Below are 56,092 nucleotides of genomic sequence, written 5' to 3' on the forward strand. Positions count from 1 at the left end.
CTGCTCAAGGTCCTGAATGAGGTCCCCGACATCCTCGATCCCGATCGAGAAGCGCAGCAGGTCGGCCGGAACCGGCGTGCCCTTGCCTTCGATCGAAGCACGGTGCTCAACCAGACTCTCGACGCCGCCGAGCGAGGTTGCCCGGTGGATCAGCTCGAGATTGGCCGCCGCCTTGATCGCGGCCTTCTCGCCGCCCTCGATCCTGAGCGACAGCATGCCGCCGAAGCCGTCTTCCATCTGTTTCGCCGCCACATCGTGAGTGGCGTGGGTCGGGAGCCCCGGATAGAGCACGGAGGCCACTTTCGGATGATTGTGGAAATGCTCCGCAATCGCCATGGCATTGTCCGACGCCTTGCGCACCCGGAGATGCAGCGTGCGCATACCGCGCAGCAGCAGCCAGGCCTCGAACGGTCCCATGACCATGCCGTGATCGGTCCGTACCCGGCGGATATCGTCCCACCACTGATCCGCCTTGGCCGCGATCAGGGCGCCGCCAAGCACGTCACTGTGCCCGTTCAGATATTTCGTCGCCGAATGCATGACCAGATCCGCGCCATGCTCGATCGGGCGGGACAGCACCGGGCTTGCCGCCGTCGAATCAACGCAGAGCTTTGCGCCGGCGCCGTGGGCGAGCTGTGCAAACCAGGCAATGTCGAGGCAGTCCCATAGAGGGTTGGCCGGAGTTTCGATCCAGACCAGCTTGGTCTTGCCCGGCTGCACCAGACCCGCGGCGCTTTCCGGGTTGTTCACATCGAAGAAGTCGATTTCGATCTGCCACTGCGCGCAGAAGTCCAGCAACCAGTTGCGCAGAGCCCAGTACATCACAGTCGGCGCCAGCACATGATCGCCCGGACGCAGGGTCATGAAAGGCGCGACCGCCGCAGACATGCCGGCCGAGAAAATCAGCGCGCCCGCGCCGTTTTCCAGCCGTGCCAGCAGGTCTTCGGCGACGTCGTAAGTCGGGTTCCCGCCGCGGGTATAGACGAACCCCTTGGGATAGCTGTTATCCGCGTCCCGTTCGAAGGTTGTCGAGAGATGGATCGGCGGTGTTACCGCGCCCGTTGTCTCATCGACATGTCCCAGGGCCTGTGCCGAGAGGGTTTCGGGCTTCAGGTCGTTATTGCGCATTGCCGGCTCCGGCGTAGAGTTAGATCGTTGAACCCGACAACTGCCGAGTCGCACATGCCTCTATCACGAGGCGGGAAGAGTGGGAATTGCCCGGATTGTCGCGAGACAAATAAGGCTGCAGTGATTTCCATTGTCCGGAAATCTCTGCAGCCTCATAAAAAGCCGGTCAGACTGTCCGGGTGTCCATTAGAGTCAGGAAGGACACCAGTTATCGGGTGGGTCTCCGATACGCGGCGATGAGGGGCACTGCCACGGTTCGTACTGTCTGCCCGGCGGGGCAACTGAACAGGTCGATAGACGAGCACTGTCATTCTCAATGTACGTTCCCGGCAGTCAAAGTGATAATTCTCTTTTAAAGCACCGTATTAATTCCTATAACGAATGAATAATTCTGTACCGTTCAGGAGAACGCGCTGAAATGGATACTTTAACGGCGATGAAGGTTTTTTGCTCCGTGGTTGAGAATGATAGTCTCGCCGGAGCATCCCGAACCCTCAATGTCTCACCGTCCGTCGTGAGCAAGCAGCTCTCCGGACTTGAAGACAGGCTCGGCGTGCGGCTATTGAACCGCACGACGCGGCGGGTCAGCCTCACCGAGGTCGGTTCCGCCTATTACGAGCGCTGCAAGCGCATCCTGGCCGATGTGGACGAGGCGGAGATCGCGGTCTCGCAAGCACACTCCGCACCGCGCGGGCTGCTGAAGGTCACGGCACCGACGACCTTCGCACACAGGCATGTCGCCCCTCACCTGCCGGAATTTCTCGATCGCTATCCGGAAGTAGAGGTGCAGTTGCTGGTGAACGATCGCGTGGTGGATCTCGTCGATGAGGGGATCGATCTCGCCATCCGGATCGCGCAGCTGAAAGACTCCAGCCTGATTGCCCGCAAGCTGGCGGTGAACCACCGCATGCTGGTGGCCAGCCCGGACTATCTGAAGAAATGGGGTCAGCCGGAAACGCCGGACCAGTTGAGCGATCACTCGCTGATCACCTACGCACCCGGCAATCCGATCAATGACTGGCATTTCATGGTCGACAACCAGCAGAAGATCCTGCGCGCCAAGGGCACCCTTGCCATGAATAATGGCGACTCGGTTCTTCAGACCGTGCTGTCCGGCGGCGGCCTCGCCATGCTGGCGGCCTTCATGGCCGGTGAGCATGTCAAAAGCGGCAAGCTGGTAACATTGCTGGAAGATTATGTCCGCGAGGACGTGCCGATCTACGCCGTCTATCCGAGCGGCCGGCACCTTTCACCGAAAGTGCGCGCCTTCGTCGACTTCCTCGTCGACCTCTACAACCCGACACCATACTGGCTGTAAAGGCGTGACGGTAAAGGCCGTCATCCCGGATCGTGGTCCGGGATGACGGATGTTTAGGTAACGCTAAAAGCCTTAGCGCCAGGTCTCATCCAATTCGGCCGGCTCACTCGTGTAGCCTGCTTTCTGGATACCCTTGCAGGCGCAGAACTCGTCTTTTTCGGAGAGATCGCCGCTGACGCCGACAGCGCCGATCACAGCACCGTTTTCAAGGATGAGCGCACCACCCGGGACAGCCGCGAACTGACCGTCGAAGGCAGACGCTGCCGCAACCTGAAAACCGAGGCGCTCTTTCAGACGGCCACCGAGATTGCGGGAAGACTCACCGAAACCGAGGCCGCCCCAAGCTTTCGCCGTGGCAATCTCGACCCGGCCGATACCGGAGCCGTCCTGCCGCTTCAGGCACACGACCTGACCGCCGGCATCGAGCACGACAACAGTCATCGGCATCATTTTTTCCGCGGTTGCGACGCTCAGAGCTTCGTCGGCGATAATTTCCGCCTTGGCGAGCGGCAATGCGACGTGCAGCGGGAAATTCCCAGCCATAGTTAGTCCCCCTAGATCAATGTCATCGGTGTAAATGCTGCACCGCTTATAACACCGCCTCGCACCCCCACGATACGAAGCGGGCATCCGCATCGCGGAAACAGAAAAGGCGGCTCGGGATAGCCCCCGGCCGCCTTTTCAAATTGTTTGATTTTCGGTGTCAGCCGGCGAGTTTCTTCTTCAGCAACTCGTTGACCATGGCCGGGTTGGCCTTGCCCTGGCTCTGCTTCATCACCTGACCGACGAAGAAGCCGAACAGCTTGTCCTTGCCGGAGCGGTATTCCGCGACCTTCTCGGCCTGGGACGCCATAACGCTGTCGATCAACTCTTCGATCGCGCCGGTATCCGTGACCTGACGCAGGCCTTTTTCCTCGACGATTGTCGGCGCGTCCTTGCCACTTTCGAACATCTCTGCGAAGACGTCCTTGGCGATCCGGCCGGAGATCGTGTTGTCGGTGATCAGGTCGATCAGCCCGCCCAGCTTCTCCTCGTCGACTGGCGAGTCCGAGAGATCCTTGCCCGCCTTGTTGAGGTTGCCGAACAGCTCGGTGATCATCCAGTTTGCGGCCAGCTTCGGGTCGCGTCCGTCCGCCACCTTCTCATAGAAGGCCGCCGTCTCCTGCTCTTCCACCAGGATAGCGGCGTCATACGGGCTGAGCCCGAAGTCCGCGATGAAGCGCGCCTTCTTGGCGTCCGGCAATTCCGGTAGCTTGGCTTTCTCCGCCTCGACAAACTCCTCGCTGAAAATCAGCGGCAGCAGATCGGGATCCGGGAAGTAGCGGTAATCGTGCGCCTCTTCCTTCGACCGCATGGAGCGGGTCTCGCCTTTGTTAGCGTCAAACAGGCGGGTTTCCTGATCGATGGTACCGCCGTCCTCGATGATCTCGATCTGACGACGTGCTTCGTACTCGATGGCCTGCTGCATGAAGCGGATCGAGTTCATGTTCTTGATCTCGCAGCGGGTGCCGAGCTCATCACCCGGCTTTCGGACGGAGACGTTCACGTCGGCGCGCATCGAGCCTTCCTGCATGTTGCCGTCGCAGGTGCCGAGATAGCGCAGAATGGAGCGCAGCTTCTTCACATAGGCCGCTGCCTCTTCTGCTGAACGCATGTCCGGACGGGAGACAATTTCCATCAACGCCACGCCGGAGCGGTTCAGGTCGATGAAGCTCTTGGTCGGGCTCTGGTCGTGGATCGACTTGCCGGCATCCTGTTCCAGGTGCAGCCGTTCGATTCCGATGGACTTGGACCGCCCGCCCGGCAGATCGACGGTGATTACGCCCTCTCCCACGATCGGCTGCTTGAACTGGCTGATCTGGTAGCCCTGCGGCAGATCAGCGTAGAAATAGTTCTTCCGGTCGAACACGCTGAAGCGGTTGATCGCGGCATTCAGCCCGAGGCCGGTGCGCACAGCCTGGCGGACGCATTCCTCGTTGATCACGGGCAGCATGCCCGGCATGGCGCTGTCGACCAGTGACACCTGGCTGTTCGGCTCGGAGCCGAAGGTGGTCGCCGCGCCGGAGAACAGCTTGGAGTTGGATGTGACCTGGGCATGCACCTCGAGACCGAGGACGATCTCCCAGTCTCCGGTGTTACCCGTGACGAGGTTGGATTTTTCCGCAGTCATCTCACTTCCCTCCCGCAAGGAAGCCCGGCAGGGCATCGAAGCCCGCCGCCTGTTCCAGAACGCCACCGACCTTGAGGACGGTTTCCTCGTCGAACGCCTTGCCCAGCACCTGCAGACCGAGCGGCAGACCCTCGCCTGAGAGCCCGACCGGCACTGAAATGCCCGGCAGACCGGCAAGGCTGGCCGGCACGGTGAAGACGTCGTTCAGATACATCTTGATCGGATCGTCCTCATTCTCGCCGATGGCAAAGGCCGCGGACGGCGCGGTCGGCGTCAGGATCGCATCGACGGACTGGTAGGCGTCGTTGAAATCCTTCTGGATCAGCGCCCGGACCTTCTGCGCCTTCAGGTAATAAGCATCGTAATAACCCGCCGAAAGCACGTAGGTGCCGATCAGGATGCGGCGCTTCACTTCGTCGCCGAAGCCTTCGGCGCGGGTGTTCTCGTACATCTCGTTCAGGCTGTCGCCATCGACCCGGAGGCCGTAGCGCACGCCGTCATAGCGGGCCAGGTTGGACGAGGCTTCCGCCGGCGCGATGATGTAGTAGGTCGGCAGCGCGTATTTCGTGTGCGGCAGGGAGATATCGACGATCTCCGCCCCCGCGTCCTTCAGCATTGCCGCGCCCTTCTGCCAGAGCGCATCGATTTCGTCCGGCATGCCGTCGACCCGGTATTCCTTCGGAATGCCGATCTTCATGCCGCGAACGTCACCGGTCAGTGCCGCCTCGAAATCCGGAACGGCAAGGTCAGCAGAAGTCGAATCCTTCGGATCGTGCCCGGCCATGGCGCCCAGCATCAGGGCTGCGTCGGAAACGGTCCGGGTCAGCGGGCCGGCCTGGTCGAGCGAGGAGGCAAAGGCCACAACGCCCCAGCGCGAGCAACGGCCGTAGGTCGGTTTGATGCCGACGATGCCGCACAGGCTGGCTGGCTGACGGATCGAGCCGCCGGTATCGGTCCCGGTCGCGGCAATGGCGAGACGACCGGAGACGGCAGCGGCGGAGCCGCCGGAGGAGCCGCCCGGAACCAGCTTCGCGTTATCGCCACCTGAACGGCGCCACGGGTTCTCGACCGCGCCGTAGTGGCTGGTCTCGTTCGAGGAGCCCATGGCGAATTCATCGAGATTGAGCTTGCCGAGCATCACCGCGCCAGCGTTCCAGAGATTCTGGCTCACCGTCGATTCGTATTCCGGCTTGAAGCCGTCGAGGATGTGGGAGGCCGCCGTGGTCAGCACGCCCTGGGTACAGAACAGATCCTTGATGCCGATCGGCAGGCCTTCCATGGCCCCGCCGTCACCCTTGGCGAGCTTTTCGTCGGACGCCTTGGCCATCGCCCGCGCCTTGTCCGGCGTCTCGGTGATAAAGGCATTCAGGCTCTTGCCCGCTTCCATGGCGCCGATATAGGCGTCCGTCAGCTCGGCCGAGGATGTCTTTTTCGCCTTCAGCGCGTCGCGCGCGCCGGTCAGGCTGAGAGAGAGAAGATCGCTCATTATTCGACCACCTTCGGAACAGCGTAATAGCCATGCGCCCGGTCCGGCGCGTTGGCCAGCACTCGCTCCGGATAGGCGCCGTCGGTCACCACGTCGGCGCGCAGCGGCAGGCCGTGCCCTGTGACGCTCGCCAGCGGCTCGACATTGTCCGTATTCACTTCGCTCAATTGCTCTACGAAGCCGAGAATAGTGTTCAGATCAGCGACCATGGCATCCAGCTGTGCGTCGTCGGTCTTGATACGCGCGAGATGCGCGATTTTCGCGACAGTGGCTTTGTCAAGCGACATCGGATAAGGCTCTCCGTAATATTCGGAAATTCGCGGCAGCCCCATACACCAAGCACAGAGCCGCAAAACGGTGGCGAAGGTATCACCCAGACATGACATTCTGCAACCCCGCCGACCTGCCAGGAATGATGGCCAAGTTCACCCGTATTCTGGGGCTGGACCTCGGATCCAAGACCATAGGCATCGCCATCTCCGACCCGTTCCTCCGCGTCGCCTCCCCGATCACAACCATCCAGCGCCGGAAATTCACCAAGGATGCGGAAGAGCTGGCCCGGATCGTCGAGGAAAAGAATGTCGGCGCCTTCCTGATCGGTCTGCCGCTGAATATGGACGGCACCGAGGGTCCGCGCTGCCAGTCGACCCGGGACTTCGCCCGCGAGCTGATCCTGCGCATCGACCTGCCGGTCGCCTTCTTCGACGAGCGGATGAGCACCATGGCCGTCGAGCGGGCAATGATCGACGCGGACATGACACGGAAGAAACGCGCGGCCCGGGTTGACCAGCTCGCCGCCGCCTACATCCTGCAGGCCGCGCTGGATACGATGCCGGACTGAACCGGCCTGCCCCCGAATACCGCGACAAGACAAAACCAGAGAGACCCGATGTCGATATTGTTCATTACCTCCACTCGGATCGGCGACGCGATTCTCTCGACCGGGATTCTCGCCTGGCTGCATGAACAGTATCCCGAGGACGGCATCACCATTGCCTGCGGCGGGCCGGCGTCGAAGGTGTTCGGCGAAGTGCCGAACCTGGAGGCACTGCACATAATCAAAAAGCAGCCCAATCACGGCCACTGGTGGAAGCTCTGGCGGGCCATGGCGCCCCGGAAGTGGCGCGTCGTTGTCGATCTGCGCCGCTCCGCCATGCCTTGGCTGCTGCTGGCCGGAAAGCGCTACAGCGTCCCGAAAGACCGGACCGGGCGTCACCGGGTTGAGCTGAACGCCTCGATGTTCGGCTTGCCGTCACTGGCCCCGAAGATCTGGACCGCGCCGCAGCACCGGGAGACGGCGGAGAAGTTGCTTGCGGGAGCGAAGAACCCGATCGCCCTCGCCGTCGGCGCCAACTGGGCCGGCAAGACATGGCCGGCCAACCGGTTCGCGGCGCTGGCGGATCGCATCCGGCAGATGCAAGCCTTCGGTCCGGAAACCGAGATCGTGCTCGTCGGCGGCGCGGACGAGCGGGAAGCCGGGGCTACGCTGCTGGAAAATCAGGGCGCAGGCCCAGATCGCGGACGGGTGATCGACGCCTTCGGGCTGGATATCCTGTCGACCTGCGAGGTCCTGAAGAAGTGCCGTCTGATGGTCGCCAACGACTCCGCCATGATGCATCTCGCGGCCGCCTCCGGCATCCCGACCATCGGCCTGTTCGGCCCGACCAAGGACCAGCATTACCGGCCCTGGGGCGAAAACGGCTTCGTCGTCCGCACCCCGGACAGCGCCGATACCCTGATGGCCCGGCTGCGCAGCGATCCTGCATCGGTGACTCACCTGATGGACGGGATTTCGGTCGAGGATGTAGCGGCGCAAGTGGAGGAACTGGAAGCGCGCGGCCTGCTGGCGGCACGGTAAGGCACCAGCCCGGCCGGAGCCCCCATCAATGCCTGCGCAAACCTGGCAGCATGACTAGACTGTCATGTCCCTCTATTTCTCAAGGGTGGAGTCCTTGTGCGCCCGCCACCCCTCTCAAAAACTTATGGACTTCTCCGGGTATAGCCCTGAATTTTCTGGGGCGCTCTGCGTGCATATCTTCCCGATTTCGATCAGGATTAATTGTGTGCCGCAAATGCTGCCTAAACAGGCCAGGAAGACCTGAGGGTAAAAAGGAGGGATGTCCATGTCGAAAGAGCGTGAGAACACGGTGAGCGAACCCTGGAACGGCCCCCGCTGGGCCACCAGCCGGCATAATTTCGATCCCGCGATCGCCGTACCGCCCCGCCCGGTCGAACTGCACGACCTGACACTCCGCGATGGCGAGGAATCCGCCGATCTCGCCTTCACGACGGCGGACAAGGTGAAGATCGCCGAGGCATTGGCCCGCCTCGGCATCAAGCGCACCGAGATTTTCCTGACGGTTCCGGGCTGGCAGGAAGTCATTCGCGAAATCATGCGCCGGGATCTCGGCATGGATTTCTGGGTTACCTGGCAGCCGGGACGGGTCGAGAAGGCGCTCGAGCTCGGCGTGCGGCATGTCATGGTCTGGTACCATATCGGTGACGAGATGCAGCGCCACGTCTTCAAGACCGACCGCGAGGGGCAGTTCGCAAAGATGATCGAGGAGGTTCGGGCGGCCCGCGCGGCGGGTTGTGTCGTGAACCTGTTCATGCCGGAAACCACCCGTGCCGACCTCGACCACATCACGCGCGCCGCCAAGGCCGCGGAGGCGGAAGGCGCCAGTTACGTGACCGTTGTCGACAGCCAGGGCATCGCCCGGCCCGCCGCGATCCGCTTCCTGGTCAGCCATCTGAAGGAGCACACGGGCCTGAAAGTCGAAGTCCATTGCCATAACGACTTCGGCCTGGCCGTCGCGAATGTGCTTGGCGGCTACGAGGGCGGCGCCGATGTGCTTCAGGTCTCGATCAACGGGATCGGCTATCGCGCCGGAAACGCCGCCATGGAGTCCGTCGCGTCGGCGCTCAAAATGATCTACGGCGCCGAGACGGGCCTGCAGCTGGACCGGCTGCCGGAGGTATGCCAGCTCGTCGAGAGCATCAGCGGTCTGCCGATCGACTATTACAAACCGATCGTCGGCAAAGGCGCGTTCCGATACGAGCAATGGCGCGCCATCACCGAATTCACCGCGGCGGACGAACGTCGCTTCGCCTTCCCGTTCGAGCCCGAAGTCGTCGGCCGGACAGCGGAGCTCGTCATCGGCAAGTGGAGCGATTCCGGCGCCGTCGTCCAGAAACTGGCGGAATACGGCCTGAAGGCGACACCCGAGCAGGTCGGCCGCATCCTCACCCGCAGCCAGCGCGCCGGCACCTCCCGCCACCGCCCGCTCGACGACAGCGAGTTCCTGGTCATCGCGGAGCAGGAAGGTGCGACCGACGCGGAGAGCTGAGCTGCACGAGACTTGCCGCACCCAACATCGTCATCCCGCCCCCACGCCGTCATCCCGCACGTGATGCGGGACCCAGGGAGCATAGGACACCGCTCGACGACCACCTGGGTCCCGGCTCTCCGGCCGGAATGACGGTTTTGGGGAAAGATCGCTGAAGGTACGCGAACACCCAGCGCATTGACGCGCATCTTCATGCGTATCTATCATGCGCACAGCATTCACATCCCGGAAGAGACTCCGTATGGGATCGCACTCCGCTACCAGGAAACCAACCAATCTGACGCTGGACCCATCGCTTCTGGCCGAGGCACGTACATTTGGCGTCAACCTGTCTCAGGCTGCGGAATCGGGTCTGCGCCGCGCCGTGAGCGAGGCGAAGGCCGCCGCATGGAAGCAAGAGAACGCCGAAGCGCTCAAGGCTTCCAATAGCTGGATCGAGGAACACGGGCTGCCACTGGCGAAGCACCGCCCGTTCTGATGGCCCGCTTCGATGTCTACGCAAATCCGGATGGCCCCGGATATCTTCTGGATGTGCAGGCCGACTTGCTGGGCGCGCTGAACACCCGCATCGTAGTGCCGCTGATACCGCTCGCCCTCGCGCCGATTCCGGCCAAGGGACTCAACCCGGTGTTCGAGATCCAATCCGGCCAACACGTCATGGCGACACAATTCCTATCGGCCGTCCCGCGCTCCCTGCTCGACAAGCCGGTCACGAGCGTTCTCCACAACGATACCGAAATCATGAACGCTCTCGATATGCTGCTGACTGGGATATGACGGTGGGGCGCCGGATGCCGTTGAGGAGAGATCGCATGGCGTGATTTAGGAACCGCAGCACGAATTAAATGTCATGTCCCCTTAATTGCGAGGCTGACTCAGCTGCCCGAGGAGGTGGCGCGCAAGATCGCGTACCGGGATACGAAGCGTCTGTTCGGGCGGAATGTGTCGATTGAGTTGGCTGGGAGGATGAGACGTTGGGGACAATTAAGTCGCGTGTCCCCTTATCTCAATGATAAACGGTCTAATTCTGTATCAGCTCGTTTAGCCAAAACCATAACCTGAAAGTTTTCCGTGGTGGATAGCTGTTGCTCCGGTTCGGTAAAAAACAACCGAGAAGACGATTCCCTGTACCGATCTCAGGATCATTTTGGGTCATTCGATACGCGGGCTCACACTTCTGTAGTGCATTTAAATCTTGGTTCGATAAACCCTTTGGAGGATTATCAGAAAAGTAAAAAGCGTCAGATAGCTTTTCAGCGTCTAACTTTGTTTGGCATCCCATGGGATCGCCGAAATTCACGCCACTAAAATTTGCGCCCTGTATATCGGCAAACCTCAAGTCCGCACATGCTAGGTCTGCATTTTCCAAATTTGCATTGTAGAGCCGTGCGTCCTGAAAATTTGCCCAAGTCAGCTGAGCTCTAACAAACCACGCTCCATAAAGGTCTGTGCCTTCGAAATTAGCAAAACTTAGATCATTACCGCTTAGGTCGCTGTCCGAAAAATTTTGCCAGCTAAAATCTACTGTGGCCATATACAATGGGGAATTTTCTGAAGCTGCTGGCATATCAAGTGGGCCTAACGAATATCCTGCGTTGACCAAATAATTCAATGCTTCTGGAAGGCGACGATCGCTGGAATCCGCCGATAGATAAATCTCAACCGCGCGGTCCAATCTAGAATCCCCCACCGTGCGCATCCCGCTCCAAATATTGTATGTAGCGAAAACCACACCAATAAATGTCATTGCAACTCCGACAGGTGAAATTGCCTTCAAAAGTCGTACAAATTTTGATTTTTCAATCTGCTCTATCCAATCTCGTTCTGACATAAATCCTTTACTCCATTGGTATTTCCCTCTGAAAATTGTCCAGTGCGAGCACTCAATCTGTGGCAAGCATCTCCCTTAGTGCTACCCACGAATTCTCCTAACTAGAGGATCGATGATTTGGGAACCATCCAGATTATTTTCTCGACTCCCACAATGAAATCAACGGTTACGCCACCTAATATTAAAGCGCTCCGGCATATCATATGTATTCGGTACATCTGGCACATAATCGAATTAACGGGGCAGGGGAAATAAGGGGACACACGACCTAACCCATGGCCCCAAAATACCAAGCCTCATATCCCCTCACCCTGCTCCCTCCCGCGCCTCAACCAGAGCCTTCATCTTCCGCACCGCCGCTTCAGGAGCGGTCAGAATCGGTCGGTCGGTCACCGCCCGGCAGGCCGGTGCGGCTGGCGCCATGGAGAAATGGGCCAGCAGGAAGACGTCCTCGTCCGCCGTGCGGGCGACCGCCTCGGCGATGAGGCGGTTGTGGGTATCGGCGTCACCACCATTCAGCGCCTCCCGCGCGCCCTCCGCGAAGACCGTCGTCAGACGTGCTCCGGAATCGCGCCGCGCGGCCTCTTCGCGGAACTCATCTGCCATGCCGTCGGCTGCCGCCGGGAAGGTGTAGATCATCGCAACACGAGGGCCGTGGCCGAAGGCCTCCTCGAACATGGCTTCGTTCGGCTTCAGGACCGGCAGCGGCGATGTGCGCGCGGCCTCTTCGATTGCTTCGCCAAAGGCCGAACAGGTGTAGAGGATGCCCGCCGGCCCCGTTCCCTCGGCATAGCGCGCGAGCGTAATGATTCGCGCCGCCAGCTCCGGCGTCAGCGCGGCATCTTTCGCGCGGTCGACCGACAGGCCCTCGTCCAGCAGGGAGAGAATTTCAGCCTCCGGCCATGCCTCCCGGAAAGCCGCCTCGACAGGATCAATGGCAAGCCGTGTCGCATGGATCAGGGAAAGGCGGACTGGATCGGGCATTTCTGAGTTCCTGAAATTTTGCGCTTACGGGGACACAAGACCGGGTTCAGCAGGTTTCACTCCCCCTCGTACCGATACCGAAAATCACAATGGCTCGCCCCGCCCATGATGGTCTGGCCGCGTTCCATTGTGATCTTGTCGGAATAGCCCTCGCAGAAGCTGCCGTCCCGGTTGCAGGACAAGAGGTGGCCGATTTCGCCGAGGCCCATTTCCCGGTACATCTCGGCATAGCGGCAGCGGGTGACGTTGAAGTGGAAGGTGTCTTCCGTCCGCTCCAGCTCCTCCGTCTCCAGCGCCCCGCCGTGGGTCCAGAGGCTGTAGAGGTCCTGGAAACTGCGCATGTCGCGGTCCGGGCCGTCCCGTTCGGCGAAGGTGCGGGCCTGGGCGATGGCGGCCTTGCGGATGGCGTTGCCGACGATCTTCTGCGCCGCCGCCGCGCCGACCTCCGCCACCATCTCCTCGTAGAGCGGCTTGATCACGTTCGCCTCGATGCGGCGAAGCTCGATGATGGGAAGGTCGGTCATGGCGTGTCTCCGGTGTGTTAGCGGCCCGGCTCTTTAGCGGCCCAATTCTTCATCGACCAAGCGTGCCGCCCTTCAGCGAGCGCGGGTCGCGCAGGCCCCAGCGGCCGGCCTCGACCTCGTGGAAGAAGTCGAGAATGGTGCGGTTGAACAAAGCCGGCTCCTCGATATTGAGGGTGTGGCCAGTGTTCGGGAACATGGCGTGCCCGGCGGACGGGATGGTGCGCTTCATCAGCAGGCCCGGCTCAAGGCAGCTTTCATCCTCGTCCCCGTTCACGATCAGGGTCGGGACGGTCAGCTCTGCCATCTGCTCCCGCAGCTCCCAGAGCGACGGCCGGTTGGCCTGCACGCCGCGCAGGGTGTTGGCGGAGCCTTTCGAGGAATGCTCGCCAAGCTGGGCCGCGAATTCCGCCCAGCCGCGCGGGTCCTTGTTCTGGAGCTGAACGCGGGCCGGCTCCAGCGCGTAGACGGGCGCGACCTTGTCCATGCCCTCGCCCTCGATCTTGTCCGCGAGCAGGTTCGACTGTTTCTTGAAATCGTCCCGCCGGTCGGGGTCGGCACCATAGCCGCAGCCCGCGACGACCAGCGACAGGGCCCGCTCCGGATAGGCCAGGCCGAAATGCAGGGTGGCGAAACCGCCCATGGAGAGGCCGACGATATGCGCCGCCTCGATATCCATGGCATCCAGCACCGCCCTGATATCGTCCCGCGCCCGGGCTTGCGAATAGTGCGCCGGGTCTTCCGGCACGTCCGACGGCGGATAGCCGCGGGCGCCGTAGGTGATGCAGGTGTAGTAGCGGGACAGCGCCCGGACCTGCGGCTCCCAGCTCCGGTGATCGCCGGCGAATTCATGCACGAAGACGACAGGCGTCCCCTCACCGGTCGTCTCGCAATAGAGCGACACGCCGTCATCCGTTTTCACATAGCCCATTCCAGCCTCCCCGTTCCTTATTGGTTGGCTGTGACTATGCAGGATCAAAAGGCGGCGCCCAAGGGGCCGGATTGCGAATGAACTGTTCCTGCAGCGGCGCGGGTCGCGGTGTCAGAGGAAGTGATGGAACGGCGCGATCTCTATCCCCGCCGCCTCCAGAGAAGTCCGGAGTGCCCGTGCCATCTGCACGCCCGCCGGATTGTCGCCATGCACGCAGATCGTGTCGACCCGGCCCTTGATGCGCTTGCCGCTCCTGGTGATGACCGCGCTTTCCTCCAGCATGGCCAGGACGGATGCGGCGGCCGCTTCGGCGTCGTGGATCACGGCCCCCGGCTCGCTGCGCGGCACCAGATTGCCGTTATCCTGATAGGCCCGGTCAGCGAAGATCTCGCGCGCCAGGCGCAGACCGGCGGCCTCGCCCGCCCGTTCCGTCGCCATGCCCGGCATGACCACCAGGATCAGGTCCGGGTCGACGGACTTCGTCGCCCGGGCAATGGCACCGGCAACGCTTTCATCTTCCGCCACCAGATTGCCAAGCGCGCCATGGGTCTTCACATGGGTCACCTTCACCCCTTCCAGAGCGGCAAGCCCCATCAGGGCACCGATCTGGTAGGCGGTCTGTTTCTCCAGGTCGGCCAGGCTGTCGCCGGCGATCTTGCGGCGTCCGAAACCCCAGAGATCGAGATAGCCCGGATGCGCCCCGATGCCGACACCACCGTCCCGCGCCCGGATCACGGTCTCCCGCATCACGTTCGGATCGCCCGCATGAAAGCCGCAGGCGACGTTCGCGCTGGAGACGATCGAGAGCATGTCGGCATCGGCGCCCAGCTCGTAGGCTCCCCAGCTTTCCCCGAGATCGGAATTGAGATCGACGCGCATGTTTCGAACCTGCCTGTTTAACCGGTGAGCAAATGAGATGGAGAATAGCGATGCCGGTGCCGTGACGGAAATCCCATATCGAATTTCTGCCGGTCAGCGGCACGGGACGATCAGCGTTCCACGACAGACCGGCGGTCTGCCAAAGCCGAGCGCAAGGCCGTCATCACGCCCCCCGCGGTAACGATCCCCTCGGCGGACTCGATCAGCCCGGCATCCGCCAATCCGCGCGCCACCCAGCTGTTGCAGGTATTCGTCAGGCTGAAAGAGCCGATCGCATCGTAGAACAGGCTGGCGGGATACAAACCGCGCGCTATGGCCGGGGCACGCCCGCCTTCAGGACGCTTGAAAGACCCGGCGATGAATTTCTGCAGCCGTGCATGCTCCGCATCCGTCACCGGAAACACCACAACCTCCGAGGAGGGGAAGTAATCCTGCGGGCTGACCGGAATCCCGACCAGATGCATGATGGCCGGCGTATTCAGGAAGACTGCGGAGAAGTAATCTGAAAGATCCGGGTCCGGGTCCTGATAGAAATCGCGATCGCCCCACCCGAACTCAATCCACATCAGCCCGGCAAAGGCCTCGGTCTCCGGTATCCGGACGGGATCGATGTCGGTGACCCTGAGGGCGATACCGGTGTGCCAGCCGATATTGATGACCGCGACATCCGCGGCGGCAGCCGCCCGGCCCCCTGCCAGAATGGCGAAAAGCAGGCAGACTCCCGTCAGAAGCCCCCTGCACCGCGCTCCGCCTCTCCGCATTCCCGACCTCCCCGGCGATCACCGGACAGAACGTCGCCGCCGATATGGCCGGGAGTATGATCGAATTCAGGCGGTTCAGCCCTGTTTTATATCGAGCGTGACCAGCCGCGTGCCGACATCGTCCGGCGACGCCGTCTCGATAAAACCGAGATCATGACAGAGCGCCAGCATCGCCCTGTTCTCCGACATCACATAGCCGAACATCTTTTGCAGGCCGCGCGAATCGGCGTGCCGGATCAGGTCTCCCATGAGACGCCGGCCAAGCCCCTGCCCCTGCTGATCGGTCCGGACCAGCGCGGCGAACTCGCAGGTTTCGAAATGCGGATCCGCCGTCAGACGGGCGACACCGAGAATCTCGCCGTGGCTTTCGGCCACCAGGGCCATTTCCCGATCGTAGTCGATCTGGGTAAGACGGGCCGCCGTTTCGTGCGGGAGTGTCTTGACCGGAGCAAAGAAGCGCCGGCGCAGATCGTCGAGGGAGGATTTCTGGATCAGGTCGAGCAGGGCCGGCTCGTCCTCCGGCCGGATCGGACGGACCGTCAGAGCCAATCCGTTATCGAGACTGACATGCCGCTCCAGATGCTTGGGATAGGGCCGGATGGCGACCGGGATCGCGTTGGCCGCATCCTGCACCCGCACCCGGGCATCGAGGGCCAGAATGCCGTAATCGTTGATATAGAGCGGATTGACGTCGAGCTCCCGGATCTCCGGGAAATCCATGGCGATCTGGGAAAGCTTGACCAGCGCCGCAGTCAGCTCCTCGATCGCCGCCGGCGGGCGGTTACGGTACCCCTGCAACAGCGACCAGACCCGTGTCCGCTGCACCATGTCCCGGGCCAGCGGGATATCCAGCGGTGGCAGGGCAACCGCACTGTCGTCCGCAACCTCGACCTCGACCCCGCCCTTGCCGAACAGAATGACCGGCCCGAAGACCGGGTCCGTGCTGATGCCGATGATGAGTTCCTCGGCGTGCGGCATGGTTGCCATGCGCTGGACCGCGAAACCGTCGATCAGGGCTTCCGGCTTCACACGTTTTACCGTCCTCAGCATCTCTTCCGCGGCGCCGATCACCTGCTGACGGCCGGTGAGGTCGAGACGGACCCCGCCGACATCGCTCTTGTGGGTGATATCGTGGCTGAGAATCTTCAGGACCACATGGTTGCCGAGCTCGACCGCGGCCATCCCGGCCTCTTCGGGTGTCTTGGCAATCACGGTCTCGATGACAGGGATGCCGTAGGCATCCAGGATGTCTTTCGCTTCCGGCTCCGTCAGCCATTCGCGGCCTTCACCGACCGCTTTCTCGATGACCCGGCGCGCCCGCTCGGTCTCGGGATGATAGCCCTCCGGCAAAGACGGCGGCGTTTGCATCAGCATGTCGCGGCGGCGCTTGTAGCGCACCATATGCATGAAGCCGGTCACCGCCTGGTTCGGCGTATCGTAGGACGGCACAGAGGCCCGGTAGAAGGCCTTCTTCGCCTCTTCCTGCGCCCCTTCCCCGACCCAGTTCGTCAGGATCGGCACGCGCGGCTTCCCGGCAACGACGCGCTGCACGACCTCCGCCGCCTTGATACTGTCAGCAATCGCGGTCGGACAGTTCAGCACCAGAACCGCATCGACATTCGGGTCCTTTATCACCTCTTCAAGCGCGGCTTCATACCGCTCGGGCGGCGCGTCGCCGATAATGTCGACCGGGTTTCCGCGCGACCAGGTGGACGGCAGCTTTCCGTCAAGCGCCGCTACGGTTTCCGGGCTGAGTTCCGCCAGCCGGCCACCCAATTCAACAAGGCTCTCCGTCGCCAGCACACCGAGGCCGCCACCATTCGTGATGATTGCCAGACGGTCGTTCGCCGCCTTCAGACCCGTGCCGAGCGTGTTCACCGCATCGAACAGCTCAAGCAAGTCATAAACGCGCAGAATCCCGGCCCGACGGAAGGCCGCGTTGAAGACCGCATCCGAGCCCGTGAGCGCACCGGTATGCGAGGCAGCAGCCTTGGCGGCGGCCTGATTGCGGCCTGATTTAATGGCGATCACCGGTTTGTTCCGGGCGGCCGCACGCGCGGCGGACATGAATTTCCGGGGGCTGCTGATCGACTCGATATAAAGCAGGATCGCCTTGGTGTTCGGATCCGCCACCAGATAATCCAGCATGTCGCCGAAATCGACATCGGTCATGTTGCCGAGCGAGACCACATGGGAGAAGCCGATATTGTGATGCGCCGCATGATCGACGACAGCGGACGCGACGGCCCCGCTCTGGGTCACGAAAGCGAGATTTCCGGCTGGCGGCTGAATATGCAGGAAGGATGCATTGAGCCCGATGGGCGGCACCATGATGCCGACGCAGTTCGGCCCGACCACGCGGATCGGATATTGCGTCTTGATGCGCTTGATCTCACCGACCAGATCGGCGCCGTGACCGTCCCCTTCACCGAATCCGGCAGTGACCACGACAGCCGCCATGGTTCCCTTTGCCGCCAGTTCCTCCAGTATGGCGGGGACTGACGCGGCCGGAGTACAGATGACAGCGAGATCCGGAACAATCGGCAGATCCGCGATGCTCTTGTAGCAAAGCGTGGAGCCGATCGCGTCCTCGTGCGGGTTGACGGGTAGCACAGGCCCGTTGAAGGCATCGCCGAGCAGGTTTCTGGACAGAACCTTGCCGACCGACTGCTCCCGGTTGCTCGCCCCGATAATGGCGACAGACCTCGGCTGAAAGAGTTTATCCAGATTCCTGATCGTCATGGGGCGGCCTCGTTATGTTGCAGTGCAATATAATAACTATGCCGCCGAAATGTGTCAGTCCTAATGCGCCTCGGAGATAATTTGTCGCAGCGCACAATAGATGGCGGGCATCAGTTTTCCTCTCGGCCGGCGCGGGCGTTGTCGACCATCCGCTCCAGTTCGGCCAGATCTTTCACGACATATGCACCGCGCGTCCTCTCCAGCAGATCGCTGCGCTCGAGAGCCTTCAGCTCCCGGGTCACCGCTTCACGGTGGGTACTAATCCGGGCCGCGATCTCGGCATGGGTCGGCGGCGGTGAAATGCGCCCGGTTCCGTCGACGATGCGCCCGGCCCGCGCCAGACGCAGCAATTCAGCATGGATACGGTTTCGTACCCCAAGCGTGCTGAACTCAACTACCCGCTCCACCAGGGTCCGGATCGACCCAACCATGCGTTTCATGACGATCCGGGACATTTCCGGGGTTTCGGCGAGCAGTTCCCGGAACATCTCGGCGGGCATACAGCCAACGACCGTCCTGCTCTGCGCAACGATGCTGGCGGAGCGCCGCCCGCCATCGATTGCCGCAAATTCGCCGAAATGATCGCCCGTCTTGAGATCATGAATAATCACGGTCTTTCCCGTTTCGGAAAAAACCGTCACCCGAACATCGCCCCAGGTGATGAAGTAGACATCGGTCGATTCATCGTCGAGATTGATGATCACCTGATCTGCTTCGAAATTCCGCCAACGGCATCTCCGATCGAGATCGGCGATTTTCGCTTCCGGCAAGCACCGCAGCAAATGGCAAGCCCCAAGGCTGCGATTCATAGTCGACACTGGCATCTCCCCCAAATGGTTGCCGAACATACCATCAATCGTCCGGACCGGCACCGTCCCTGCGCCCAACCACTCTATCTAGCAACAGGGCAAGCCCACTCACAACCGCGCGTCGAAACACGCTTTTACCCACGCGCTTGAAGCAATTCCGCTTCGAGCCGTCGCCACCGTGCGGAATCCCACACTGACCGGGCCAAAACGTCCCTATCTTTTAATGAGCAGCAGGAAAGGACCGGAGCAGCCGCCGTAACAGCGTTTCCCCCGCTTTGGCGGTCTTCCCCTTCCCTCTGGACTAAGTGATTTATCCTGAGAGTCATCTTCAGGACCGCGCCACAAATGATCGATCAGGGGCACCCCGCCTCCCTCATCAATCAGGCGCGGTCATTTTTTTTACAGTAAAACCGCCATTTCCGGGTGCGTCACGGCCATGATCCCGCCTGTCGCCAGATACTACTTTTAATCACAAATTCACTTGCCGCGCTAACAGGCCCACCCTATCTCAGTTCAGTCTGTGGACGGCTTTACAGATGGGGTGTCTTCTGCTGGTCAGTGCCGAGCGTCTCTCCTAAAGCGTGTCTAAGAGTGAGTGACTGAGTAAGTGGTTATTTTGGAGTTTGTGAAGAGGAGAGGTATCCAGTCATGCCAACGGGTACAGTGAAGTTTTTCAAGACCGACAAAGGGTACGGGTTCATCACTCCGGAAGATGGATCGCGCGATGTCTTCGTACATGTTTCCGCCGTCCAGAACTCCGGACTGGCAACCATCTCCGAGGGCCAGAGGCTGAATTTCGAAGTGCAGGAAGATGCCCGCGGCCCCAAGGCCGTCGATTTGTCGGTCGCGGATTAAGAATCGCACGCACCGCCGGCCTTCAGCGGCGCCTGAGTGAATAAAAACACCCGGACCGGCTACAAACAGATATAGCCGGACCTCTTCGCGTGCGCGGTTCTTATGCGGCTATGTGGGGCGTATCGCGGTTGCCGGCGCGCGCCAAACTTGCGCGCCATCATTCCCTGACATCTCCGCCCTGAAATCCTCCCTGACAGCAGATCTGAAAGAATCACGCGCTACCGGACGTGTTGCCGCTTCACAGACTGCAGCCGAATTGTCATATTTGATCGTCTGGACTAAAAAAAACCGCAACCGGTTAACCCCCGTTGCTCCGGCGGTTCGGAAAGTAATACGGGAGGATCACCCTCTAGGCGCAAAAAGACCGGCAAGCGGCCGGCAACCGTCGCCTCAAGGCTTCACAAATTCAGGAGATCTCAATGATTAGAGACATCGTGCGCGCCCTCCTCGGCGGCGCAGGTTTGGCGGCGACGGTACTTGCTGCGGGCGTAACGCCCTCGGGTGCCAATGCGGAAGAACTCAAGGTCGGCTTCGTTTATGTTGGCCCGGTCGGCGATCATGGCTGGACCTATCGCCACGATATCGGCCGCAAGGCCATCGAGACGCAGCTTGCCGGCAAGACAAAGACGACGTTTGTCGAGAACGTGCAGGAAGGCCCCGATGCCGAGCGCGTCATCCGCCAGCTTGCCAGCGACGGCAACAAGCTGATCTTCACCACCTCCTTCGGCTTCATGAACCCGACCCTGAAGGTCGCCAAGAAGTTTCCGGACGTGAAGTTCGAGCATGCCACCGGCTACAAGCGCGCCAAGAACGTCTCGACCTATGCCGCGCGCTTTTATGAAGGCCGCTATGTCGCCGGTCTGATCGCCGGCAAGATGACCAAGTCGAACGTGATCGGCTATGTCGGCTCCTTCCCGATCCCGGAAGTCATCCGGGGCATCAACGCCTTCACTCTGGCGCTGCGCTCGGTCAACCCGAAAGCCGAAGTGAAGGTTGTCTGGGTGAATTCCTGGTACGACCCGGGCAAGGAAGGCGATGCCGCCAAGGCGCTGATCGATCAGGGCGCGGACATCATCCTGCAGCACACCGACTCCCCGGCCCCGCTTCAGGTTGCCGAATCCCGCGGCGTACATGGTTTCGGTCAGGCCTCTGACATGACCAAGTTCGCCCCGAAGGCACAGCTTTCCGCGATCATCGACAATTGGGACAGCTATTATTTGGCCCGTGCCAAGGCAGCTCTGGACGGCACATGGGAGTCCACGGACACCTGGGGTGGCCTGAAATCCGGCATGGTCGAGATGGCTCCCTTTGGCGCCGCCGTTCCGGATGACGCGAAAAAGCTCGCCACCGATGCGATCGCCGGCCTGACGGACGGCTCCATTCACGCCTTTGACGGGCCTATCAAGGACCAGAGCGGCGCCATCAAGGTCAAGAAGGGCGAGACGCTCGATGACGGTGCCCTGCTTGGCATGAACTGGTATGTAGAGGGCGTTCAGGGCAAGATCCCGAACTAAGCGCAACCAGCGAAACAACGAAACGGCCCCGCCCGTACCCGGCGCGGGGCCGTCTTCATTTGAAAGGCTTCTCCATGACCCCAGAGGAAATCCGCGACCGGGTGCTGCATCGGGACGGGCTGATCCTGGTCATCGACAAGCCTGCCGGACTACCGGTCCATGAAGGCCCCGGCGGCGGCGACAATCTCGAAGCCTACTTCAAGCATCTGACATACGGCATTCAGCATGTCCCGGCACTCGGGCACCGGCTGGACCGCGACACGAGCGGCTGCCTCGTCCTGGGGCGCAACCCCAAAGGCCTGAAAAAACTTGGAAAATTGTTCCGTGAAGGCCTTGTGGAGAAAACCTACTGGGCCATCGCCAAGGGAATTCCAAAAGAGCCTGAAGGCCGTATCGAACTGGCCCTGAGGAAAGTCACCAGCAAGGGCAAGGGCTGGCGCATGGTGGTGGACAGAAAGGACGGTCAGGAGAGCGTAACCGACTATCGGGTTGTGAGCGCTGCGGACGGCCTGTGTTTCATCGAATGCTTCCCGCGCACCGGCAGGACTCACCAGATCCGTGTCCATCTGGCCGCCATCGGCTGCCCGATCGTCGGCGACCCGCTCTATGGCATGGGAGACGGAGAAGACGGAGAGCCTTTGCAGCTCCACTCCCGGGCTCTGCGCCTGCCAATGCAACAGAGCAAACCGCCCGTCTACGTGGAAGCGCCGCCGCCCGCGCATATGGAGGCCTATCTGGAACGCCTCGGAGCCGGTCCGGAAACGGAAACGCGCCGGGGTGACAAGTAAGGCCGCGGCGGATAAGGTGGCACATCAGGCTCAGAGCCGAGGGAAAAGATCCATGGACATCAAAAGCACCATTGCCTCCCAGAATATTGCGCGCACGCAGACACAGTCGGTTCAGCGCAACACTGGCTCGCAGGCTCCTGGTCAGCCGCAGGGGACTGGTGGCGCCGTGTCCGTATCCGTCCCCGGAGAGAGCCAGAAAACGTCAGAGCTTGGCGAAAACGTGAACGATAATCTTTCCAGCGAAGATGCGCTCGCGCTTGCCGGAAACATTGCCGAACAACTCGCCAACCTGCCGAGTGACACCGGGATCGTCAGCAACCCGGCCCTCCTTGAGGAAGCGGCACGCGGCGTCAGCTAGGGCATTGCTTCGGTAATTCGGTATAGCGGCCCTGATCCAGGGAATTGAAAAAGGGCGCCCAGTGGCGCCCTTCTGTTTTGCCGTTTGGTCTGGCGTTATACCTGCTGGCCTTCCAGCGCCTGGTTTTTCGCGTCGGCGATCATACGCTCCCGGACCTCATCCATGATCATTTCCCTGAGCTCGGTCTTTTCCTTTGGCGGCAAGGCATCATACTGCTCAGGGGTCAGTCCCTTCTCCTTCAGGATAGCTTCGAAATACCGCTCTTCCGGCGTCTTGTGCATGTAATCGAGCAATGCGGTCACAACAGCTGAATACCCGCTATCCGCATTGCCGGTCCCGGTTACGGGCCCGCTCGCCTCTGACGCGCTATCTTTAGCCTCCGAACTGTAGACGTCGTTAAAGGACGTCCGGAACCCGCTCATGTTCGATATGCCGAGCTTTTGTAGCCCCTTGCTCTTCAGGTGAGCGCTATCACTTTCTGCATAGCTTCCCGTATAGGTAATTGCTTCCATTGTTTCGCTCCTCGGTTGGAAGACCGAGGCGATGGCATGCAATAAGTGTACCTAATAGACCGACAAAATATATGGCCGTTGCATGCTGGAGACAGCAAGGGAAACCAGTGGGAAAAGCCGGTATATGCGCCTTACCCCTATGTTCCGGTAGCCTCGTTTGTCGGGGAAATTTCTTCCGCCTCGGCAGAAGCTGCAGCAATCTCGCTACAATAAAAGCCAGTCGGATACATGTGGAAATCGCCTTCGAAAAGCTTTGTCAGATCAAGCTTTTCCCAGCCTTTCTCGGCAGTTCCCGAGGTTGCGATGCCAGGCACCGTATCTCTGTAAGTAACAGCTTTCACAATGACGTTCCTTTGCTGGATGATACGCAATCATTACCCAGCAAGAAGCGTGCCCAGTGCTGTTAACTAAAAATGCGGCCAGAGCATGCGGGAGACGGCAAAAGTCGCCATTTCCACATAGAGCAGCATGAAGCCGAGCATGATGTAGCGGTGGACATCACTGGTGAAGCGCGACTTCTGCGCCATTGCAGTCCGGGTCAGCTCACCCAGATGAGCGCGCATGAAAGCCTGTTTCTTGGCTTCGGAGCCCTGCCAGCTCTGCAGCATCAGGATCGTGCCGACGGTCGCCAGGCTGAAAAGCCAGACCAGATAAAACAGGAATTTGATCAGGCTGACATCGCCCCAGCGAAGCCAAACGCCAACCGCCACCACCCCGACACATAGCGCGGAGAAATAGATCAGCGTGTGCCATTGCTGCGCCTTGGCAAAACGAATGTTTTCCGACGCGTCGGTATAGAGAGCGAGAAACTCCTGCCGGGTATCGGAATCGATGTCCGGGTGAGTGTCATGATGCGCGGCCGCACGGCGCACGCGTTTTGGGTCCTGTGGGTCCGCTCTGGACAGTCCGTCAGCCATGGAAGGTCCCTCCAACCAGCCTGTCTTAGCGGATTATGCGCTTCAGCTCGCTATTGAATCAACTGTTTAGGGTCCAATGACGGACAAAGTTTCAGGATTATTTGTGTCTCCCCCTCCCGAACCAGCTCCGGCATGCCGCCGCGCTTGATCAGGTAGGTCCGCCGCGGCTCCGGCGCGGACCAGGTCAGCACCTGATCAACCTCCACCCTGTCCCCGGAGATCCGGTAGGTCGATCGCCCCATCTCCAGCACCCGCTCACCGGAGAGCGTGCCGTGCTTCGGCAAAGCGCGCAGGTAAGTGCCTTGATGGAATACCAACACCGCCGTGCCGCTGCATTTGGGCTGCCCGTCCGGACCGACGATCCCCCAAACGCCGTCAATCCTCGGCTCGGCCGCTGCGACGCTTCCCACCGTAACGAAAAGCGCGAGAAGAGACAGCAGCGGGATCCGGCCGTGTCCCATGGCTCAGGCCGCGCCCTTTTTCTTGGCCAGAAAGGCCTGCATCATGGCTTGCGGCTCACCAGTCTCATAAGCAGCGGCGAAAGCCTCGATACCGGCCTCGATCCCCTCTTCCAGCGGCTCCTCTTCCCACACCTTCAGCAACTGCTTCTGGATGCGGATCGCCGCCGGGCCGGCTTTGGCGATTTCCGTTGCCATATCCTCGGCGATCTCGAACAGCGAGTCGGACGTCACCATGCGCTCGATGAAGCCCCAGTCACGGGCCGTCCGGACGTCGATCGTGGCGCCTGTATAAATCAGGTACGACGCCTTGCCCCAACCGATCAGGCGCGGCAGCAGGGCCGCCTCGATCACGGACGGGATGCCGACCTTCACCTCGGGCATGCCGAACTTTGCATCCTCTCCGGCGATCCGGATATCGCAGGCTGCCGCGACTTCCATGCCCGCCCCCAGACAGTAGCCGTCAATGGCAGCGATCACCGGCACACGGCATTCGCGGATCGCCTTCATCAGGCCGTGCAAGCCGGAAATGAAGGCCTCCGCGCTCTCAGCATCGCAAGCCGCCATCTCGTTGATGTCGGCGCCGCCGATAAAGGCTTTTTTCCCGGCCCCGCGAAGGATCACGGCGCGAACGCTGTCGTCCTCCTCAAGCCCCGCGATCGCTGCTGTCAGCTCTTCGATCGCGGCTGAATTGACGATGTTGAGCTTCTGGCAGTTGTCCCAGGTGATGGTGACGACTACGCCCGTGCCCCGTTCCTTACGGCCGATTTCAACCGGCATTCTTTTTGTCCTCCATGACTTCTGGCTTCTCACTGTCTTCGGGGCGCGCTTCGAACGGCTCGCCGCCGAGTTCTTTGATCATCTGCCGGATCGCGTCCGCGACTTCCTCCAGCAGCACTTCGTCCGTGCCCCGTGCCACCAGAGTGGTGCCGAATCCGCCGGCCCGGTAATAGGGATAGCTGCCGATCTCGACATCCGGAAAGCGTTCCTGAATCGCGCCCAGCCCTGCGGCGACCGTCCCCTCCCCGATATTGCTGCTAACGGAACGGGACTTCACTTTGGTGCCGTGCTTCAACAACGGCAGCAATTCCAGCACCATCGCCTGGAACACACTCGGCACGCCGGCCATGACATGCACATTGCCGATGATAAATCCCGGCGCGGTGGAGACCGGATTGTCGATCAGCGTGGCCCCTTCCGGGGTTTCCGCCATTTTCTTTCGTGCCTCGTTGAATTCCCGCCCGGTTGTCTCGTAATGCACGGCCATCCGACGCATCGCCTCGGGATTACGAATCACCGGCTTGTTGAACGCCGCCGCGACGGAGGCGCAGGTGATATCGTCATGGGTCGGGCCGATGCCGCCGGAGGTAAAGACATAGGTATAGGCCTCCGAGAGCGCACGGACCGCGGTGACGATTTCCCCCTCCTCGTCCCGGACCACGCGGACTTCGGAAAGCCGGATACCGGTTTCGGTGAGTTTCTCGGCCAAGAAACCGAGATTCTTGTCCTTGGTGCGTCCGGACAGGATTTCGTTACCGATGATGAGGAAGGCGGCAGTGACAGTTTCGTCTGACATGATGGACCGGGATTGCTATGACGGATCAGGAATTTAATGCCCCGGAACCATGAAACAACGGACGCCCCTATGCAACTTCCGTCGCCGCTTTACGAAGGCACGCTGATCCAGCGCTACAAACGCTTTCTGGCCGATGTCCGGCTGGCGGACGGAACCGAGGTAACCGCCCATTGCCCCAATCCGGGCGGCATGATTGGCCTGAAGGACCCGGGCTCCCGTGTCTGGCTTTCGAAATCGGACAACCCGAAGCGCAAGCTCGCCCATACGTTCGAGCTGATCGAAACCTCCGGCGGCCTTGTCGGCATTCATACCGGCCATCCGAATGCGATCGTCGAAGAGGCGGTGCGGGACGGCACGATTACAGAGCTCGCCGGGTATGAAAGCCTCCGGCGTGAAGTCAAATACGGTGAGAATTCTCGGATCGACCTCTATCTCGAGGATCCGGAAAAAGGCATTTGCTACGCCGAGGTCAAGAACGTGCACCTTAAGCGCGACGACGGCCCGAACCCGGGTGCCGCCGAATTTCCCGACGCGGTGACCAAGCGCGGGGCCAAGCATCTGGTGGAACTCGGCAACGAGGTAGCCAGGGGCAACCGGGCCGTCATGGTCTATCTGGTGCAGCGCATGGATTGCGACCGGTTCTGCCTCGCCGAGGATATCGACCCGGGCTACGCCGAGGCTCTGAGGGCCGCCCGAAAAGCCGGTGTGGAGGCGATCTGCTACGACACATCGATCACCACAGAGTCTATTACCGTCCGCCGCCAGCTTCCCATTGTCTGGCCCTGACGGCCCCTTTCGGGCTGGATTGACTTGACGCTCGCGCCCTCGGGTCGCATTTATGGCAAACACATTTACTGACATTGCCCGGCCCGCGCCGCGCACCTTGGAACAGCATGCAAGACCCGTCACTCGCCCAGGATGAGAATTACCGCTCCATCAAGCTGCATGGCCCGCTTGACTTTCAGGGCATGCGCCAGGCCGGACGCCTGGCTGCGGAGACCCTCGATTATCTGACGCCCTATGTGAAACCGGGCATCACCACCGAGGAGCTGGACCGGCTTTCCCATGAGTTCATTCTGGAGCATGGGGCAACCCCGGCGCCTCTCGGATACAAAGGCTTTCCGAAGTCGATCTGCACATCGATCAACCATGTCGTCTGTCACGGCATCCCCGGCCCCCGGAAGCTGGAGAACGGCGATATCCTGAATATCGACGTCACCGTCATCCTGAACGGCTGGCACGGCGACACCAGCCGGATGTTTGGCGTCGGCAAGGTCGGCGTGAAGGCGCGCCGGCTGATGGACATCACCTACGAAAGCCTGATGCGCGGCATTGCCGTGGTGAAGCCGGGTGCAACGCTCGGTGACATCGGTTACGCGATCCAGACCTATGCCGAGGGCGAACGCTGCTCCGTGGTGCGCGATTTCTGCGGCCATGGCCTCGGCCGCACCTTCCATGCCGCGCCGAGCGTGCTGCACTATGGCGAGAAAGGCACCGGCCCGGTCCTGCAGGAAGGCATGTTCTTCACCATCGAGCCGATGATCAATGACGGCAAATACGCCGTGAAGATCCTGCCCGACGGCTGGACCGCCGTGACCCGCGACCGCTCCCTCTCCGCCCAGTTCGAGCATTCGATCGGCGTGACGGCAGATGGCTGCGAGATCTTCACGGAGTCCCCAAAGGGCTATAACAAGCCGCCCTACGCGGACTGATTTTCTCCCGCACCGGAAAAACACTCCCGCCCCTTCCATGATCCTTTCAGTGATTGATCGAAGGGGAGGCTGCATCCGTGCCACGGGACCTAGTGAGTCCGGATTTCAATTCCGGACACCGGCGCCGGCTCCGGGAACGTTTTCTGAAATCCGGCCCGGACACTATCGCGGATTATGAGCTGCTAGAGCTGGTGCTGTTCCAGTCCCGCCCGCGCGGGGATGTAAAGCCTCTCGCCAAGTCCCTGCTGGAACGGTTTGGCAGCTTTGCCGAAACCATCTCCGCGCCGGCGGAAGACCTGATGAAAGTCCGCGGCGTCGGGGAGAGCACGGCGATTGCCCTGACAAGTGTCCGTGCCGCCGCTGTGAGGCTGATGCGGGAGGAGGTCCAGGAACGCGCCGTCGTCTCCTCCTGGGATCAGCTGATTGCCTATTGCCGGGCGGCGATGGGATTCTCGAAACGCGAACAGTTTCGTGTGCTCTTCCTCGACAAGAAAAACCGGATTATCGCCGACGAGGTGCAGCAGGAAGGCACGGTCGACCACACACCTGTCTATCCGCGTGAAGTGGTGGCACGCGCGCTCGATCTCGGCGCGACTGCGCTGATCCTTGTGCATAACCATCCAAGTGGCGACACCACGCCGTCTAAGGCGGATATCGACATGACCGGCCAGATCCAGCGGGCAGCGTCAGCGCTCGGCATTGTGCTGCACGACCACATCATCGTCGGCCGGGCCGCGCATACCAGTTTCAAGGCGCAAGGCCTGATATGAGGGAATGAGGGTCAGCGAAGGCCCATTCTTCGCTTATCAGACGTTCATGGAACTGCCGTCAGGGCGGCCGCGACCGATGTCATCGGTCCCTGACTTCCCGGATAAAGCAGGCCGCCACGACGCCGGCAAGACAGCACCAGGGCAGCACCTGAAGCGCGAAGCCGAACGTATCGAGGGAATAGACACGCGCTCCATTCACCATGCGGCCGTCCCAGGCAAAATCCAGCAGGTAGCCGATGGCGGGCTGGAGCACCGCACCGCTGCCGACCACGAAACTGTTGATAATCCCAAGAGTCGCGCTATTGGCCCACGGCGGGTTGTGCTCCCGCGCCACGGCGAAGCTCAACACCATGGTGGAAGAGCCGAAGCCCTGCATCACCAGAACCGCCTGCAGCAGCGGCAGCGGCATCGCCGGAAACAGGATGGTCAGCGTGATGCCTGCCGTTGCCAACAGGCCTCCCAGCACCATGAACGGGCGCCGCTTGCCAAGTTTGTCGGAGAGCCAGCCGCTGAGCGGAGCGCCGACACCCCAGCCGAAAAACATGACGGACGCCAACGCCGCGGCCTCGGGTTTCGCCAGACCGCGCGCCTCCATGAAGAACGGCACGCCCCATAGGCCACCGAATGCCAGCATGGAGCCAGTCATGCCCACGCCGAATGCTGCCGCCAGCCAGGTCTGGGAGTTGCTGAGCGCGCGCTTCACACCCTCCAGAAGCGGCCGGGCCGGTTCCGTCCCGCCAGAAGGTTTGTCCCGGACCGTGAGGAACAGGCAAATTGTCAGAACGACACCGCCCATCGCGACCCACCAGTTCGTCTCGCGCCAGCCGATCTGCTCCACAGCATAGCCGAACGGCCCCTGCCCCAATACGCCGCCAAGCACGCCAAGCATCTGCGCGAGGCCACCCAACAGGGCAAAACGTCCCGGAAACCAGATGGCCGCCACCGACAGCGCGGCGACAAAGCTGCACGCGCAGCCGAGGCCGATCAGAAACCGTCCGAAATATGCCATCCAGAGCGTATCGGCCCCGGCAAACACAAGAACACCGATGGTACAGATCGCCGCGGCTCCGGTCGCAAGGCGGCGTGCACCGAGCCGATCGATAGCCACACCGATCGGAACCTGGATGCTGGCATAGACATAGAAATAGACGGCGGAGAGGTTGCCGAGAATCGCGCCGCCGACCGCGAACTCCCGCATCAGGTCGTCGACCATCACGGACGGCGATACCCGGAGCACGAAGGCATAGAGGAAGAATACCGAAGCAAACAGCCAGCCGGTAAGCAGCAGCGCGCGGGAAGGAGAAAAAGCAGGAGACTTGGCTTCGGCGGTCACGCGGCAGACTCCGTAAACGAGACTTTCGCCGATGTCAGTGACATGACGCCATGGTCATGGTCAATCATCCGCATAGCAGGACAGCCGCATTGAATTGTCATCAGTCCGTCAGCACGACACACTTCCTCCCGGCAACATCGGATACGAGGATTTCATGCATAACAACGGCACGGATGAACGCAAGACCACGCACGATGCGGAAGACGACCCGCGCAACCAGAACATCAAGATATACATAAACGGAGATCTGGTTCCACGCGCCCATGCTGTTGTTTCCGTTTACGATTCCGGCTTCATGCTGGGTGACGGCATGTGGGAGGGAATGCGGCTGCACAATGGCAAATGGGTGTTCTTCGAAGAACACATGGACCGGCTTTTCGAAAGCTGCAAGGCAGTCTCCCTCGATATCGGCATGGACCGCGCCGGCATCCGCGCCGCCATGGATGACACCGCTGCCGCCAATCAGATGCGGACCGATGTGCATTGCCGCCTGATGATCACACGCGGGATCAAGGCGCGGCCATTCCAGCACCCGTCCCTCTCCCGCAGCGGGCCGACAATCGTGATCATCCTGGAGCATTCGAAACCGGCCAGTGCCTTGCACCAGCGCGGAATCCGGCTGGCCACTGTTCCCCAGGTCAGAGGACTGCCGCACTCCCAGGACCCTAAACTGAATTCACACTCAAAGCTGAACTGCGTGATCGCCTGCCTGCAGGCCGAACAGGCCGGGGCCCATGAAGGGCTGATGCTTGACCCACACGGCTTCGTCAACACGACGAATGCCTGCAATTTCTTCATCGTCAGACGCGGGGAAGTCTGGACCTCCACAGGCGACTACTGCATGAACGGCGTCACCCGGCAGAAGGTCATCGACCTGTGCCGGCAAAACGATATCCCCATCTTTGCCAAGAACTTCTCGCTCGTGGAGTGCCACGGCGCCGACGAGGCCTTTCTGACCGGCTCCTTTGGTGGCCTTACACCCGTCGCAGAGATCGATGGCAAACCGATCGGCTCCGGCGGGTTTCCCGGACCAATGACGCGCAACCTGCAAACCCATTACACAGCGCTCATTGAAGAATATGCTTCCTAAACGCCCGGGCTTGCGCAACCAAGTATTAACATACTCGTCATACACTCCGCTTTGCCTCACAAAGCGTCATCTTGATGAAAGACCCGGCCAGCACTATGAAACCAAATATTACGGACCAGGACATATTTTCGTCCGTGATCGAAAATGTGAGCCAGGGTCTCACTTACTTCGACCAGGACCTCAACCTGGTCGTCTGTAACCGGCGTTATCTGGATATGCTTGGCTTTCCACACGATCTGGGCATCCCGGGCACACCAATTGCCGCGTTTTTCAGGATTAATGCGGAGCGCGGCGAGTACGGTCCCGGGCGGATCGAAGACCTCGTGAATGAGCGGCTCGCAATGGTGCGCCAGACAGAAGCACATAGCTTCGAGCCCGAGCGGCCGGATGGAACCATCCTGCGCATCACCCGCACGCCCGTCGACGGTGGCGGCTTCGTGACCACCTACGATGACATTACAGAGCTGCGGAAATCCCAAAAGGCGCTTGAACAATCAAACGAGCGCCTGGACGAGCTGGTTCTGGAGCGCACAGCGCAGCTTCAGAAACGAGAGACTGATCTCTCGGCCCAGACCGAAGCGCTCGAAACCACCCTCGAAGCGGTCAACTACGGCATCACCTTGTTCGATCGTAACCTGCATCTGGTCGCGGCGAACCGTCTTGCCTTCGACATGATGCGTATCCCCCAGGACCTGAACCGTCCGGGCACACCGTTCGGGGCTCTCGCCAGGGTCCTGGCCGAGCGTGGTGAATACGGTCCGGGCGATATAGAGAAACTGGTACAGGAGCGGGTCGATCTTGCGCAAAGGTTTGACCACCTCCGCTACACCCGAGAGCAGTCAAACGGGAAGATCTACGAGATCTGGAGCCGCCCGGTAGAGAACGGCTTCGTGGCCACCTATGTCGATGTGACCGAGCAGAAACAACTGGAAGCCCTCTTGCGGGCAAACAACGAGGAGCTTGTCGAGAAATCCTCGGCTCTCGAAACCATCCTGGAGACTTTGGATTACGGTATCTCCCTGTTCGACAGGGAGCTGAATCTGGTCGCCGCAAATCCGCAGGCGTTCAATCTGATGGCGGTACCGCATCATTTTAACCAACCCGGCCGCCACTTTACCGAGTTCCTGCGATACCAGGCCGGGATGGGCGAATTTGGCGAAGGCGACATTGATGAGATTGTCGAACGGCACGCCACCGCAGCAGCCGGCCCGGAGTCGTATACTTCCATCCGGCAGCGCAAAAACGGAATGATCATCGAAGTAAATCGCCGCCCTATCGAAAACGGTTTCGTGGCGACCTACCGGGATGTCACTGACGAAAAACGACTTGAGGCTTTGCTGCGGTCGACCAACGAAGAGCTGGAAACACGGGTCGAAGAAAGAACGTCCGAGCTGAACGCTCAGTTGCGTGAAACGGAGCGCGCAGAAGCTGAAATGCGGAAAGAAAAGAGCCGCGCCGAACTTGCCGACAAGGCGAAATCCGATTTTCTTGCCCGTATGAGCCATGAAATCAGGACCCCGCTGAATGGCGTGATCGGCCTGAACCGCATTCTGGCTGACACGGAACTGACAGAAAGACAGGCAGACATCGTCGCCAAAGTCCGCTCTTCCTCAAATGCTCTGCTCAGCGTCGTGAATGACGTCCTTGATTTCGCGAAGATCGAGGCGGGCCAGCTCGACATCGAGGAAATCCCCTTCAAGCTGAGCGATGTCCTGGACAGCGTTACTTCCATTGCCGCCACGCGCGCAGAGGAGAAAGGGCTCGCCTTTGAAGTGATCTCCAATGGGACCGAAAACATGCAGTTCCTGGGGGATCCGTTCCATATCGGCCAAATTCTGACCAATTACTGCAGCAACGCCGTGAAATTCACCGATACCGGTTACGTAAGGCTAGCCGTGACTTTCCTGCCTGAAATCCACGGGATTAACCAAGTCCGATTTTCCGTATCCGATAGCGGGATCGGTATGGATAAGGACATTGTCGAGCGCATTTTTGTCCCCTTCCATCAGGCCGATGCATCGACAACACGCCAGTTTGGCGGGACAGGTCTCGGGCTTGCCATCTGCCGGGAGCTCGCACATTCAATGAATGGCGAGGTCTGGGTTGAGAGCCAGCCAAATCATGGCAGCACGTTTCATGTAGATCTGCCGTTGCCGACGGTGACCGATGAAAGTGCTATTCCGCTCGGCGGCGAAAGAGACTGGCGCGCAGCATGTGAAGGCCTTCAGGTCCTTTTGGTGGAAGACAATGCGATCAACCGTGAAATCGCGACGGTCCTGCTTGAAGGCGCCGGTGTGACAGTGACATCAGCCGAGCACGGCAAAGAGGCCGTCGACATCATGTTGACCGAAGCCCCGCCCAAGATCGATGCCGTGCTGATGGACCTGCAAATGCCGGTAATGGACGGTCACGAAGCCACCAGGCTCATACTGGCCGATCCCAGGCACCATGACCTCAAGATCATCGCGCTAACCGCGCATGCCGTAGCGGAAGAGATCGAGAAATGCCGTAACGCAGGCATGTGCAGGCATATTACCAAGCCCTTCGAGCCCAACACTCTGTTCCGGCATCTGGCTGAATGCTCCGTCTGCGCCGGAGTAGATTGCACCTAGACGGTAATATCGAGGATTGAACCACGCGGCAGGTCAGCACTGACCTCTTCCAGGGGGATGGCTTTCTGACGCTGCGGGGTTCGTTGGTCCGCGTTTTGATCCACGCCATTCAGTTCCTGAGCGAACCGGCTGGTCGCCGGATCCAGGGATTCAGCACTATTCCGCCGGCCTTCAGCGCCACTGGGCTGGGCCGGAATCTGCCGCTGACCGGTCGGAACCGGTATCAGAGGAAAGTTGCTTGTCGGATCAATAGCCATAACCAACCCTGATCACTCAGGCCGGTCTCCAATCAGTATTCTGACGGAAACCGGTCAAATAATCCATCACCTGTATCGTGAGGAGTTATTTATATTGGATTTTAGATAAATATGTCAATTATGCGCGCCATATTATTTAGCTCATGACGCATCATTCTTTACCGAAGCCAGAATGATCAGCTCCGATCCTCCGGCGGCAATGCCTTATTCTTCAGAGACTTAACAAACCCTACAGGATCCTGAATCGGGTCATGCTCTGCAGCCGCGTCCCGCATGGACTCACTGATCTGACGTCCAGCATTATCCAGTTTGGGCTTCGCCCGCGTATAGACTTCCGCGGCAATATCCGTTGCCCGTTGCTGGACTTCGGGATTCTGCACAATCCGCCGGGCCGCCGCCCACAGAAGACCTTTACCGATCATTGAACCGCTCCCTCCTCTTCCGAGCCCGGATCAGCGTCCACCATAACCGGTGACACCGAATTTCGTGGCGACTTTTTCGATCTCTTCATCTGGAAGGATCGCCGGCTGCCCGATCTGCAATGCCCGCCAATACATGGCCGCGAGAGTTTCCGCTTCCATGGTCAAAGCCAAAGTGCGCTCAAGAGTTGGCCCGAGCACGATCAGGCCGTGATTCCCGAGCAGGCAGGCCTTGCGCCCGTCCAGCGCTGTCAGCGCATGGTCGGACAATTCCTGGGTGCCATAAGTGGCATATGGGGCACAGCGGATCGTCGGACCACCGAAAAGCGCGATCATGTAGTGAAAGGCCGGGATCTCCCGGTGCAGGCAGGCCAGCGTGGTCGCGAACATGCCGTGGGTATGAACGATGGCTCCCGCATCCGGACGGGCCCGCATGATATCGAGATGAAAGCGCCATTCGCTGGACGGCTTGTGCTTGCCGTCCACGTTTCCTTCCAGGTCCATCCGGACGATATCTTCCGGCGTCAGCCTGTCGTAGCGGATGCTGGAGGGCGTCATGAAGAAGCCTTCCGCCGGATCTTCCCCGCAACGCACGCTGACATTCCCGGAGGTGCCCTGGTTCAGGCCCATCTCGTTCATGTTCAGGCAGGTGTCGATGACTTCCTGCCGGAGGACGCGTTCAGCCTTACCTATTTTCACAGTCATCAATCCTTGTTCGCCTGACGCATTTCCGGGAACAGCCGCAGCAATCCCTCCTCACTCGCTTCCGCCAGCCCCCGTTCAGTCAGCAGGCCGGTGACAAGCCGCGCCGGCGTGACGTCGAAGGCCGGATTTGCGGCGTTACTCTTCTCCGGCGTAATGGTCACCGTTGCCACCGCACCATCAGGCAGCCGCCCGGTGATCTCGGTTACCTCTCGATGATCACGTTCCTCGATCGGAATGTCGCGCACACCGTCCGCGATGGTCCAGTCGATGGTCGGTGACGGCAGGCCGACATAGAACGGTACGCCATTATCGTGGGCAGCCAGCGCCTTCAGATAGGTGCCGATCTTGTTGCAGACATCGCCCGCGCGCGTCGTCCGGTCCGTGCCTGTGATCACCAGGTCGACCTGCCCATGCTGCATATGATGACCACCGGCATTGTCGACGATCACCGTATGCGGCACGCCGTGATTGCCCAGCTCCCAAGCGGTCAGGCTGGCGCCCTGGTTACGCGGCCTGGTCTCGTCCACCCAGACATGCACCGGAATGCCCCCATCGTGCGCCAGATAGATCGGCGCGGTCGCGGTTCCCCAATCCACCGTCGCCAGCCAGCCGGCGTTGCAATGGGTCAGGATATTGATGGTCTCGCCGGGCTTCTTGCGGGACTGGATATCCTTGATCACCGCAAGACCGGCCTCACCGATGGAGCGATTGATCTCCACATCCTCGTCGCAGATCTCGCCCGCCAGCGCAAAAGCGGCATCCGCCCGCGCGGTCGGCGCCAGGGGAGAGAGCTTTGTGCGTGCGGCATCCAGCGCCCAGCGAAGGTTAACCGCCGTGGGCCGGGTCTCGTACAGCCGGTCATAGGCATTCGACAGCCCGGCATCGGAGGCATCCTCGCGCATCGCCAGCCACATGCCGTAAGCAGCCGTCGCCCCGATCAAAGGCGCGCCGCGTACCAGCATCGCCTTGATTGCATGGGCCGCGTCCTTCAGCGTCTCCAGCCGGGTAATCTCGAACCGGTGCGGCAGTTTCGTCTGGTCGATGATCTCGACCGCGTTGCCGTCCGGCGCCGGCCAGATCGTGCGATGCGGCTTGCCGTCGATCTTCATGGCGTCGCTCCCTCTTGAACCTTCTTCTGAACTGTTTGCCCGCAGCGTGACTCAATGCGGCGGCAATGATAAAACCCCGCCTGTCCGATTGCCATCCCGCATTCGGCACCAACACACACAGCAGTCACCCGAGGATACATATGATCCCGCGCTATTCCCGCCCCGAGATGGTCAAGATCTGGGAGCCCGAGAACAAATTCCGCATCTGGTTCGAGATCGAGGCGCATGCCTGCGACGCACAGGCCGAACTCGGCGTGATCCCGAAGGAAGCCGCCAAGGCTGTCTGGGAACGCGGCAATTTCGATATCGACCGGATCGACGAGATCGAGCGCGAGACCAAGCACGATGTCATCGCCTTCCTCACCAATCTCGCCGAATATGTTGGCGACGAAGCCCGCTTCGTGCACCAGGGCATGACCTCCTCGGACGTCCTCGACACCTGCCTTGCGGTGCAGCTCACCCAGGCGGCAGATCTGCTGCTGGCCGATCTCGACGCTCTACTGGCCGCGATCAAGCGCCGCGCTTTCGAGCACAAGATGTCCCCGACCGTCGGCCGCAGCCACGGCATCCATGCCGAGCCGCTGACCTTCGGTGTGAAGCTGGCCGGTTACTATGCCGAATTCGACCGCAACCGGGCCAGGCTGCAGGCTGCCCGGGCTGAAATCGCCACCTGCGCCATTTCCGGCGCCGTCGGCACCTTCGCCAATATCGACCCGCGCGTCGAAGAGCATGTGGCCAAAAAGCTCGGCCTCGTTGCCGAGCCGGTATCGACCCAGGTCATCCCGCGCGACCGGCATGCAATGTTCTTCGCCACCCTCGGGGTCATCGCCAGCTCCGTCGAGCGTCTCGCCACCGAGATCCGGCATCTGCAGCGCACCGAAGTCCGCGAGGCAGAGGAATATTTCTCACCGGGCCAGAAGGGCTCGTCGGCCATGCCGCACAAGCGCAACCCGGTGCTGACCGAAAACCTGACCGGCCTCGCCCGTCTGGTCCGCTCCGCCGTTGTCCCGGCGATGGAGAATGTCGCGCTCTGGCATGAGCGGGACATCTCCCACTCCTCCGTCGAGCGGATGATCGGCCCGGACTCCACTGTGACGCTTGATTTCGCCCTCGCCCGCCTGACCAGTGTGGTGGACAAACTGCTGATCTACCCGGAAGGCATGCAGGCCAATCTCGACCAGCTCGGCGGTCTGGTTCACTCCCAGCGCGTTCTGCTCGGCCTGACCCAGGCCGGCATGAGCCGGGAAGACGCCTATCAGGCGGTACAGCGCAATGCGATGCCGGTCTGGCTGGAAGGCAAGGACTTCCTGACCCTTCTGAAGTCCGACGATGCAGTGACCGCGCTTCTTGACGCCAGTGCGCTCGAATCCCTATTCGACCTCGGCTACCACACCAAGCATGTGGAGACGATCTTCAACCGGGTGTTCGGCGAAAGCTGAACCGCCTGGAACATCGACAATAAAAAACGGCGCCTCAACGGGCGCCGTTTTCTTTTCTGCTGCTCGAAACGAAGTGCTTATCAGCCCTCGGTCTTGATCTGCTGCAGCGCGACTTCCATAAGCTCGTCGAGCTTATGGCGGATACGGTGCTCGGAAAGATCCGCACCGGTGCCTTCGACGCTCTTCAGAATGAACTCGACGACATCGTCGACGCCCGGCTTTTCCATGTCGGCCACAACGACTTCCTTGGCGAAGGCAGCCGCATCGTCACCGGTCTTGCCGAGGAATTCCTCGGCGACCCAGAGGCCCAGAAGCTTGTTACGGCGAGCGCTGGCCTTGAAACCAAGTTCGGAATCGTGCGCGAACTTTGCTTCTTCGCCCTTTTGGCGTTTGTCGAAACCTGACATTGGTGAGTACCCCTTCGTCTCTTTCCCGTACTGAACACAAACCGGCCGACTCGTCGGTCCTCGGCATGGCGCAGTGTCTTGAATGCGGCGGCAATCTATCAGGCCCGGCATCCTCTGTTAACTGGCAGATTGCCGCAATTCAGGCGGTTGTCAAAAAATGTTTCAGTGATCTGTTACCCGGCGTAGGGTCTCGGCCATGTGCACCCTCGTTATCTTGCGCCGTCCCGGTCATTTCTGGCCGGTTCTGATCGCCGCCAATCGCGATGAAATGCAATCCCGGTCCTGGCGGGCACCAGCCCGCCACTGGCCTGACAGATCGCATATCGTCGCTGGCCTCGACGAATTGAGCCGCGGCTCCTGGCTCGGCGTGAACGATCATGGCCTAGCCGCAGGAATCCTGAACCGACAGGGTTCGCTTGGGCCTGCGGAGGGCAAACGCAGCCGTGGCGAAATCGTGCTCGAAGCACTGGACCATGCGGAGGCCGAGGCTGCCGCCAAGGCGCTTGGCGAGCTGGACGGCACCAGTTATCGCAGTTTCAACATGCTGATCGCGGATGCGGAAAAGGCTTTCTGGCTCCGCAACGAAGCAACGGAAGACGGCGAAATTGATGTCTTCGAAGTTCCCGAAGGTGTCTCGGTTTTCACCGCTTTCGACGTCAATGATCCGGCCAGCCCCCGGGTGCGACGGGCCTTGCCGCGCTTCCGAATCGCAACGGCACCGGATCCGGACAATGACGACTGGCAGGACTGGGAAAAACTCCTGGCGGACCGGACACGGGCGACAGCAGACGAATACGGCTCGGCCATCAACCTGGATAACGGCGCCGGATTCGCCACCGTATCTTCATCCCTGATCGCCTTGCCGGGTGATCCGGGCCGCAATCCGGTCTGGCGCTTCGCAGGCGGTCCGCCGGACGAGACCGCTTTCTCTCCCGTTGATCTATCGGACTAGGCCTATGGCCCGGGAGAAACCCGCCAAACGCAAAGCGAAGAGTGTGCCGCTGTCCAGCGATGCCATCATCGCCGCCGCCATCGATCTGCTTGACCGCGAGGGACTGGACAATTTCTCCATCCGCAACATCGCCAAGGCTCTGGGCGTCTATCCCACCGCGCTCTACTGGCATGTCCCGAACCGCCATCACCTGATCGCCAGGCTGATCGCAGCCCTGTTCGCCGATGTGCTTCCAGAACCGGATCCCGACTGGCAGGTCTGGCTGAAGACCCTGTTCCGGCGTTACCGGAATGTGGTGCGCGCGCATCCGAACATATCCCCTCTGATCGGGGGACATCTGGTCTCCAGTGCGAGCGCCGACCTGAAACTGGTCGAAGGCATTCTTGCCACCCTCGCCCGGGCCGGTTTCGCGGGAGAGGATCTGGTATCCGCCTATAATGCCGTGATTACCGGCCTGTGCGGCTATGCCACCCAGGAGTTCGCCCATGTCTTCCCCGATCCGGACGGCGATCTGAAAGCGTCCCTCACGGCCAGCGTTGAAGGTGCCGATCCCGCGCTTTACCCGACCCTGGCCGCGGAACGTCACCTGCTGCTGAACCGGGCGCTGGTACTGCGCTGGCAGAATGGAACCGAGTCTTCGCTGGAGCCCGGCTTCGAGATGTTTACGGACGCTCTGATCGCCGGTCTGGCGCAAAAAGTTCACCGCGACGGCAATCTCGAATAGCTTCTATTGTACACCGTACAATAATATGATTTCCTTCGCTCCTGAGCATGATCCACATTCAGAATCAGGAGCGGGCAGTGGCGGCTGAAACCAACGAAAACGGCGGAACATTTGGCAGCCACGGCGGGCCGATCGACGTTTTCTACATGCCGGAAGGCAGCAAGCGACACCCGACCGTCTCACACGGCAAAGGCGTCTGGATCTGGGATACCGAGGGAAGACAATATCTGGATGCATGCTGCGGACCGGTGGCAACCAATCTCGGCCACGGCAACGAACGCGTCATCGCCGCCATGACCGATCAGGCGCATAAAATCTGTTTTGCCGGCCGGCAGCATTTCGAGAACCAACCCAATATCGATCTCGCCAATCTCGTTTCTGAACATGCGGGCCCCGGCTTCGAGCGTGTCTTCGTCTGCTCTGGCGGATCTGAAGCGAACGAAGCCGCCATCAAGCTGGCAAGACAGTACGCCATCTCTCAGGGCGAGACCGCGCGCTGCAAGGTGCTGGGCCGCGACCCCGGCTATCACGGCTCCACACTCGGCGCCGCCGCGATCAGTGGCGACCCGGCCTCCGAAGCATTGTTCTCCGGCATGATGAAAGTGATGCCGAAAGTGCCGGCGCCCTTCAATTACCGGCTGCCGGACAATCACGACGCCGACAGTTATGCCCGGCATGCCGCCGCGATGCTGGAACAAGCCATCCTTGAGGAAGGCCCGGAAACGGTGCTGGCCTTCATCATGGAGCCTGTCGGGGGCCTCGCCACCGGTGCGTTGGTTGCACCCGACCATTACTACAAAGCGGTGCGGGACATCTGCACCAAGCATGGCGTGCTGCTGATCTATGACGAGGTGATGTGCGGCGCCGGGCGCACCGGGACTTTCCTGTGCGCCGATCATTGGCCCGATGCGAAACCGGACATGATCACCCTGGCCAAGGGTATCGCGGCCGGCTACACGCCGCTCGGCCTGGTGCTGGCACCGGCCGCCATGGTCGAAGCCGTCACCCGCACGGGCGGCTTTATGCACGGCCATACCTATGTCGCCAATCCGCTGAGCTGCGCCGTCGGTCATGCAGTGGTGAGCGAGCTGGTCGACAACGATCTGATGACAAATGCGACGAAAATGGGAGAGCGCCTGCGGGCCGGCTTGCGCGATCTGCAGACCCGAAGCGGTATTCTAGGCGATGTTCGCGGCCTCGGCCTGCTGAACGCCATCGAGATCGTGCGCGATAAGGAGACGAAGGAAATCCTGCCGGCCTCCCGGCAGGCTCTCTCACGGATGATCGAGATCGGCATGCAGCATGGCCTGCTGCTCTATTCCCGGCGCACGGCGAACGGCAAATACGGCGAATGGCTGATGGTGACCCCGCCCCTCACCGTCACCGACGACGAAGTGGATGAAATCGTCAGCCGCCTCGGCAAGACCCTCGCAACCTTCGAAAGTGAGCTGGATTAACCCTTTTCATCGGGATGGTTCCCGCCTAGGCTTCACGTATTCCAAGGGGTGCCCGTACGGGCTGAGAGGCATTGCGCCGACCCTTCGAACCTGATCCGGGTCATGCCGGCGTAGGGATGGAAACGCGTTACTGCTCTTGCAGCCATACGCCCCCCATTTATCCTGAAGCCTCCCCGGATCTCTGTGCAACCGACTGCAAGGGATCCACCTTATGAACAAACACTCCCCCATCGCCGCCGTCACCACGGGACCATTGCCGGCCTCGCGCAAAATCTATGTGCCGGGCAGCATCCACCCCGATATCCGCGTGCCGATGCGCGAAATCGCCGTACATCTTTCCGCGGGTGAGCCGCCGGTGACCGTCTATGATCCGTCAGGCCCCTATACGGACGCCGACGCCCATATCGATATCGAGGCTGGGCTACCTGCCCTGCGCCGGAACTGGATCACGGCCCGCGACGATGTCGAGACTTATCAGGGCCGCGTCGTGAAACCGGAAGATAACGGCAATGTCGGCGACGCCAATCTGGTGACGGAGTTCGGCGCGGTCCAGCCACCGCTGCGCGCCAAGAGCGGTAAACGTCCGACCCAGCTTGCCTATGCAAGGGCCGGTATCGTGACGGCGGAGATGGAATTCGTCGCTATCCGCGAGAACCAGCTCCGGGAGGAGCTGAAACAGACGGCGCGGGACGGAGAGGATTTCGGGGCGTCGATCCCGGACGTGGTCACGCCAGAATTCGTGCGCGACGAGATCGCCCGGGGCCGGGCCATCATCCCCGCGAACATCAACCACCCCGAAACCGAGCCCATGGCCATCGGACGCAATTTCCTGGTCAAGGTGAACGCCAATATCGGCAATTCCGCCGTCACATCCTCCGTCGCGGACGAGATCGACAAGATGGTCTGGGCCATCCGTTGGGGCGCCGACACGGTGATGGATCTCTCCACCGGGAGGAACATCCACAATATCCGCGAATGGATCATCCGGAATTCACCGGTGCCGATCGGCACCGTGCCGCTCTATCAAGCACTGGAGAAAGTCGATGGCGTTCCGGAAGCGCTGACCTGGGAGGTTTATCGCGACACGCTGATCGAGCAGTGCGAGCAAGGTGTCGATTATTTCACCATCCATGCCGGCGTCCGCCTGCCCTTCATTCCTCTGACAGTGGACCGGGTCACCGGGATCGTCAGCCGCGGCGGCTCGATCATGGCGAAATGGTGCCTGGCCCATCACAAAGAGAGCTTCCTCTACGAGAATTTCGAGGAAATCTGCGAGATCATGGCCGCCTATGACGTTTCCTTCTCGCTCGGGGACGGATTGCGGCCGGGCTCCATCGCGGACGCCAACGACAAGGCCCAGTTCGCCGAGCTGGAGACATTGGGGCAGCTCACCGAGATCGCCTGGAAGCATGATGTACAGGTGATGATCGAGGGCCCGGGCCATGTGCCAATGCACAAGATCAAGGAGAACATGGACAAGCAGCTGGAGGTCTGTGACGAGGCACCGTTCTATACGCTTGGCCCGCTGACGACGGACATCGCGCCCGGCTACGATCATATCACCAGCGGCATTGGGGCAGCCATGATCGGCTGGTTTGGCTGTGCCATGCTTTGCTACGTAACGCCGAAAGAGCATCTCGGCCTGCCAGACCGGGACGATGTGAAGACCGGGGTGATCACCTACCGCATTGCCGCCCACGCGGCGGATCTGGCGAAAGGCCACCCGGGTGCGCAACGCCGGGATGACGCGCTGTCACGGGCGCGCTTCGATTTCCGATGGGAGGATCAATTCAATCTGTCGCTCGATCCGGAGACGGCGCGGGACTTCCATGATCAGACATTGCCGAAGGAAGCGCACAAGACCGTGCATTTCTGCTCCATGTGCGGTCCCAAATTCTGCTCCATGCGGATCTCGCACGAGCTCAAGGACGAGGCGAAACAAGGAATGGAAACCATGGCCGAGCTGTTCCGCGACAAGGGCAGTGAGATCTATCAGGCGCCGGAAGGCGAGGCCGGATAAACAGAGCCGGGCCCCGGCGAAAACGGGGCCCGGCTCTGCCGGTTACATGGCCCGGACTTTATCCAAGAACCCATCAACCTGCCCGTTCAGGCCATCGGCCTGTTCCGAGAGAGTGCGCGCATATTCCAGCACATTCGTAGCCGAATTCCCGCTTGCCTCGGTCGCCTGGGCGACACCGCTGATATTGACGGAAACCTCCTGCGTGGCAGCGGATTGCTCCTCGACCGCGCTGGAAATCGACGTGCCTATCTCATTCACCTTGGCAATGATGTTGGCGATCTCGCCGATCGATTCTGCCGTTGTGTTCGTGGAGTCCTGAATTTCCTTGATCTGCTGGGCGATTTCGTCGGTCGCTTTTGCAGTCTGGTTGGCCAGGCTCTTCACTTCGGAAGCCACAACCGCAAAGCCCTTCCCGGCTTCACCAGCCCGGGCAGCCTCGATGGTGGCATTGAGCGCCAGCAGATTTGTCTGCTCCGCGATATCGGCAATGATCATGGTCACTTCGCCGACTTTCTGGGCGGCAGCGAGCAGATCGCTCACCATCTTTTCCGATTTACCTGCCGCATCGACGGCACTGCCGACTGCGCGGGTCGACTCTGAAATTTGACGCGCAATCTCGCCCACCGATGCAGACAGCTCCTCCGTCGCCGAAGAAACCGTGGCGGTCTGCTGATTTGTCTGCTCCGCGTTGGCCGCCAGCGACTGCGCGGTCACTTCCATATCGCCCGCAGAGGACGAGACAGCCTCAACAGCCCGTTTGACGCCTTCCTCGAATGCTTTGGCCAGTTCGGCATTCTGACGTTTCCGGCCGGTAATGTCGGTGGCGAACTTGACGACTTTAATCGGACGTCCATTCGGATCGAAAACCGGATTATAGGACGCCTCGATCCAGACTTCCTTGCCGTCTTTTCCAAACCGTTTGTATTGCCCGGCCTGAAACTCGCCGTTCGCAAGCTTTGTCCAGAAATCGCGGTATTCCGCAGAGTCCCGAACGCCCTTCTCAACAAACATGCTGTGATGTTTGCCGGCAATCTCCTCGAGCTTGTAGCCCAGGGTCGTCAGGAAGTTCTGGTTTGCCGTTATGATCGTCCCGTCGAGATGAAACTCGATCACCGCCTGAGAACGGTCGATGGCTGCAACTTTGCCAACAAGATCCGCATGTTCCATCGTCTTGGCAGTGATATCGGTGGCGTATTTGACGACTTTGTACGGGATGCCCCGCCCGTTCAGCAGAGGATTGTAGGAGGCCTCAATCCAGATTTCTTTTCCGCCCTTGCCGTATCGCTTGTACTGCGCCTGCTGGAATTCGCCACGACCAAGCTTTTGCCAGAACTCTTTGTAAGCGGGAGTCTTGCTTTCCTCGGGGTCGACAAAAATACTGTGGTGCTTGCCGACAACCTCGGTGAGCTCGTAGCCTACCGCCTTCAAAAAATTCTGGTTGGCGGTGATGATCGTGCCATCCAGTTTAAACTCGATTGATGCCTGCGATTTATCCAGAGCTGCCAGTTTTGCTGCAGCATCGCCGCCAAAAACCATGATCGACATTTTGCTTCATCCTGATGTCATAGGTATTAACTGCCTGGAGAAATAGTCCGGAAAATGTGAATAAAATTCTAATCAGAAGCCCGTAAAATTGAGCCCTGACATGCTCAAATTGCATGGCCCCCTTCAGCCGGATCTATAATGTCCGGACAATGCTCGAACGGACGCACCACCCACTTCCGAATGGCCAGCCGGCTCGCCGGTCGCACAATGCGGGCACTCCGACCGGAGACGGCCAGGAACGAGCCAAGCTGTCGGCCCGCTTCCCTGATTGTGTTTGCTCGACCTTATGGTTATATGGAGCGCGTATTTCCTGCCGCTGTGGTGTGCAGGCTCTCCGCATCCCGGAAATTGACCGCCAGACAACAGGCGGGGAACCCATGGCACGACGCAGAAAAGTTTACGAAGGCAAGGCGAAGGTCCTTTATGAAGGCCCGGAACCCGGCACCCTGATCCAGTATTTCAAGGATGAGGCCACCGCCTTTAACAACGAGAAGCAGGGCACTATCACCGGGAAGGGTGTACTGAACAACCGCATCAGCGAACACCTGATGACCCTGCTGACCGATATAGGCATTCCAACGCATTTCGTACGCCGCCTGAACATGCGCGAGCAGCTCGTGCGCGAAGTCGAGATTCTTCCGGTAGAAGTGGTCGTTCGCAACGTCGCCGCTGGCTCTATCGCAAAGCGTTTCGGTATCGAGGAAGGCACAATGCTGCCGCGCTCGATCATCGAGTATTATTACAAGTCCGATGAGCTCGGCGATCCGATGATCTCGGAGGAGCACATCACTGCGTTCGGTTGGGCGACCACCCAGGATATTGATGACATCGTAGCGCTATCGCTTCGGGTGAACGATTTCCTGACCGGTCTGTTTATCGGTGTCGGGTTGCGTCTGGTCGATTTCAAACTCGAATTCGGCAGGTTCTATACCGAAGACACGCTGCAGATCGTGCTCGCGGACGAGATCAGCCCGGACAATTGCCGGCTGTGGGATACCAAAACCAACGAAAAGCTGGACAAGGACCGGTTCCGCCAAGATCTCGGCGGTGTCCGTGAAGCCTACCAGGAAGTCGCCCGCCGTCTCGGCGTGCTGCCCGAAGCCGGCCCCATGGATCTGAAGGGTCCGAAAGCCATCCAGTAAAGCCGCAGGCCGGCTCAAGAGATGAACGAATTGGTGAGAGCATGAAAGCCACTGTCCATGTAACGCTGAAAAACGGCGTTCTCGACCCTCAAGGCAAAGCCATCGAACACGCGCTTGGCGCGCTCGGTTTCGGCGGGGTCAACCAGGTTCGCCAGGGCAAGTTCCTGGAACTCGATCTCGGCGAGACCGACGCGGAAAAGGCCCGCGCCCAGGTGACCGACATGTGCGAGAAGCTGCTCGCCAATACCGTCATCGAGAACTACACGGTCGAGATCGAAGGCTAAGGGCGGCCAATGGCCTCCCTTCAAATCCTCCGCCTGGCAGACGCCCCGGAGCATCTCGACACAATCGCCGCATGGAATTATGCGGAGTGGGGCAAGAAATCCGGCTCATCCCTGCGGGACAGCATGGATTGGTTCCAGTCGATGATCGGCGCTCCAAGCGAAGAATGCGTGCTTGCCACGCGGGGCGACGACGTGATTGGCATGGCCTCGCTCGTCGATCACGATCTTGACGAGCGGCCTGATCTGCTGCACTGGCTCGCCAGTGTCTATGTTCCTCCGGCCTTCAGGAAGACGGGTATTGCATCCGCTCTCATTGAGGCTGTCGAACGCGAAGCCGCATTGCGCGACATTGCCTGCATGTATCTCTACACGAACACTGCCGAGCAGCTTTACACCCGTCTTGGGTGGGAGGTATCCGAGCGTTTTCAACGCGGCCCGGAAGGCTTCACAATCATGCGCAAAGACCCGCGCGGCTAGGCGAGCGCATAGCGGTTTTTGCCGTTCTTCTTTGCGTCATACATGGCTTTGTCCGCACGCTTGATAAGCGTTTCCGACGTATCCGAGGCGCCGTTGAAAAAGGCAATTCCGACGCTGGCCCCTATATTCGTGCCGCCTTCCTCGAAACTGAATTCATCGGAAAAACTGTTCAGCAGGCGTTCGGCCAGAGGCACCACGACATCCCGAAACCCGAGACCGGTCAGCAAAACCAGGAACTCGTCGCCTCCGATCCGGGATACAGTGTCCACTTCTCGGAAGCATCCACGCATACGGTTTGCCGCCTCTTTCAAAACCTGATCCCCGGCATCGTGGCCATAGGTATCGTTAACCGGCTTGAAGCCATCCAGATCGACATAAAAAACAGCCATGAGGGTCTGGCTGCGCTGAGCCTGTGCCATAGCCTGCTGCAACCGGTCATGACAGAGCCGGAGCGTCGGCAATCCGGTCAGGCTGTCGTGATTGGCGAGCTCCGCCATTTTCCGCTCTGACTCAGCGAGACGTGTCGCCAAAGTCTCCAGCTCGGCTGTCTGCCGCGCCATCCGCTCTTCCCGGTCGCGCAATTCAAGAACCTGCATCTCAAGCTCTTCGCGACTTCTGATCTGGCTCCTTTCGAGTTCCATCCGATCGGTAATCTCATAGACCCAGCCAAGAACGCATTCCTCACCGTGATACGAGAACGGACGGCAGGAGACCAGCGCCCAGAAATGACCTCCATCGCTTCTGACGAGCTCCGCCTCTTCATTCTCGACCGCCCCGGTTTCCCTCATTCTCTCAATTATTCGCTCACGTAGAGCCGGTTCCGCATAATGCTCCCCTGCATGAGTATTCTGGAATTCGGAATCCGACAGCCCCAGCATCTCGTGCATCTTTCTATTGCAGTACCGGCGGCGCCCGTCCGGGCCGACGATATTCACCCCGATCGGGCTGTCATCGAGGATTTGATGAATGTAGCGCTCCTCATCGACAAGGACGTCTTCGGAGCGGGCCTGTTCGGAAATATCCTTGAAGGTAAGGAGGTAGCCGGTCTGTTGAAGCGCCAGGCCGCGCATCTCGCAGACAATGTCGCCCGCTGCGATTCGCTGACATTCGACCGCGTCGCCATTGGCGGCGGCTCGGGTGACCGAAGCAGACCAGCCGGTATTGCCGCCCCCCGGCCCGTCAATCGCGTCAAGAATCACACGGATCGGCTGACCGACGGGGGAGCCGTTCAGTAAAGGCCCGAAAAGATTCCTAAAATGGGAATTGGCGGCACGAACTTCATGCTGCGCATCAAACAACAGCATAGCTTGGTCGATGGAGGTCAGAATCGTCTCGGTTAAAGCGATATTGCTCGCGCTATCGACGTCGATTTTCTCCATCAAAACCGTCCCCGCCTTTCACCAGCGCGGCCTTGAGCGGCCCCCACCGGAGCTTTACTCTATTATTCGGGTTTCACGTAAATCAACCTATTACTCACAACCATTGCCGCTATGACGCCTGCGTTGAAATAATCCGGACAGCGCCTGGGAAGCCAATATCCGCCGGTATGCGGGTGTCCCGGCTTGCACTTCCGCGCGGCCTCCCGTACTTTCCGCCGCGCCGATCCAGCCCCAAATAAGAGGCCCCCGCGTTGAAATCAGCGATCATCGTCTTCCCAGGCACGAACAGAGAGCGCGACATGGCGATCGCGCTTGAAAAAGCGAGCGGCACGGCGCCGCTCATGGTGTGGCATAAAGACAGTGAAATCCCGGATGTCGACCTTATCGTGGTCCCCGGCGGTTTCTCCTACGGCGACTATCTTCGCGCCGGTGCCATGGCCGCCCATTCCCCTGTGCTCCGCAGCCTCAAGGAAAAGGCAAGCAAGGGAACGCCGGTGATGGGCGTCTGCAATGGCTTCCAGGTCCTGACCGAGACCGGCCTGCTGCCGGGCGTGCTGATGCGGAATGCCGGGCTCAAGTTCATCTGCCGCAATGTCGGCCTGAAGGTCGAGACCAGCCAGTCTCTCTTCACCGGCGGCTACGAGGACGGGCAGGTTCTGTCGATCCCGGTCGCCCACAATGACGGCAACTATTTCGCCGATAACGAGACGCTGGACCGGATCGAACAGAATGGCCAGGTCGCGTTCCGCTATGTCGACGAGGACGGCGCCATGACCGAGGCCGGAAACCCGAACGGCTCCGCCCGCAACATCGCCGGCGTCTTCAACAAGGAAAAGACGGTGCTCGGCTTCATGCCGCACCCGGAAAACGCAATCGACCCCGCGGTCGGCGGCACTGATGGCCGCGGCCTCTTCGACGGACTGGTGAGGGCCCTCTCGTGAGCATTACCAATACGGCTATCACCCCGGAAATCGTCGCCGAACACGGCCTTTCTGAAGACGAATACGCAAGCATCCTGAAGATTCTCGGCCGTGAGCCGAACATGACCGAGCTTGGCGTTTTCTCTGCCATGTATTCCGAGCATTGCTCCTACAAGAGCTCGAAGAAATGGCTGAAGACGCTGCCGACCGAAGCGCCGCATGTGATCCAGGGCCCGGGCGAGAATGCCGGCGTCATCGATATCGGCGACGGTGAGGCCGCGATCTTCAAGATCGAGAGCCACAACCACCCGAGCTTCATCGAGCCCTATCAAGGCGCGGCGACCGGCGTTGGCGGCATCCTGCGCGATGTCTTCACCATGGGTGCGCGACCGATTGCCAACCTGAACGCGCTGCGCTTCGGCAGTCCGGACCATCCGAAGACCCGGCACCTGGTCGGCGGCGTGGTCGCCGGGATCGCCGGATATGGCAATTGCATGGGCATTCCGACCGTCGCCGGCGAAGTGAACTTCCACCCGGCCTATAACGGCAACATCCTGGTCAACGCCATGACCGTGGGGCTCGCCCCGGCCGACCGGATTTTCTATTCGGCTGCAGCCGGTGCCGGAAACCCGGTGATCTATGTCGGCGCCAAGACCGGCCGCGACGGCATTCACGGTGCGACCATGTCCTCGACCGAATTCTCTGAGGATTCCGAAGAGAAGCGCCCCACGGTCCAGGTCGGCGATCCGTTCACCGAGAAGCTGCTGCTGGAAGCCTGCCTTGAGCTGATGGCGACCGATACCATCATCGCCATCCAGGACATGGGCGCCGCCGGCCTCACCTCTTCTGCTGTCGAGATGGCGGGTAAAGGCGGCCTCGGCATCGAGATGGACCTGGCGAAGGTACCGGCCCGCGAAGAGAACATGAAGCCGTACGAACTGATGCTCTCCGAGAGCCAGGAGCGCATGCTGATCATCCTGAAGCCGGATGCGGCATCCGAGGCCGAGGCCCGGGCGATCTTCGACAAGTGGGAGCTGGACTTCGCCGTTATCGGTACGCTGACGACCACGGGCCATCTGGTTCTGAAGATGGGCGACGAGCTGGTCGGCGATATTCCGATCGCGCCGATGGTCGACGAATCTCCCGAATATGACCGCCCGTGGGAGCCGACAGCGGCCTCTGCGGTCGTGGATGCGTCAACAGTCCCGGCACCCGCCAGCCTGACCGGCGCCCTGAAAAGCCTGATCGGCACCCCCGATCTGTGCAGCCGGCGCTGGGTTTGGGAACAGTACGATCACCTGATCATGGGCGACACGGCGATCCGTCCGGGCGGCGATGCCGCCATGGTGCGTGTGCGCGACAGCAAGAAGGGTCTCGCCCTCACCGTCGATTGCACGCCGCGCTATGTGAAAGCGGCACCGGAGACCGGCGGTGCGCAAGCTGTGGCGGAGACCTGGCGGAATATCACTGCGACCGGCGCCAAGCCACTCGCCATCACCAACAACATGAATTTCGGCAACCCGCAGAAGCCGCAGATCATGGGACAGTTCGTTGGCGCCATTAATGGTATGCGGGCGGCCTGCATCGCTCTCGACTACCCGGTCGTCTCCGGCAATGTCTCGCTCTACAACGAGACCGAAGGCGCCGCCATCCTGCCGACCCCGGTGATCGGCGGCGTCGGCGTCATTGCCGATATCGAGAAGCGCGGCACCGTCGCCTTCAAGGCAGCGGACGAAGCCATCGTCGTGATCGGCGAGACCACGGGCTGGCTCGGTCAGTCCATCTATCTCCGCGAAATCGAAGGCCGGGAGGAAGGCGCCCCGCCGCCGGTGGATCTCGCGCTCGAGAAAAAGAACGGCGATTTCGTTCGTGGTCTGATCGAAACAGGCTCGGTGACTGCCTGCCACGATGTCTCCGACGGCGGCATTGCCATCGCGCTCGCGGAAATGGCACTCGGCGCCAAGGGCCTCGGGGCTGATGTTACGCCGGAAGACGGCCTTGCCGCCCATGCCTGGGCATTCGGCGAGGATCAGGCGCGCTATGTGGTTACGGCCAAGAACGCTGAAGGCATCCTGAAAGCTGCGGCGGATGCCGGAGTTCCGGCGGCCGTCATTGGTAAGACAACCGGCAACGGTGAATTGAAACTCGGCACCGGTGACTCCATATCCGTCTCAATGCTACGGTCCCAGTTCGAGGATTGGCTGCCGGACTTCATGGCCGCATCCTGAGACAGACAAGACAAGAAACCCGAACGGGCAAAAAGGATAAGAACGCATGGCAATGGAAGCCGGAGAGATCGAACGCCTCATCAAGGAGACGTTTCCCGACGCCCAGGTCACGATTGAGGATCTGCGCGGGGACGGCGATCACTATGCCTGTCACGTTCTGTCTACGGCCTTTGAAGGCAAGACCCGTATCCAGCAGCACCAGATGGTGTATGCAGCCCTTCAGGGCCGGATGGGCAACGAGTTGCACGCCCTCGCCCTGCAGACCGGCACGCCGGCCTGATCGCACAGGATTTACCCACTAACCCGACGGCACACGGACCCATGAAAGGACCACGCCATGCTTGACGAAAATACCCGCCAGAGAATCCAGGACGAAATCGGCGGCACGGACGTCGTTCTCTTCATGAAGGGCACGCCCGTCTTCCCGCAGTGCGGTTTCTCCGCCGCTGTTGTCGGCGTCCTCAGCCATATCGGCGTGAAATTCAAGGGCATCAACGTCCTTGAAGATCCGGCCGTGCGCGAAGGCATCAAAGAATTCTCCAACTGGCCGACCATTCCGCAGCTCTACGTGAAGAACGAGTTTGTCGGCGGTTGCGACATCATCCGCGAGATGTACGAGACCGGCGAACTGCTGGAAATGTTCAAGAGCAAAGACATCGACGCCCAGATCGGCGCCGAAGCTTAAGGCTCGCGGCTTTCCCCGCTTTATTATCTGTCATTCCCGTGCACGCGGGGACCCAGGAGAACATAGGGCGGAGTTCCATGCCCCCTAGGTCCCTGCTTTCGCAGGGATGACGATGAAAAGAAAAAGGCCGGCTCAATGCCGGCCTTTTTCTATACCTGCTTCACGCGCCTTGAGCGGAACAGCCGCCCATCAATCGCCAGAAGCCCGACCGCGATCAGCCCCATACCGGCGAAATGGCTTGGCGCCAGGGACTCCCCCAGGAATGTCACGCCGAGCAAGATGGCGCTGACCGGCACGAGCAAGGTGACCAGCAGCAGGTTCATCGCCCCTGCCCGCTTCAACAGCTCGAAATAGAGAATATAGGCGAAGGCTGTGCACAGCAGGGCCAGACCGATGAGAGCGGCGATGGTTGTCCCGCTTGGTACCGGTAACTCCCATGGCCGGTCGACGAGGATAACGGCAGGTATCATGAGAATGCTGGACGCCGTCACCTGACCCGCTGCGGTTTGCGCGGGCTGGACACCCATCCCTTTGAAGCGCCGTCCAAAAACGCCGCCAAAGGCATAACTGAGCGCCGCCCCCAAAAGCGCAAGCTGGCCAATGAGCGTGCCGGAGAACCCTGCTGACAGATCATTACCAATCATCAATGCAACGCCGCCGAACCCAAACACCACGCCGAAAACGCGCAGCGGTGTGATACGTTCGTCATCGGTCAGGAAATGCGCCACCAGAACGCCGAATATTGGTGTCGCCGCGAGGAAGATGGAGGCGAGACCGCTGGCGATCTGAGTCTGGCCGAAGACGATCAGGGAAAACGGCACGGCATTGTTCAGAAAGCCCATGAACAGGAATGCCCGCAGGATTTTCCAGTCCGTCGGCATGCGCAGACCGAAGAGCGGCAAGGCAATCTGCATCGCGATGGCCGCAAGCCCGACCCGGACCAGCACCATGGTCAGCGGCGGCACCTCGTGGATTGCCACCTCGACGAAAAAGAACGACCCGCCCCAGACGGAGGACAGCAGAATGAGGATGCCCCACTCCACCGGCCCCATGGTGAGATTGACCTTGGCGTTCATGTCCGGTTCAGGCTCCTAGATTCAGAAAATTTCAGCACGGCAGCATTCTATCCGTCCGCGCAAACGGCACCGCCGCAAATCAGGCAGAGAAACAGCGGATAGCATATGTGCACGGGAACAACGCTCCGTTTCTTGCGCGGCATATCCCTCGTATCGATTCAACGATTGAGCACTCCCCCGTCACTCACTAGGCTGTGCGGCAAATTCCAAGGGAGAAAACACCATGCAGGCCCGAGAAAGCGCATCAAAGATCGCACCGGTTCTGGATATTCTGAAAGACCGGTTCGCGGATCGGCTCTCGACAGCTCCCGCCGTGCTCGAGCGGCATGGCCAGGACGAGAGTTATCATAAGTCCCTGCCGCCTGAGGGTGTCGTCTTTGCCAACAGCACCGAAGAGGTTGCGGAGGTGGTGAAGCTCTGCGCCGAGCATGGCGTTCCGGTCATACCCTTCGGTACCGGCACCTCCCTCGAAGGCCATATCGGCGCGGTCGCGGGCGGTATCTGCATCGACCTTTCGAACATGGACAAAGTCCTCGCGGTGAATGCCGAGGATCTGGACTGCCGGGTGCAGGCCGGCGTCACCCGCAAGCAGCTCAACACGCATTTGCGCGACCAGGGCCTGTTCTTCCCGATCGACCCCGGCGCCGACGCCTCCATCGGTGGCATGGCAGCGACCCGCGCTTCCGGCACCAACGCCGTGCGCTACGGTACCATGCGCGAGAACGTACTGTCGCTGACCGTGGTGACGGCAAGTGGCGAGATCATCCGTACCGCCCGCCGGGCCCGCAAATCCTCCGCTGGATACGACCTGACACGGCTTTTCGTCGGCTCTGAAGGCACGCTCGGCGTGATCACCGAAGTTGCGCTCAAGCTCTATGGCATTCCGGAAGCGACCTCCGCCGCCGTCTGCCAGTTCGACGACCTTGAGAGCGCCGTCAGCACAGTAATCCTGACCATCCAGTCCGGCGTGCCGATGGCCCGCATCGAGCTCCTGAACAGCGACCAGATGGGCGCCTGCATCCGCTTCTCCAAACTTGAGGGCTACGAGACAAAGCCAACCTTGTTTTTCGAGTTCCACGGCAGCGAGACCGGCGTGAAGGAACAGGCCGAAATGGTCGAGGGGATCGCCTCCGAATTCGGCGGCAGCGCCTTCCAATGGGCGGAGAAAGCCGAGGACCGGAACAAGCTCTGGGAAGCCCGGCACAACGTCCATTACGCCATCAAGTCCATGCGCCCGAACTGCGAGGTGATGGCGACCGATATCTGCGTGCCGATCTCACGGTTGGCGGAAGCCATTCTGGAGGCCCAGAAGGATCTGATCGAGAACGGCCTGACCGCCGGCATTGTCGGCCATGTCGGCGACGGCAATTTCCATGTCGGCTATTGCATCGATCCGAATAACGCCGAAGAAGTCGCTGCCGCCAAGGGCCACAACGAACGCATGGTGTTCCGGGCGCTGGAAATGGACGGCACCTGCACCGGAGAGCACGGCGTCGGCCAGGGCAAGATCCGCTACATGGAAGCCGAACACGGGCTGGCGCTCAACGCCATGCAGGCAATCAAACAGGCACTCGACCCGCAAGGCATCATGAATCCCGGCAAGGTTTTGCCGTCCTGAGCCGTCACACGTTCCCAAACAGCGAGACAGACATGTCCCAGCCGACCGGCACCATGAAAGCCATCGAGGCCTCGGCCTTCTCCATCGACAGCCTGAGCCTTGTGGAACGGCCGGTGCCAATTCCCCGGCGCGGCGAAGTCCTGATCCGGGTGAATGCCGTCACCCTGAACTACCGCGACCTGGCCGTGCTCGGCGGCACCTACATGCCGACCCTGCCGATGCCTTATGTGCCCTGCTCCGATTGCTGCGGCACCGTCGTTGCTCTGGGTGAGGATGTCAGTCTCTTCAAGGAAGGCGACCGGGTCGTGCCCTGCTACATACAGGGCTGGCGGGACGGCAAGGTAACCCAGCAACAGCGCACAAAGCAGACTCTCGGTGGGCCGCTTCCCGGCGTGCTGCGGGAATATATCGCCGTCCCCGCTGACGAGGTCATCCCGGCCCCGGCCAATCTCAGCGATGCCGAGGCGGCGACGCTTCCCATAGCCGCCCTCACCGCCTGGACATGCCTTGAACAGGGCGGCCTGAAAAGTGGCGACCGGGTTCTGGTGGAAGGCACCGGCGGCGTTGCGCTGTTCGCCCTGCAACTCGCCAAGGCAGCGGGTGCTGAGGTCGTCGCCCTCACCTCCACCGCCGAGAAGGCCGATATGCTGAAGAAGCTCGGCGCCGATCACGTGATCAATTACCGCGAGGTGCCGGAATGGGGAGCAGCGGTAAAAGAGGCAACCGGCGGGCACGGGGCCGACATCATCGTTGAAACCACCGGAAGCACACTTGCCCAGTCCTTCGCGGCCGTTGCCTTCGGCGGCTTTATCGGCGTGATCGGGTTTGTCGGTGGCGCGGAAGTGCCGTTGAACGTGTTGCAGCTCATAGGCCCCAATGTGCGGATGGAAGGCGTCGTGGTCGGCTCCCAGGCCGGGCTGCGCGATCTCGCCCGGGCGATGGACCTGCACGGCATCAAGCCCGTGATCGACAGCACATTCCGTCTTGAAAAAGCCGCCGATGCCTTCCGACACATGAAGCAGGCCGGACATATCGGCAAGATCGTCGTCTCGCTTTAAACCGGATATCTGAGCATGAAAAAGGCCGCCTCCGGACTGGAAGGCGGCCTTCTCTTTAAATCCATGAAACGGTCAGGCCAGCATCAGACCAAAACCAGCGGCGGCAGTCAGGCCGCCGGCGCCGCGCATTGCGGCCGTAGCCAGAGCGGCGCGCTCAGAGAACAGCTTTTCCGCCAGTACACCGGCACCGAGACCTGCAACATGCAGCAGCGCGGTCGCGGCAACGAAACCGGCGCCATAGGCAAGCGCCGTCGCGCCGCCGATTTCACCACCATGGGCGTGTCCGTGGAACAGCGAGAAGGCGCCGACCACAACCGCACCGACAGTTGCCGGAAGCTTCACCGCGCAGGCAACCAGCAGGCCGAGCGCGACGACAGAGGCGAGGATCGCAGGCTCAACGAACGGCAAGGCCACGCCCGACAGTGCAAACCCGAAGCCCAACACCATGCAGCCGACAAAGGCGAGCGGCACACCAACCAGCGCCCGGCCACCCATCTGGAAAGCCCAGATCCCGACCACCAGCATTGCCAGGACATGATCCGCCCCGAGCATCGGGTGCGACAGACCGGCGGCGAAAGAGCCATGCTCTGCCGGGTTAAGATGCGCAAGTGAGGGGGATGCGCTGGCAACAAGGATTGCGGCGCCAAGAGATAAGGCTTTAATCATGTCTGTGATCCTTTGATGAAGTCGATCATGCGCCCCTGATTGGGTCGCGCATTCCGACGGTCGCACACATGGTTAACGAAGCCAAGAGGCCCCCTTCCCGATGTCCGACACCCTTCCCGAAAT

The 56,092-nt window shown here is 60.7% G+C and carries 59 protein-coding genes and 1 riboswitch (1 of these 60 cut by a window edge); of the genes, 30 read left to right on the forward strand and 29 right to left on the reverse strand.

Annotated elements, in window-relative coordinates:
* Window positions 1-1,128 (reverse strand): trans-sulfuration enzyme family protein (locus IG629_RS05675; RefSeq protein WP_193171006.1); only part of this gene is annotated, 1,128 nt, incomplete at its 3' end.
* 418 nt (window positions 1,129-1,546) lie between these two features.
* Between IG629_RS05675 and IG629_RS05680 the strand changes: the two genes are divergently transcribed.
* Window positions 1,547-2,446, forward strand: a complete 900-nt coding sequence (locus tag IG629_RS05680; RefSeq protein WP_193171007.1) for a LysR family transcriptional regulator — start codon at window positions 1,547-1,549, stop codon at window positions 2,444-2,446.
* Between the two features lie 72 nt (window positions 2,447-2,518).
* On the opposite strand, the gene IG629_RS05685 is transcribed toward IG629_RS05680, so the two are convergent.
* The 4 genes from IG629_RS05685 to gatC all read right to left on the reverse strand — a co-directional run bounded on the left by IG629_RS05685 (window position 2,519) and on the right by gatC (window position 6,389).
* Window positions 2,519-2,989: a GlcG/HbpS family heme-binding protein gene (locus IG629_RS05685; protein WP_193171008.1), complete on the reverse strand. Its 471-nt coding sequence runs from the start codon at window positions 2,987-2,989 to the stop codon at window positions 2,519-2,521.
* 160 nt (window positions 2,990-3,149) lie between these two features.
* The gene (gene gatB, locus IG629_RS05690; RefSeq protein ID WP_193171009.1) at window positions 3,150-4,616 is read right to left on the reverse strand and encodes an Asp-tRNA(Asn)/Glu-tRNA(Gln) amidotransferase subunit GatB; all 1,467 of its coding nucleotides are present in this window, start codon (window positions 4,614-4,616) and stop codon (window positions 3,150-3,152) included.
* Between the two features lies 1 nt (window position 4,617).
* On the reverse strand, window positions 4,618-6,102 hold the full coding sequence (gene gatA / locus IG629_RS05695) for an Asp-tRNA(Asn)/Glu-tRNA(Gln) amidotransferase subunit GatA (RefSeq protein ID WP_193171010.1): 1,485 nt from the start codon (window positions 6,100-6,102) through the stop codon (window positions 4,618-4,620).
* On the reverse strand, window positions 6,102-6,389 hold the full coding sequence (gene gatC / locus IG629_RS05700) for an Asp-tRNA(Asn)/Glu-tRNA(Gln) amidotransferase subunit GatC (RefSeq protein WP_193171011.1): 288 nt from the start codon (window positions 6,387-6,389) through the stop codon (window positions 6,102-6,104). Before gatC ends, gatA begins: the two co-directional genes overlap by 1 nt.
* A 92-nt stretch (window positions 6,390-6,481) precedes the next feature.
* On the opposite strand from gatC, the gene ruvX reads away from it, so the two are divergent.
* From ruvX to IG629_RS05725, 5 genes are all read left to right on the forward strand, one after another.
* Window positions 6,482-6,943, forward strand: a complete 462-nt coding sequence (ruvX, locus tag IG629_RS05705) for a Holliday junction resolvase RuvX (protein WP_193171012.1) — start codon at window positions 6,482-6,484, stop codon at window positions 6,941-6,943.
* 48 nt (window positions 6,944-6,991) lie between these two features.
* Window positions 6,992-7,960 (forward strand): glycosyltransferase family 9 protein, encoded by a 969-nt coding sequence (locus tag IG629_RS05710; RefSeq protein WP_193171013.1) that lies wholly within the window; start codon window positions 6,992-6,994, stop codon window positions 7,958-7,960.
* Between the two features lie 265 nt (window positions 7,961-8,225).
* Window positions 8,226-9,449 (forward strand): LeuA family protein, encoded by a 1,224-nt coding sequence (locus IG629_RS05715; protein WP_193171014.1) that lies wholly within the window; start codon window positions 8,226-8,228, stop codon window positions 9,447-9,449.
* 241 nt (window positions 9,450-9,690) lie between these two features.
* On the forward strand, window positions 9,691-9,927 hold the full coding sequence (locus IG629_RS05720; protein ID WP_193171015.1) for a type II toxin-antitoxin system CcdA family antitoxin: 237 nt from the start codon (window positions 9,691-9,693) through the stop codon (window positions 9,925-9,927).
* Window positions 9,927-10,226, forward strand: coding sequence for a CcdB family protein (locus IG629_RS05725; protein ID WP_193171016.1), 300 nt, complete (start codon window positions 9,927-9,929; stop codon window positions 10,224-10,226). Before IG629_RS05720 ends, IG629_RS05725 begins: the two co-directional genes overlap by 1 nt.
* Window positions 10,227-10,470: 244 nt before the next feature.
* Here IG629_RS05725 and IG629_RS05730 read toward each other — a convergent pair whose 3' ends face one another.
* The 8 genes from IG629_RS05730 to IG629_RS05765 form a co-directional block, all read right to left on the reverse strand.
* A complete protein-coding gene (locus tag IG629_RS05730; protein ID WP_193171017.1) occupies window positions 10,471-11,280 on the reverse strand; it encodes a pentapeptide repeat-containing protein in 810 nt (269 codons plus the stop codon).
* A 306-nt stretch (window positions 11,281-11,586) separates the two neighbouring features.
* A complete protein-coding gene (locus IG629_RS05735; RefSeq protein ID WP_193171018.1) occupies window positions 11,587-12,264 on the reverse strand; it encodes an arylsulfatase in 678 nt (225 codons plus the stop codon).
* A 56-nt stretch (window positions 12,265-12,320) separates the two neighbouring features.
* Complete coding sequence (locus IG629_RS05740; RefSeq protein WP_193171019.1) at window positions 12,321-12,788, reverse strand: L-2-amino-thiazoline-4-carboxylic acid hydrolase; 468 nt, start codon at window positions 12,786-12,788, stop codon at window positions 12,321-12,323.
* A gap of 49 nt (window positions 12,789-12,837) precedes the next feature.
* Complete coding sequence (locus tag IG629_RS05745) at window positions 12,838-13,716, reverse strand: alpha/beta fold hydrolase (protein ID WP_193171020.1); 879 nt, start codon at window positions 13,714-13,716, stop codon at window positions 12,838-12,840.
* A 111-nt stretch (window positions 13,717-13,827) separates the two neighbouring features.
* Window positions 13,828-14,595, reverse strand: coding sequence for a LamB/YcsF family protein (locus IG629_RS05750; RefSeq protein ID WP_193171021.1), 768 nt, complete (start codon window positions 14,593-14,595; stop codon window positions 13,828-13,830).
* Between the two features lie 110 nt (window positions 14,596-14,705).
* Entirely contained in the window at window positions 14,706-15,356 is a 651-nt protein-coding gene (locus IG629_RS05755) for a DUF2459 domain-containing protein (RefSeq protein ID WP_193171022.1), read from the reverse strand.
* Between the two features lie 75 nt (window positions 15,357-15,431).
* The gene (locus IG629_RS05760; RefSeq protein ID WP_193171023.1) at window positions 15,432-18,098 is read right to left on the reverse strand and encodes a bifunctional acetate--CoA ligase family protein/GNAT family N-acetyltransferase; all 2,667 of its coding nucleotides are present in this window, start codon (window positions 18,096-18,098) and stop codon (window positions 15,432-15,434) included.
* A gap of 110 nt (window positions 18,099-18,208) precedes the next feature.
* Complete coding sequence (locus IG629_RS05765; protein WP_193171104.1) at window positions 18,209-18,907, reverse strand: Crp/Fnr family transcriptional regulator; 699 nt, start codon at window positions 18,905-18,907, stop codon at window positions 18,209-18,211.
* Between the two features lie 648 nt (window positions 18,908-19,555).
* Between IG629_RS05765 and IG629_RS05770 the strand changes: the two genes are divergently transcribed.
* The 4 genes from IG629_RS05770 to IG629_RS05785 all read left to right on the forward strand — a co-directional run bounded on the left by IG629_RS05770 (window position 19,556) and on the right by IG629_RS05785 (window position 22,422).
* Entirely contained in the window at window positions 19,556-19,762 is a 207-nt protein-coding gene (locus tag IG629_RS05770) for a cold-shock protein (protein ID WP_193171024.1), read from the forward strand.
* A 419-nt stretch (window positions 19,763-20,181) separates the two neighbouring features.
* Window positions 20,182-21,276, forward strand: coding sequence for a BMP family ABC transporter substrate-binding protein (locus tag IG629_RS05775; RefSeq protein WP_193171025.1), 1,095 nt, complete (start codon window positions 20,182-20,184; stop codon window positions 21,274-21,276).
* A 74-nt stretch (window positions 21,277-21,350) separates the two neighbouring features.
* A complete protein-coding gene (locus IG629_RS05780) occupies window positions 21,351-22,064 on the forward strand; it encodes an RluA family pseudouridine synthase (protein ID WP_193171026.1) in 714 nt (237 codons plus the stop codon).
* A 52-nt stretch (window positions 22,065-22,116) separates the two neighbouring features.
* Complete coding sequence (locus IG629_RS05785; protein WP_193171027.1) at window positions 22,117-22,422, forward strand: hypothetical protein; 306 nt, start codon at window positions 22,117-22,119, stop codon at window positions 22,420-22,422.
* 95 nt (window positions 22,423-22,517) lie between these two features.
* Here the strand turns inward: IG629_RS05785 and IG629_RS05790 are convergent, their stop codons facing one another.
* The 6 genes from IG629_RS05790 to IG629_RS05815 form a co-directional block, all read right to left on the reverse strand.
* A complete protein-coding gene (locus IG629_RS05790) occupies window positions 22,518-22,934 on the reverse strand; it encodes a hypothetical protein (protein WP_193171028.1) in 417 nt (138 codons plus the stop codon).
* A 137-nt stretch (window positions 22,935-23,071) separates the two neighbouring features.
* Window positions 23,072-23,275, reverse strand: a complete 204-nt coding sequence (locus IG629_RS05795; protein WP_193171029.1) for a hypothetical protein — start codon at window positions 23,273-23,275, stop codon at window positions 23,072-23,074.
* A 66-nt stretch (window positions 23,276-23,341) separates the two neighbouring features.
* Window positions 23,342-23,851 carry a hypothetical protein gene (locus IG629_RS05800; RefSeq protein ID WP_028465308.1) on the reverse strand — a complete coding sequence of 170 codons (510 nt, stop codon included), beginning with the start codon at window positions 23,849-23,851 and terminating at the stop codon, window positions 23,342-23,344.
* A gap of 50 nt (window positions 23,852-23,901) precedes the next feature.
* Window positions 23,902-24,312 (reverse strand): RNA-binding protein, encoded by a 411-nt coding sequence (locus tag IG629_RS05805; RefSeq protein WP_193171030.1) that lies wholly within the window; start codon window positions 24,310-24,312, stop codon window positions 23,902-23,904.
* A 3-nt stretch (window positions 24,313-24,315) separates the two neighbouring features.
* Complete coding sequence (locus tag IG629_RS05810; RefSeq protein WP_193171031.1) at window positions 24,316-25,089, reverse strand: enoyl-CoA hydratase; 774 nt, start codon at window positions 25,087-25,089, stop codon at window positions 24,316-24,318.
* A complete protein-coding gene (locus tag IG629_RS05815) occupies window positions 25,079-25,885 on the reverse strand; it encodes a competence/damage-inducible protein A (RefSeq protein ID WP_193171032.1) in 807 nt (268 codons plus the stop codon). Before IG629_RS05815 ends, IG629_RS05810 begins: the two co-directional genes overlap by 11 nt.
* A gap of 69 nt (window positions 25,886-25,954) precedes the next feature.
* Here IG629_RS05815 and sfsA point away from each other — a divergent pair, with 69 nt between their 5' ends.
* The 3 genes from sfsA (at window position 25,955) to radC (ending at window position 28,367) form a co-directional block, all read left to right on the forward strand.
* Window positions 25,955-26,671, forward strand: coding sequence for a DNA/RNA nuclease SfsA (gene sfsA, locus IG629_RS05820; RefSeq protein ID WP_193171033.1), 717 nt, complete (start codon window positions 25,955-25,957; stop codon window positions 26,669-26,671).
* A 107-nt stretch (window positions 26,672-26,778) separates the two neighbouring features.
* The gene (gene map / locus IG629_RS05825; RefSeq protein WP_193171034.1) at window positions 26,779-27,597 is read left to right on the forward strand and encodes a type I methionyl aminopeptidase; all 819 of its coding nucleotides are present in this window, start codon (window positions 26,779-26,781) and stop codon (window positions 27,595-27,597) included.
* Window positions 27,598-27,674: 77 nt separating this feature from the next.
* Complete coding sequence (gene radC, locus IG629_RS05830; RefSeq protein ID WP_319025020.1) at window positions 27,675-28,367, forward strand: RadC family protein; 693 nt, start codon at window positions 27,675-27,677, stop codon at window positions 28,365-28,367.
* 79 nt (window positions 28,368-28,446) lie between these two features.
* Here the strand turns inward: radC and IG629_RS05835 are convergent, their stop codons facing one another.
* Entirely contained in the window at window positions 28,447-29,700 is a 1,254-nt protein-coding gene (locus tag IG629_RS05835; RefSeq protein WP_193171036.1) for an MFS transporter, read from the reverse strand.
* A 94-nt stretch (window positions 29,701-29,794) separates the two neighbouring features.
* On the opposite strand from IG629_RS05835, the gene IG629_RS05840 reads away from it, so the two are divergent.
* Both IG629_RS05840 and IG629_RS05845 read left to right on the forward strand, forming a co-directional pair.
* Window positions 29,795-30,790: an aminotransferase class IV gene (locus IG629_RS05840; RefSeq protein ID WP_226886489.1), complete on the forward strand. Its 996-nt coding sequence runs from the start codon at window positions 29,795-29,797 to the stop codon at window positions 30,788-30,790.
* A gap of 134 nt (window positions 30,791-30,924) precedes the next feature.
* Complete coding sequence (locus IG629_RS05845) at window positions 30,925-33,402, forward strand: PAS-domain containing protein (RefSeq protein ID WP_193171037.1); 2,478 nt, start codon at window positions 30,925-30,927, stop codon at window positions 33,400-33,402.
* Here the strand turns inward: IG629_RS05845 and IG629_RS05850 are convergent.
* The 4 genes from IG629_RS05850 to mtnA form a co-directional block, all read right to left on the reverse strand.
* Entirely contained in the window at window positions 33,399-33,659 is a 261-nt protein-coding gene (locus IG629_RS05850) for a hypothetical protein (RefSeq protein ID WP_193171038.1), read from the reverse strand. The two genes, IG629_RS05845 and IG629_RS05850, sit on opposite strands and share 4 nt — an antisense overlap.
* Window positions 33,660-33,835: 176 nt before the next feature.
* Window positions 33,836-34,081, reverse strand: coding sequence for a hypothetical protein (locus IG629_RS05855; RefSeq protein ID WP_193171039.1), 246 nt, complete (start codon window positions 34,079-34,081; stop codon window positions 33,836-33,838).
* A 30-nt stretch (window positions 34,082-34,111) separates the two neighbouring features.
* The gene (locus tag IG629_RS05860; RefSeq protein WP_193171040.1) at window positions 34,112-34,783 is read right to left on the reverse strand and encodes a class II aldolase/adducin family protein; all 672 of its coding nucleotides are present in this window, start codon (window positions 34,781-34,783) and stop codon (window positions 34,112-34,114) included.
* Window positions 34,783-35,892 (reverse strand): S-methyl-5-thioribose-1-phosphate isomerase, encoded by a 1,110-nt coding sequence (mtnA, locus tag IG629_RS05865; protein ID WP_193171041.1) that lies wholly within the window; start codon window positions 35,890-35,892, stop codon window positions 34,783-34,785. The genes IG629_RS05860 and mtnA overlap by 1 nt, the downstream gene beginning before the upstream one ends.
* Before the next feature lie 140 nt (window positions 35,893-36,032).
* On the opposite strand from mtnA, the gene purB reads away from it, so the two are divergent.
* The gene (gene purB / locus IG629_RS05870; protein ID WP_193171042.1) at window positions 36,033-37,331 is read left to right on the forward strand and encodes an adenylosuccinate lyase; all 1,299 of its coding nucleotides are present in this window, start codon (window positions 36,033-36,035) and stop codon (window positions 37,329-37,331) included.
* Window positions 37,332-37,411: 80 nt separating this feature from the next.
* On the opposite strand, the gene IG629_RS05875 is transcribed toward purB, so the two are convergent.
* The gene (locus IG629_RS05875) at window positions 37,412-37,738 is read right to left on the reverse strand and encodes a DUF1476 domain-containing protein (RefSeq protein WP_193171043.1); all 327 of its coding nucleotides are present in this window, start codon (window positions 37,736-37,738) and stop codon (window positions 37,412-37,414) included.
* A 196-nt stretch (window positions 37,739-37,934) separates the two neighbouring features.
* Between IG629_RS05875 and IG629_RS05880 the strand changes: the two genes are divergently transcribed.
* The 4 genes from IG629_RS05880 to thiC all read left to right on the forward strand — a co-directional run bounded on the left by IG629_RS05880 (window position 37,935) and on the right by thiC (window position 42,891).
* Window positions 37,935-38,690, forward strand: a complete 756-nt coding sequence (locus IG629_RS05880; protein ID WP_193171044.1) for an NRDE family protein — start codon at window positions 37,935-37,937, stop codon at window positions 38,688-38,690.
* Between the two features lie 4 nt (window positions 38,691-38,694).
* Window positions 38,695-39,414: a TetR/AcrR family transcriptional regulator gene (locus IG629_RS05885; RefSeq protein ID WP_193171045.1), complete on the forward strand. Its 720-nt coding sequence runs from the start codon at window positions 38,695-38,697 to the stop codon at window positions 39,412-39,414.
* Window positions 39,415-39,491: 77 nt separating this feature from the next.
* Window positions 39,492-40,871, forward strand: coding sequence for an aminotransferase family protein (locus tag IG629_RS05890; RefSeq protein ID WP_319025021.1), 1,380 nt, complete (start codon window positions 39,492-39,494; stop codon window positions 40,869-40,871).
* Between the two features lie 34 nt (window positions 40,872-40,905).
* Window positions 40,906-41,005: riboswitch (TPP riboswitch) on the forward strand.
* 77 nt (window positions 41,006-41,082) lie between these two features.
* The gene (thiC, locus tag IG629_RS05895; RefSeq protein ID WP_193171047.1) at window positions 41,083-42,891 is read left to right on the forward strand and encodes a phosphomethylpyrimidine synthase ThiC; all 1,809 of its coding nucleotides are present in this window, start codon (window positions 41,083-41,085) and stop codon (window positions 42,889-42,891) included.
* A gap of 42 nt (window positions 42,892-42,933) precedes the next feature.
* Here the strand turns inward: thiC and IG629_RS05900 are convergent, their stop codons facing one another.
* Complete coding sequence (locus IG629_RS05900) at window positions 42,934-44,436, reverse strand: methyl-accepting chemotaxis protein (RefSeq protein ID WP_193171048.1); 1,503 nt, start codon at window positions 44,434-44,436, stop codon at window positions 42,934-42,936.
* Window positions 44,437-44,813: 377 nt separating this feature from the next.
* Here IG629_RS05900 and purC point away from each other — a divergent pair, with 377 nt between their 5' ends.
* The 3 genes from purC to IG629_RS05915 are packed head-to-tail and all read left to right on the forward strand — an operon-like array spanning window position 44,814 to window position 46,339.
* Window positions 44,814-45,578, forward strand: coding sequence for a phosphoribosylaminoimidazolesuccinocarboxamide synthase (gene purC, locus IG629_RS05905; RefSeq protein ID WP_193171049.1), 765 nt, complete (start codon window positions 44,814-44,816; stop codon window positions 45,576-45,578).
* Window positions 45,579-45,619: 41 nt separating this feature from the next.
* The gene (gene purS / locus IG629_RS05910) at window positions 45,620-45,862 is read left to right on the forward strand and encodes a phosphoribosylformylglycinamidine synthase subunit PurS (RefSeq protein ID WP_193171050.1); all 243 of its coding nucleotides are present in this window, start codon (window positions 45,620-45,622) and stop codon (window positions 45,860-45,862) included.
* A 9-nt stretch (window positions 45,863-45,871) separates the two neighbouring features.
* Window positions 45,872-46,339, forward strand: coding sequence for a GNAT family N-acetyltransferase (locus IG629_RS05915; protein WP_193171051.1), 468 nt, complete (start codon window positions 45,872-45,874; stop codon window positions 46,337-46,339).
* Here the strand turns inward: IG629_RS05915 and IG629_RS05920 are convergent.
* Window positions 46,336-47,718, reverse strand: coding sequence for a diguanylate cyclase domain-containing protein (locus IG629_RS05920; RefSeq protein WP_193171052.1), 1,383 nt, complete (start codon window positions 47,716-47,718; stop codon window positions 46,336-46,338). The genes IG629_RS05915 and IG629_RS05920 overlap by 4 nt on opposite strands.
* A 251-nt stretch (window positions 47,719-47,969) precedes the next feature.
* On the opposite strand from IG629_RS05920, the gene purQ reads away from it, so the two are divergent.
* The 4 genes from purQ to grxD are packed head-to-tail and all read left to right on the forward strand — an operon-like array spanning window position 47,970 to window position 51,551.
* Window positions 47,970-48,659: a phosphoribosylformylglycinamidine synthase subunit PurQ gene (gene purQ / locus IG629_RS05925; RefSeq protein ID WP_193171053.1), complete on the forward strand. Its 690-nt coding sequence runs from the start codon at window positions 47,970-47,972 to the stop codon at window positions 48,657-48,659.
* Window positions 48,656-50,866: a phosphoribosylformylglycinamidine synthase subunit PurL gene (gene purL / locus IG629_RS05930; RefSeq protein ID WP_193171054.1), complete on the forward strand. Its 2,211-nt coding sequence runs from the start codon at window positions 48,656-48,658 to the stop codon at window positions 50,864-50,866. The genes purQ and purL overlap by 4 nt, the downstream gene beginning before the upstream one ends.
* 46 nt (window positions 50,867-50,912) lie before the next feature.
* Complete coding sequence (locus tag IG629_RS05935; RefSeq protein ID WP_028465332.1) at window positions 50,913-51,146, forward strand: BolA family protein; 234 nt, start codon at window positions 50,913-50,915, stop codon at window positions 51,144-51,146.
* A gap of 57 nt (window positions 51,147-51,203) precedes the next feature.
* Window positions 51,204-51,551: a Grx4 family monothiol glutaredoxin gene (gene grxD / locus IG629_RS05940; RefSeq protein ID WP_028465333.1), complete on the forward strand. Its 348-nt coding sequence runs from the start codon at window positions 51,204-51,206 to the stop codon at window positions 51,549-51,551.
* A 149-nt stretch (window positions 51,552-51,700) separates the two neighbouring features.
* Here the strand turns inward: grxD and IG629_RS05945 are convergent, their stop codons facing one another.
* Complete coding sequence (locus IG629_RS05945) at window positions 51,701-52,627, reverse strand: DMT family transporter (RefSeq protein ID WP_226886491.1); 927 nt, start codon at window positions 52,625-52,627, stop codon at window positions 51,701-51,703.
* A gap of 223 nt (window positions 52,628-52,850) precedes the next feature.
* On the opposite strand from IG629_RS05945, the gene IG629_RS05950 reads away from it, so the two are divergent.
* Both IG629_RS05950 and IG629_RS05955 read left to right on the forward strand, forming a co-directional pair.
* Complete coding sequence (locus IG629_RS05950) at window positions 52,851-54,245, forward strand: FAD-binding oxidoreductase (protein ID WP_193171055.1); 1,395 nt, start codon at window positions 52,851-52,853, stop codon at window positions 54,243-54,245.
* A 32-nt stretch (window positions 54,246-54,277) separates the two neighbouring features.
* Window positions 54,278-55,303, forward strand: coding sequence for a zinc-dependent alcohol dehydrogenase family protein (locus IG629_RS05955; protein WP_226886492.1), 1,026 nt, complete (start codon window positions 54,278-54,280; stop codon window positions 55,301-55,303).
* A 72-nt stretch (window positions 55,304-55,375) separates the two neighbouring features.
* On the opposite strand, the gene IG629_RS05960 is transcribed toward IG629_RS05955, so the two are convergent.
* On the reverse strand, window positions 55,376-55,969 hold the full coding sequence (locus tag IG629_RS05960; RefSeq protein ID WP_193171056.1) for a HupE/UreJ family protein: 594 nt from the start codon (window positions 55,967-55,969) through the stop codon (window positions 55,376-55,378).
* A 100-nt stretch (window positions 55,970-56,069) separates the two neighbouring features.
* Between IG629_RS05960 and IG629_RS05965 the strand changes: the two genes are divergently transcribed.
* On the forward strand, window positions 56,070-56,092 hold the beginning of the coding sequence (locus IG629_RS05965; protein WP_193171057.1) for a YbaK/EbsC family protein. 472 nt of this gene lie beyond the right edge of the window; 23 of the gene's 495 nt are visible here — the first part of the coding sequence; it begins with the start codon at window positions 56,070-56,072; the stop codon falls past the right edge of the window.

The organism is Nisaea nitritireducens (genome assembly GCF_014904795.1).
GTDB lineage: Bacteria > Pseudomonadota > Alphaproteobacteria > Thalassobaculales > Thalassobaculaceae > Nisaea > Nisaea nitritireducens.

Coding starts and splice junctions, on each gene's coding strand:
- IG629_RS05725 (WP_193171016.1), top strand. CDS start 9,927: ATGGCCCGCTTCGATGTCTACGCAAATCCGGATGGCCCCGGATATCTT.
- IG629_RS05850 (WP_193171038.1), bottom strand. CDS start 33,659: ATGGCTATTGATCCGACAAGCAACTTTCCTCTGATACCGGTTCCGACC.
- map (WP_193171034.1), top strand. CDS start 26,779: ATGCAAGACCCGTCACTCGCCCAGGATGAGAATTACCGCTCCATCAAG.
- IG629_RS05760 (WP_193171023.1), bottom strand. CDS start 18,098: ATGACGATCAGGAATCTGGATAAACTCTTTCAGCCGAGGTCTGTCGCC.
- IG629_RS05880 (WP_193171044.1), top strand. CDS start 37,935: ATGTGCACCCTCGTTATCTTGCGCCGTCCCGGTCATTTCTGGCCGGTT.
- sfsA (WP_193171033.1), top strand. CDS start 25,955: ATGCAACTTCCGTCGCCGCTTTACGAAGGCACGCTGATCCAGCGCTAC.
- IG629_RS05750 (WP_193171021.1), bottom strand. CDS start 14,595: ATGCGCGTCGATCTCAATTCCGATCTCGGGGAAAGCTGGGGAGCCTAC.
- gatA (WP_193171010.1), bottom strand. CDS start 6,102: ATGAGCGATCTTCTCTCTCTCAGCCTGACCGGCGCGCGCGACGCGCTG.
- IG629_RS05755 (WP_193171022.1), bottom strand. CDS start 15,356: ATGCGGAGAGGCGGAGCGCGGTGCAGGGGGCTTCTGACGGGAGTCTGC.
- IG629_RS05740 (WP_193171019.1), bottom strand. CDS start 12,788: ATGACCGACCTTCCCATCATCGAGCTTCGCCGCATCGAGGCGAACGTG.
- IG629_RS05710 (WP_193171013.1), top strand. CDS start 6,992: ATGTCGATATTGTTCATTACCTCCACTCGGATCGGCGACGCGATTCTC.
- IG629_RS05715 (WP_193171014.1), top strand. CDS start 8,226: ATGTCGAAAGAGCGTGAGAACACGGTGAGCGAACCCTGGAACGGCCCC.
- gatC (WP_193171011.1), bottom strand. CDS start 6,389: ATGTCGCTTGACAAAGCCACTGTCGCGAAAATCGCGCATCTCGCGCGT.
- IG629_RS05780 (WP_193171026.1), top strand. CDS start 21,351: ATGACCCCAGAGGAAATCCGCGACCGGGTGCTGCATCGGGACGGGCTG.
- thiC (WP_193171047.1), top strand. CDS start 41,083: ATGAACAAACACTCCCCCATCGCCGCCGTCACCACGGGACCATTGCCG.
- IG629_RS05720 (WP_193171015.1), top strand. CDS start 9,691: ATGGGATCGCACTCCGCTACCAGGAAACCAACCAATCTGACGCTGGAC.
- IG629_RS05680 (WP_193171007.1), top strand. CDS start 1,547: ATGGATACTTTAACGGCGATGAAGGTTTTTTGCTCCGTGGTTGAGAAT.
- IG629_RS05935 (WP_028465332.1), top strand. CDS start 50,913: ATGGCAATGGAAGCCGGAGAGATCGAACGCCTCATCAAGGAGACGTTT.
- IG629_RS05805 (WP_193171030.1), bottom strand. CDS start 24,312: ATGGGACACGGCCGGATCCCGCTGCTGTCTCTTCTCGCGCTTTTCGTT.
- ruvX (WP_193171012.1), top strand. CDS start 6,482: ATGACATTCTGCAACCCCGCCGACCTGCCAGGAATGATGGCCAAGTTC.
- IG629_RS05775 (WP_193171025.1), top strand. CDS start 20,182: ATGATTAGAGACATCGTGCGCGCCCTCCTCGGCGGCGCAGGTTTGGCG.
- gatB (WP_193171009.1), bottom strand. CDS start 4,616: ATGACTGCGGAAAAATCCAACCTCGTCACGGGTAACACCGGAGACTGG.
- IG629_RS05730 (WP_193171017.1), bottom strand. CDS start 11,280: ATGTCAGAACGAGATTGGATAGAGCAGATTGAAAAATCAAAATTTGTA.
- IG629_RS05945 (WP_226886491.1), bottom strand. CDS start 52,627: ATGAACGCCAAGGTCAATCTCACCATGGGGCCGGTGGAGTGGGGCATC.
- IG629_RS05855 (WP_193171039.1), bottom strand. CDS start 34,081: ATGATCGGTAAAGGTCTTCTGTGGGCGGCGGCCCGGCGGATTGTGCAG.
- IG629_RS05685 (WP_193171008.1), bottom strand. CDS start 2,989: ATGGCTGGGAATTTCCCGCTGCACGTCGCATTGCCGCTCGCCAAGGCG.
- IG629_RS05900 (WP_193171048.1), bottom strand. CDS start 44,436: ATGTCGATCATGGTTTTTGGCGGCGATGCTGCAGCAAAACTGGCAGCT.
- mtnA (WP_193171041.1), bottom strand. CDS start 35,892: ATGAAGATCGACGGCAAGCCGCATCGCACGATCTGGCCGGCGCCGGAC.
- IG629_RS05815 (WP_193171032.1), bottom strand. CDS start 25,885: ATGTCAGACGAAACTGTCACTGCCGCCTTCCTCATCATCGGTAACGAA.
- IG629_RS05920 (WP_193171052.1), bottom strand. CDS start 47,718: ATGGAGAAAATCGACGTCGATAGCGCGAGCAATATCGCTTTAACCGAG.
- grxD (WP_028465333.1), top strand. CDS start 51,204: ATGCTTGACGAAAATACCCGCCAGAGAATCCAGGACGAAATCGGCGGC.
- IG629_RS05765 (WP_193171104.1), bottom strand. CDS start 18,907: ATGAATCGCAGCCTTGGGGCTTGCCATTTGCTGCGGTGCTTGCCGGAA.
- IG629_RS05875 (WP_193171043.1), bottom strand. CDS start 37,738: ATGTCAGGTTTCGACAAACGCCAAAAGGGCGAAGAAGCAAAGTTCGCG.
- IG629_RS05745 (WP_193171020.1), bottom strand. CDS start 13,716: ATGGGCTATGTGAAAACGGATGACGGCGTGTCGCTCTATTGCGAGACG.
- IG629_RS05810 (WP_193171031.1), bottom strand. CDS start 25,089: ATGCCGGTTGAAATCGGCCGTAAGGAACGGGGCACGGGCGTAGTCGTC.
- IG629_RS05885 (WP_193171045.1), top strand. CDS start 38,695: ATGGCCCGGGAGAAACCCGCCAAACGCAAAGCGAAGAGTGTGCCGCTG.
- IG629_RS05915 (WP_193171051.1), top strand. CDS start 45,872: ATGGCCTCCCTTCAAATCCTCCGCCTGGCAGACGCCCCGGAGCATCTC.
- IG629_RS05860 (WP_193171040.1), bottom strand. CDS start 34,783: ATGACTGTGAAAATAGGTAAGGCTGAACGCGTCCTCCGGCAGGAAGTC.
- IG629_RS05955 (WP_226886492.1), top strand. CDS start 54,278: ATGTCCCAGCCGACCGGCACCATGAAAGCCATCGAGGCCTCGGCCTTC.
- IG629_RS05735 (WP_193171018.1), bottom strand. CDS start 12,264: ATGCCCGATCCAGTCCGCCTTTCCCTGATCCATGCGACACGGCTTGCC.
- IG629_RS05770 (WP_193171024.1), top strand. CDS start 19,556: ATGCCAACGGGTACAGTGAAGTTTTTCAAGACCGACAAAGGGTACGGG.
- IG629_RS05800 (WP_028465308.1), bottom strand. CDS start 23,851: ATGGCTGACGGACTGTCCAGAGCGGACCCACAGGACCCAAAACGCGTG.
- IG629_RS05950 (WP_193171055.1), top strand. CDS start 52,851: ATGCAGGCCCGAGAAAGCGCATCAAAGATCGCACCGGTTCTGGATATT.
- purB (WP_193171042.1), top strand. CDS start 36,033: ATGATCCCGCGCTATTCCCGCCCCGAGATGGTCAAGATCTGGGAGCCC.
- IG629_RS05790 (WP_193171028.1), bottom strand. CDS start 22,934: ATGGAAGCAATTACCTATACGGGAAGCTATGCAGAAAGTGATAGCGCT.
- purS (WP_193171050.1), top strand. CDS start 45,620: ATGAAAGCCACTGTCCATGTAACGCTGAAAAACGGCGTTCTCGACCCT.
- IG629_RS05785 (WP_193171027.1), top strand. CDS start 22,117: ATGGACATCAAAAGCACCATTGCCTCCCAGAATATTGCGCGCACGCAG.
- IG629_RS05960 (WP_193171056.1), bottom strand. CDS start 55,969: ATGATTAAAGCCTTATCTCTTGGCGCCGCAATCCTTGTTGCCAGCGCA.
- purC (WP_193171049.1), top strand. CDS start 44,814: ATGGCACGACGCAGAAAAGTTTACGAAGGCAAGGCGAAGGTCCTTTAT.